General features: G+C 47.6%; 47 protein-coding genes (1 of these 47 running past the window's edge). 25 read left to right on the top strand and 22 right to left on the bottom strand.

Features of this window, described 5'->3' with window-relative positions; genetic code table 11:
* The 3 genes from ACR6Z4_RS24965 to ACR6Z4_RS24955 form a co-directional block, all read left to right on the top strand.
* Positions 1-132 carry the 3' portion of a hypothetical protein gene (locus tag ACR6Z4_RS24965; protein WP_479720053.1) on the top strand. 48 nt of this gene lie to the left of the window's left edge, so the window shows 132 of its 180 coding nt (coding positions 49-180); its start codon lies off the left edge, out of view; it ends in the stop codon at positions 130-132.
* Positions 122-472 carry a hypothetical protein gene (locus tag ACR6Z4_RS24960; protein WP_479720052.1) on the top strand — a complete coding sequence of 117 codons (351 nt, stop codon included), beginning with the start codon at positions 122-124 and terminating at the stop codon, positions 470-472. The genes ACR6Z4_RS24965 and ACR6Z4_RS24960 overlap by 11 nt, the downstream gene beginning before the upstream one ends.
* A 62-nt stretch (positions 473-534) precedes the next feature.
* Positions 535-1074, top strand: coding sequence for a GIY-YIG nuclease family protein (locus ACR6Z4_RS24955; RefSeq protein WP_479720051.1), 540 nt, complete (start codon positions 535-537; stop codon positions 1072-1074).
* A 294-nt stretch (positions 1075-1368) separates the two neighbouring features.
* Here the strand turns inward: ACR6Z4_RS24955 and msrA are convergent, their stop codons facing one another.
* Positions 1369-2028 carry a peptide-methionine (S)-S-oxide reductase MsrA gene (gene msrA / locus ACR6Z4_RS24950; protein WP_479720050.1) on the bottom strand — a complete coding sequence of 220 codons (660 nt, stop codon included), beginning with the start codon at positions 2026-2028 and terminating at the stop codon, positions 1369-1371.
* Positions 2029-2349: 321 nt separating this feature from the next.
* On the opposite strand from msrA, the gene ACR6Z4_RS24945 reads away from it, so the two are divergent.
* A complete protein-coding gene (locus tag ACR6Z4_RS24945; protein WP_479720049.1) occupies positions 2350-3429 on the top strand; it encodes an ABC transporter substrate-binding protein in 1080 nt (359 codons plus the stop codon).
* A 176-nt stretch (positions 3430-3605) separates the two neighbouring features.
* On the opposite strand, the gene cobA is transcribed toward ACR6Z4_RS24945, so the two are convergent.
* From cobA to ACR6Z4_RS24925, 4 genes are all read right to left on the bottom strand, one after another.
* Entirely contained in the window at positions 3606-4382 is a 777-nt protein-coding gene (gene cobA, locus ACR6Z4_RS24940) for a uroporphyrinogen-III C-methyltransferase (protein ID WP_479720048.1), read from the bottom strand.
* 176 nt (positions 4383-4558) lie between these two features.
* Positions 4559-5386 (bottom strand): sirohydrochlorin chelatase, encoded by an 828-nt coding sequence (locus ACR6Z4_RS24935; protein WP_479720047.1) that lies wholly within the window; start codon positions 5384-5386, stop codon positions 4559-4561.
* A 519-nt stretch (positions 5387-5905) separates the two neighbouring features.
* The gene (dpsA, locus tag ACR6Z4_RS24930; RefSeq protein ID WP_479720046.1) at positions 5906-6460 is read right to left on the bottom strand and encodes a DNA starvation/stress protection protein DpsA; all 555 of its coding nucleotides are present in this window, start codon (positions 6458-6460) and stop codon (positions 5906-5908) included.
* 558 nt (positions 6461-7018) lie between these two features.
* Positions 7019-7297: a hypothetical protein gene (locus tag ACR6Z4_RS24925; protein WP_479720045.1), complete on the bottom strand. Its 279-nt coding sequence runs from the start codon at positions 7295-7297 to the stop codon at positions 7019-7021.
* 490 nt (positions 7298-7787) lie between these two features.
* On the opposite strand from ACR6Z4_RS24925, the gene ACR6Z4_RS24920 reads away from it, so the two are divergent.
* Both ACR6Z4_RS24920 and ACR6Z4_RS24915 read left to right on the top strand, forming a co-directional pair.
* Positions 7788-10094, top strand: coding sequence for an ATP-binding protein (locus ACR6Z4_RS24920; protein WP_479720044.1), 2307 nt, complete (start codon positions 7788-7790; stop codon positions 10092-10094).
* A 424-nt stretch (positions 10095-10518) separates the two neighbouring features.
* A complete protein-coding gene (locus ACR6Z4_RS24915; protein ID WP_479720043.1) occupies positions 10519-11649 on the top strand; it encodes a site-2 protease family protein in 1131 nt (376 codons plus the stop codon).
* A 308-nt stretch (positions 11650-11957) separates the two neighbouring features.
* Here the strand turns inward: ACR6Z4_RS24915 and apcB are convergent, their stop codons facing one another.
* Positions 11958-12467, bottom strand: a complete 510-nt coding sequence (apcB, locus tag ACR6Z4_RS24910; protein WP_479720042.1) for an allophycocyanin subunit beta — start codon at positions 12465-12467, stop codon at positions 11958-11960.
* Between the two features lie 1039 nt (positions 12468-13506).
* On the opposite strand from apcB, the gene glnA reads away from it, so the two are divergent.
* A complete protein-coding gene (gene glnA, locus ACR6Z4_RS24905; RefSeq protein WP_479720041.1) occupies positions 13507-14928 on the top strand; it encodes a type I glutamate--ammonia ligase in 1422 nt (473 codons plus the stop codon).
* Positions 14929-15850: 922 nt separating this feature from the next.
* Positions 15851-18559 carry a DUF3536 domain-containing protein gene (locus ACR6Z4_RS24900; protein WP_479720040.1) on the top strand — a complete coding sequence of 903 codons (2709 nt, stop codon included), beginning with the start codon at positions 15851-15853 and terminating at the stop codon, positions 18557-18559.
* Positions 18560-18812: 253 nt separating this feature from the next.
* Here the strand turns inward: ACR6Z4_RS24900 and ACR6Z4_RS24895 are convergent, their stop codons facing one another.
* The 3 genes from ACR6Z4_RS24895 to hisIE all read right to left on the bottom strand — a co-directional run bounded on the left by ACR6Z4_RS24895 (position 18813) and on the right by hisIE (position 21649).
* The gene (locus ACR6Z4_RS24895) at positions 18813-20243 is read right to left on the bottom strand and encodes a phospholipase D-like domain-containing protein (protein ID WP_479720039.1); all 1431 of its coding nucleotides are present in this window, start codon (positions 20241-20243) and stop codon (positions 18813-18815) included.
* A gap of 232 nt (positions 20244-20475) precedes the next feature.
* Positions 20476-20931, bottom strand: coding sequence for an SRPBCC family protein (locus ACR6Z4_RS24890; protein WP_479720038.1), 456 nt, complete (start codon positions 20929-20931; stop codon positions 20476-20478).
* 67 nt (positions 20932-20998) lie between these two features.
* A complete protein-coding gene (gene hisIE, locus ACR6Z4_RS24885) occupies positions 20999-21649 on the bottom strand; it encodes a bifunctional phosphoribosyl-AMP cyclohydrolase/phosphoribosyl-ATP diphosphatase HisIE (RefSeq protein ID WP_479720037.1) in 651 nt (216 codons plus the stop codon).
* 117 nt (positions 21650-21766) lie between these two features.
* Here hisIE and ACR6Z4_RS24880 point away from each other — a divergent pair, with 117 nt between their 5' ends.
* A complete protein-coding gene (locus ACR6Z4_RS24880; protein WP_479720036.1) occupies positions 21767-22645 on the top strand; it encodes a DMT family transporter in 879 nt (292 codons plus the stop codon).
* A gap of 13 nt (positions 22646-22658) precedes the next feature.
* Here ACR6Z4_RS24880 and ACR6Z4_RS24875 read toward each other — a convergent pair whose 3' ends face one another.
* Positions 22659-24635: an ABC-F family ATP-binding cassette domain-containing protein gene (locus ACR6Z4_RS24875; protein ID WP_479720035.1), complete on the bottom strand. Its 1977-nt coding sequence runs from the start codon at positions 24633-24635 to the stop codon at positions 22659-22661.
* 748 nt (positions 24636-25383) lie between these two features.
* Here ACR6Z4_RS24875 and ACR6Z4_RS24870 point away from each other — a divergent pair.
* Positions 25384-25632: a hypothetical protein gene (locus tag ACR6Z4_RS24870; protein ID WP_479720034.1), complete on the top strand. Its 249-nt coding sequence runs from the start codon at positions 25384-25386 to the stop codon at positions 25630-25632.
* A 360-nt stretch (positions 25633-25992) separates the two neighbouring features.
* Here the strand turns inward: ACR6Z4_RS24870 and ACR6Z4_RS24865 are convergent, their stop codons facing one another.
* Together ACR6Z4_RS24865 and ACR6Z4_RS24860 are read right to left on the bottom strand one after the other, a co-directional pair.
* Positions 25993-26949, bottom strand: a complete 957-nt coding sequence (locus ACR6Z4_RS24865; RefSeq protein WP_479720033.1) for an alpha-isopropylmalate synthase regulatory domain-containing protein — start codon at positions 26947-26949, stop codon at positions 25993-25995.
* Between the two features lie 29 nt (positions 26950-26978).
* Complete coding sequence (locus ACR6Z4_RS24860) at positions 26979-27434, bottom strand: hypothetical protein (RefSeq protein WP_479720032.1); 456 nt, start codon at positions 27432-27434, stop codon at positions 26979-26981.
* Positions 27435-27848: 414 nt separating this feature from the next.
* On the opposite strand from ACR6Z4_RS24860, the gene ACR6Z4_RS24855 reads away from it, so the two are divergent.
* The 3 genes from ACR6Z4_RS24855 (at position 27849) to ACR6Z4_RS24845 (ending at position 31518) form a co-directional block, all read left to right on the top strand.
* Positions 27849-28130: a hypothetical protein gene (locus ACR6Z4_RS24855; RefSeq protein ID WP_479720031.1), complete on the top strand. Its 282-nt coding sequence runs from the start codon at positions 27849-27851 to the stop codon at positions 28128-28130.
* Positions 28131-28411: 281 nt separating this feature from the next.
* Positions 28412-29614, top strand: a complete 1203-nt coding sequence (locus tag ACR6Z4_RS24850; protein WP_479720030.1) for a CIA30 family protein — start codon at positions 28412-28414, stop codon at positions 29612-29614.
* A gap of 455 nt (positions 29615-30069) precedes the next feature.
* Positions 30070-31518: a GAF domain-containing sensor histidine kinase gene (locus tag ACR6Z4_RS24845; protein WP_479720029.1), complete on the top strand. Its 1449-nt coding sequence runs from the start codon at positions 30070-30072 to the stop codon at positions 31516-31518.
* A gap of 160 nt (positions 31519-31678) precedes the next feature.
* Here ACR6Z4_RS24845 and ACR6Z4_RS24840 read toward each other — a convergent pair whose 3' ends face one another.
* The 3 genes from ACR6Z4_RS24840 to ACR6Z4_RS24830 form a co-directional block, all read right to left on the bottom strand.
* Positions 31679-32161 (bottom strand): pentapeptide repeat-containing protein, encoded by a 483-nt coding sequence (locus tag ACR6Z4_RS24840; protein WP_479720028.1) that lies wholly within the window; start codon positions 32159-32161, stop codon positions 31679-31681.
* Between the two features lie 789 nt (positions 32162-32950).
* Positions 32951-33529, bottom strand: coding sequence for a prepilin-type cleavage/methylation domain-containing protein (locus ACR6Z4_RS24835; RefSeq protein ID WP_479720027.1), 579 nt, complete (start codon positions 33527-33529; stop codon positions 32951-32953).
* Between the two features lie 418 nt (positions 33530-33947).
* Entirely contained in the window at positions 33948-34775 is an 828-nt protein-coding gene (locus ACR6Z4_RS24830) for a TlyA family RNA methyltransferase (RefSeq protein ID WP_479720026.1), read from the bottom strand.
* Between the two features lie 82 nt (positions 34776-34857).
* Between ACR6Z4_RS24830 and ACR6Z4_RS24825 the strand changes: the two genes are divergently transcribed.
* The 3 genes from ACR6Z4_RS24825 to ACR6Z4_RS24815 all read left to right on the top strand — a co-directional run bounded on the left by ACR6Z4_RS24825 (position 34858) and on the right by ACR6Z4_RS24815 (position 36861).
* Positions 34858-35547 (top strand): Uma2 family endonuclease, encoded by a 690-nt coding sequence (locus tag ACR6Z4_RS24825; RefSeq protein ID WP_479720025.1) that lies wholly within the window; start codon positions 34858-34860, stop codon positions 35545-35547.
* Positions 35544-36416: an NAD(P)-dependent oxidoreductase gene (locus ACR6Z4_RS24820; RefSeq protein ID WP_479720024.1), complete on the top strand. Its 873-nt coding sequence runs from the start codon at positions 35544-35546 to the stop codon at positions 36414-36416. The genes ACR6Z4_RS24825 and ACR6Z4_RS24820 overlap by 4 nt, the downstream gene beginning before the upstream one ends.
* Before the next feature lie 154 nt (positions 36417-36570).
* Positions 36571-36861, top strand: coding sequence for a cupin domain-containing protein (locus ACR6Z4_RS24815; RefSeq protein WP_479720059.1), 291 nt, complete (start codon positions 36571-36573; stop codon positions 36859-36861).
* Positions 36862-37024: 163 nt separating this feature from the next.
* Here ACR6Z4_RS24815 and ACR6Z4_RS24810 read toward each other — a convergent pair whose 3' ends face one another.
* The 3 genes from ACR6Z4_RS24810 to ACR6Z4_RS24800 all read right to left on the bottom strand — a co-directional run bounded on the left by ACR6Z4_RS24810 (position 37025) and on the right by ACR6Z4_RS24800 (position 41551).
* Positions 37025-37585: a hypothetical protein gene (locus tag ACR6Z4_RS24810; RefSeq protein ID WP_479720023.1), complete on the bottom strand. Its 561-nt coding sequence runs from the start codon at positions 37583-37585 to the stop codon at positions 37025-37027.
* Positions 37586-38145: 560 nt separating this feature from the next.
* Positions 38146-39237, bottom strand: a complete 1092-nt coding sequence (locus ACR6Z4_RS24805; RefSeq protein ID WP_479720022.1) for a peptidoglycan-binding protein — start codon at positions 39235-39237, stop codon at positions 38146-38148.
* Positions 39238-40357: 1120 nt separating this feature from the next.
* Positions 40358-41551 carry an amidohydrolase family protein gene (locus ACR6Z4_RS24800; RefSeq protein ID WP_479720021.1) on the bottom strand — a complete coding sequence of 398 codons (1194 nt, stop codon included), beginning with the start codon at positions 41549-41551 and terminating at the stop codon, positions 40358-40360.
* 259 nt (positions 41552-41810) lie between these two features.
* Here ACR6Z4_RS24800 and ACR6Z4_RS24795 point away from each other — a divergent pair, with 259 nt between their 5' ends.
* The 8 genes from ACR6Z4_RS24795 to ACR6Z4_RS24760 all read left to right on the top strand — a co-directional run bounded on the left by ACR6Z4_RS24795 (position 41811) and on the right by ACR6Z4_RS24760 (position 53053).
* A complete protein-coding gene (locus tag ACR6Z4_RS24795) occupies positions 41811-42989 on the top strand; it encodes a response regulator (RefSeq protein ID WP_479720020.1) in 1179 nt (392 codons plus the stop codon).
* A gap of 184 nt (positions 42990-43173) precedes the next feature.
* Entirely contained in the window at positions 43174-43539 is a 366-nt protein-coding gene (locus tag ACR6Z4_RS24790) for a response regulator (protein ID WP_479720019.1), read from the top strand.
* A 5-nt stretch (positions 43540-43544) separates the two neighbouring features.
* The gene (locus ACR6Z4_RS24785; protein ID WP_479720018.1) at positions 43545-44036 is read left to right on the top strand and encodes a chemotaxis protein CheW; all 492 of its coding nucleotides are present in this window, start codon (positions 43545-43547) and stop codon (positions 44034-44036) included.
* A gap of 11 nt (positions 44037-44047) precedes the next feature.
* Positions 44048-46393: a methyl-accepting chemotaxis protein gene (locus ACR6Z4_RS24780; RefSeq protein ID WP_479720017.1), complete on the top strand. Its 2346-nt coding sequence runs from the start codon at positions 44048-44050 to the stop codon at positions 46391-46393.
* A 174-nt stretch (positions 46394-46567) separates the two neighbouring features.
* Complete coding sequence (locus tag ACR6Z4_RS24775) at positions 46568-49864, top strand: hybrid sensor histidine kinase/response regulator (protein ID WP_479720016.1); 3297 nt, start codon at positions 46568-46570, stop codon at positions 49862-49864.
* Positions 49851-50351, top strand: coding sequence for a chemotaxis protein CheW (locus ACR6Z4_RS24770; RefSeq protein WP_479720015.1), 501 nt, complete (start codon positions 49851-49853; stop codon positions 50349-50351). The genes ACR6Z4_RS24775 and ACR6Z4_RS24770 overlap by 14 nt, the downstream gene beginning before the upstream one ends.
* Before the next feature lie 377 nt (positions 50352-50728).
* Positions 50729-52075: an omega-aminotransferase AptA gene (gene aptA, locus ACR6Z4_RS24765; protein WP_479720014.1), complete on the top strand. Its 1347-nt coding sequence runs from the start codon at positions 50729-50731 to the stop codon at positions 52073-52075.
* Between the two features lie 249 nt (positions 52076-52324).
* On the top strand, positions 52325-53053 hold the full coding sequence (locus tag ACR6Z4_RS24760; protein ID WP_479720013.1) for a CorA family divalent cation transporter: 729 nt from the start codon (positions 52325-52327) through the stop codon (positions 53051-53053).
* Between the two features lie 72 nt (positions 53054-53125).
* On the opposite strand, the gene ACR6Z4_RS24755 is transcribed toward ACR6Z4_RS24760, so the two are convergent.
* Complete coding sequence (locus ACR6Z4_RS24755; protein WP_479720012.1) at positions 53126-53950, bottom strand: TIGR01548 family HAD-type hydrolase; 825 nt, start codon at positions 53948-53950, stop codon at positions 53126-53128.
* A 213-nt stretch (positions 53951-54163) separates the two neighbouring features.
* Between ACR6Z4_RS24755 and ACR6Z4_RS24750 the strand changes: the two genes are divergently transcribed.
* Positions 54164-54469 (top strand): 30S ribosomal protein PSRP-3, encoded by a 306-nt coding sequence (locus ACR6Z4_RS24750; protein WP_479720011.1) that lies wholly within the window; start codon positions 54164-54166, stop codon positions 54467-54469.
* 512 nt (positions 54470-54981) lie between these two features.
* Here ACR6Z4_RS24750 and atpC read toward each other — a convergent pair.
* The 3 genes from atpC to ACR6Z4_RS24735 all read right to left on the bottom strand — a co-directional run.
* Positions 54982-55389, bottom strand: coding sequence for an ATP synthase F1 subunit epsilon (gene atpC, locus ACR6Z4_RS24745; RefSeq protein WP_479720010.1), 408 nt, complete (start codon positions 55387-55389; stop codon positions 54982-54984).
* 130 nt (positions 55390-55519) lie between these two features.
* Entirely contained in the window at positions 55520-56977 is a 1458-nt protein-coding gene (atpD, locus tag ACR6Z4_RS24740) for a F0F1 ATP synthase subunit beta (protein WP_479720009.1), read from the bottom strand.
* A 385-nt stretch (positions 56978-57362) separates the two neighbouring features.
* Positions 57363-57671 (bottom strand): PEP-CTERM sorting domain-containing protein (locus tag ACR6Z4_RS24735; protein ID WP_479720008.1); only part of this gene is annotated, 309 nt, incomplete at its 5' end.

Raw genomic sequence — 57671 nt, 5'->3', positions numbered from 1 at the left:
GAAGTGGGCGATGAATTGGATGATGACCCCTGCGGGTCTACCGTCAAATTCATGACTGAACCCCAGCAATGTCAGGCGTTGGATATGAGAAATTGGCGATCGCCAGCGAGGCAACACACCCATGCGAATTAAAATTGTCGAAAAATTTGACAGTCACTTTACACTCGAACCGACCGCAAAGGACACGTTATTCGCCTTGCTCAGAAGTGACGCCTTCCTTCAGCAAGTGTGCCAGCAGGTCAATGCTGCCGCTTCCACAGAGCCTCCCTGCCAACAGGTTGAATTTACAGAACTGCTATTTCAACCCACACCCTATACCCTCGAAGCGACTAAGGGCATGCCACCCGAGTATGAGATCTATCTCGACTCTCCCGCTCATGTCATCGTCAACGTTCCACCCAATTTCATGTTTAAGGCAAAAATTTTCCAGCCCAGTCGCCTCTGTGCCATCTATCAAGTGCATAGAGGCTAGAGACGCAGTGCGTCTCCAGTCCCTATTCACCGACGTTTCTATCCCCTTTTATCGTTTTTCCCATGACTTCCGACACGACTACTCCCTCACTTGCCGATCTTGAGTTCATCACTTACATCAACGAAGACGGGCTGATGACCGACCAGTTTGATGGCAAGGTGGGGGTCTATGCGATTTTTGATGACACCAAAACCCTTCAGTTTATTGGCTATTCGCGGGATGTATCGCTCAGCCTCAAGCAGCATTTGGTGAGGCGACCGCAGCAGTGTTATTGGGTCAAGGTGCAGACCATTCAACGACCGAGTAAGACGATTTTGGAAGGCATTCGCGATCGCTGGATTGCAGAAAATGGCAGCACACCGGCTGGCAATGGCGTCGATGAAGGATTGTGGAATCAGGCGATCGCCGCTAAAGATCAAATGACCTCAGCCGAAATAGCCGCATACGAATCGAGCGATGATCTGGGTCGGGTCAAAGCCTTAAAGCAGGTTTCGCGTCGAGTTGAAGCAGAAATTTTTGCGGTGTTAGACGCGCGTGGCGTGAAGATGCAATTTCGCTTTGATCCCAAGCTCAAAGAAGAAGGATTGCTGAGCCTGAAATAACGGCAGCACTCCATCCATCTACCTATTTTCAAGGGACAGCGACCCAAGTCAATACCATCCCAAGCAAAGAGAGGGCGGGTGCCTCCGGCACCCGCCCTCTCTTTGCTTTACTGACTTTGGGTATAGCGGTACGCATTAGGGTTAGGACGGGGTGCAGGGGTGGAACCCCTGCGTGGGGGCGGTGCCCCCACCCCCCGATGTCCTAACTAGATTGCGTAGAACCATATGAATTTGAGCGTGACCCCGAAGGGGTCACGCTCAAATTCATACATTATTAAGCCATGCCCACACAACCTATCCCATCGTGACGGTGCCGATGGGGCAACCTACACCTGTGCCACCTAAACCGCAATAGCCACCAGGATTTTTGGCAAGATATTGCTGATGATAGTCTTCGGCGTAGTAAAACTCAGGAGCAGCCAAAATTTCGGTTGTAATGTTGCTATATCCTGCTTTGCTCAGTTCAGCCTGAAACATTTCTTTCGTGGCTTCTGCCGCTTGCTTCTGCGCCTCAGAATAAACGTAAATGCCCGAACGATATTGAGTTCCGACATCATTGCCCTGCCGCATCCCTTGCGTCGGGTCGTGGCTTTCCCAAAATACCTTTAATAAAGCATCGTAGCTGATGACATTGGGATCAAAAACAACGCGCACAACTTCGTTATGTCCGGTCATGCCACTACAAACTTCCCGATAGGTCGGGTTGGGTGTGCTGCCTGCGGCATAGCCCACAGAAGTGCTGTAAACTCCTTCGAGTTGCCAAAACTTGCGTTCTGCACCCCAAAAACAACCCAACCCAAATAATGCCAACTCCATCCCCTGAGGAAACGGGGGCTGAAGCGGGTTGCCATTGACAAAGTGTTTAGCAGGCACGGGCATTGCTTCGGTCCGACCTGGTAATGCTTCGGCGGGAGTAGGCAACGATAATTTTTTACCCAATCCAAATAAACCCATTGTTCTGTTCCTAATTTTTTAAGACTTTCTGGTGTTGCTTTAGTACGGGAATGAAATCAAAGGTGAAACGGTTGGTTTCCCGTTCAACTTCTTCCCTAAAATCAGCCATGCCAATTTTCTTTACACTGCTTAACACAGTTGTTATTTTGATTCTACTTCAGGGTTCTGAGCGATCGCTGAGAGTAAAACGAAGAATCTCTTAGAAATCCAATGAATCTCCACAAAATTGTAGTTCCATTAACATCTCGGGTCAGACCAAGTAAGCTTAACTAATTCTCAACTCACCCTAGAATGCATAAAGGAATCCAGGAGTCAACCCCTATGGTTCAAATTCCAACCTGTACCCGCCGTCGTGCCCTATATTTTATGAGTGGGGTTGCCAGTAGCTTAGCCTTACCTGCCTGTACCCAATCTTCACCCACGACAACCATTGCAACATCGCCTACACCCTCTACGACTCCAGAGGCAACCTCTGACGAACCGCTGAAAGTGGTGACCGGCAGCACTTTGTGGATTGGTTACACACCGTTATATGTGGCATTAGAAAAAGGATTTTTTCTAAAAGAAGGGTTGGATTTAGAGTACAAGGTGCTGAGTTCGAGTGGGGAAGGTGATGCTGCCTTTGCTGCCGGACGCCTGGATGGTCAAAATACCGTCACCTCTGAAGCCGTAGCGCTGGCGGCTAAAGGGCAAGACTATCGCATCATTCAGGTGGCAGATAGTTCGCTGGGTGGCGATGGCATTTTGGCACGCAATAGTGTTGCAGACGTGGCGGACTTCAAAGGCAAAGAAATTGCGGTGGATGTCGGGGGGGTGAGCCACTTCTTTCTGTTGCAGGTGCTGAAGGAAGCCGGACTGTCAAACGACGATATCACCATTATCAACCTCACCCCCGATGCGGCAGCAGCAGCCTATCAAGCCGGACGGGTAGATATTGCCGTGACCTATTCACCCTTTTTGAAACAAGCCAATGATGCCCAACCCGATGGACGGATTATTTACGACACCTCCAAGATGCCGACGGCAATTGTTGATGTGTATGTCTTCAATACTCAGTTTGTGGAAGAGCATCCTCAGGCAATCGAAAGCTATGTTAAAGGAATCTATCAGGCGATCGCCTTCATTAAAAGTAACCCTGAAGACGCCTATGCATTGGCGGGCAAATGGCTAGAGCTGTCGCCTGAGGAAGTAGAGGTCGAGTTACAGGGGGTAGATTTAACCAGTCTGGAGAATAATTTGAAGATGCTCGCTCAACCCGACAGCGGCATTTACATCGTCAACCATATGAACGATCTGGGGAATTTCCTCAAAGATCAGGGGCAAATTCCAGAAGCCCCAACCCTGGAGCAGTTGAAACAATTAGTTGATCCAACCTTTATCAAAGCCGTTGCAGAGACTTAGGATCACAAATTAATTAAAACCCAGACGTTTATTTTTGGAAGCGCGGCTCCGCCACGCTTCCAAAAATAAATCTTCGGTTTTATTAAATCTACGATCCTTAGATCTGATGGTGCAGAGCTTGTGTGGGGAATCATGGCAACGCCGCGATTCCCCACACAAGCTTTCTGGGTTGATTCTCAGTGGCGATCCGATGCTATCAGCGGCCGACAATTGGCAAGGAGACTGTGCAGCTCGACCACAGAACCAATCACAGCGATCGCCGGTGCAGCAAAGCCAGTGGCTTCAATTTTGGCGACGATGGTGCTAAGGGTGGCGATTAACTCTTCCTGTTCGGGGCGCGTGCCCCAGCGCACCAGTGCGATCGGGGTGTCGGGAGATAAGCCTGCGGTCAGCAGTTCTTCGACAATATTCGACATATTGTGGATGCCCATATAAACCACGATGGTTTCAGAGCCGTGGGCGATCGCCTGCCAATTGACCGACGGACGGTATTTTCCTGCCGACTCATGCCCGGTAACAAACGTGACCGATGAACTGTGATTGCGATGGGTCAAAGGGATGCCCGCATAGGCAGGAGCCGCAATGCCAGAGGTAACTCCTGGCACCACTTCAACCGGAATTCCGGCATTCACCAAATCTTCCATTTCCTCACCGCCGCGCCCGAAGACAAAGGGATCGCCCCCCTTGAGCCGAACGACTACCGCATGGGCTTTGGCTTTATCAATCAGGAGTTGGGTGGTTTCTTCTTGAAACAAAGAATGCTTGCCCCGCCGCTTACCTGCATTGATCTGTTCTGCCTGTGGGTTGATCATCGCCAGGATTTGCGAACTGACTAAAGCATCGTAGACCACGACATCGGCATGTTCCAGCAATGTCTTGCCTTTCAACGTAAACAAACCTGGATCTCCTGGTCCCGCACCCACGAGGTAAACTTTGCCCAAAGGTTGCTGCATGAGGTAGTTCTAAATAGCGTGTAATTGAATTTCAGTGTAACGTTTGGCTGAATCGGACAAACGTTTCAGGCTGTACAGATTGCAGAAATAGTTTAATACTCATGCACAATTTACAAACTGTTACAAACGTCACATTCTCTACGGTTGGGGCTGATGATGTTCGACATCATCAACTGTCAAGCTCTTTTCAGTTGCTCAATGACTAACCGCGCCAGTTGATCAGTTGCGCCCAAGGGGTTTGCCAGGTGGAATTGCACGGTCGGAAATTGCTGAGAGAGGACGGCGACTTTTGCGGCGATCGCCTCTGTGATGCCTCCGGCAAATAGCAAATAGGGCACAATGGCGATATCGCGACAGCCCTGTTGGATCAGATGCTCGACCTGGGTTTCTAGACTGGGTGCAACCGCCCAATAAGCTGTCAACGCCTGAAGTTCATCGGCGATCGCCTCCACAGGTTGGTTGCCCCCCGACCGCCGACTGCCGTGTGCCATCAAGATCATCGCTGCGCCATCCGGCACCCTTGCCTGTTCAACAAACAGGGTTTTCAGTCGCGGATGGCAGCCTAAATAAGGACAAAGCTTTAAAGCAATAGCATCACCAACGGCCTGACGAGCGATCGCCATTTCTGCCGGGATATCATCCATCACATGCACACCGGGCAAGAGAAACAACGGCAACACGTTGATCTGGCGATAGCCTGCCTGTTGTGCCGTTGCCGCAAAGGTTTGGATCTGACAATGCAACGGTTGGGGTCCAAGTTCTAAAACAGCCGTTTCTACCCAGGGTTTGAGGGTTGGTGGGGAAGTCGGAGCGATCGCCATTGCCGTAGTTGCAACAGGAGCATACGCTGATGTGGCGGTGCGCTCACTCATCGCCTCGCGCATTGCCTCACCCATTGCCAGAGCACCCAGTTGCTCAGCGACTTTATCCGCTAAAGACCGGATGGCACGGGGCGATCGCGGATCACGACTTCCATGAGAAACCAGTAGATAAGCTGTATTCAAACTCAAGTGCGTCTCTCACATCATCTAGCGTTAACGCCCATTTTAATCTGCGACTACCGGCAGTGCTGCATCTGGAGATGGATTTGAGCCAGAACTCTGATCCAATTCAGTTACCCCTGTAGAGGGGAAGCATTCGTTAGATAGCCTTTGGTAAATGGCGAAAATCATTATTTGAATGCCTCGTCCCTGCGGTTTGCTGGGATGACCTTTTCTAGAAATCGCCCTGGATAAATTTCGGGTGTTGTGCGAGAGCCGCACGGCTCTCGCACAACACCTCATACTTCACGCATTTGAGCATTGCCAGTAGACCCAATTAAACGTTTTACAACGGGGTGCAGGGGTGGAACCCCTGCACCCCGTTGTAAAGTTTCGTGTTCGCAACACTAGTGTTGCAAACACGAAACTTTACAACATGGGGGTTTGGGGGCTGCGCCCCCAAGAGGGGGTTTTACCCCCTCCACCCCCTCTAAAACTTTTAAGTTGGTGTACTAGTCTGATCAGATTTGGGTTGAACCTGACCTAATTACCATTTGCCAATGTAAACGCAGGGGTCAAGCTGTCATGTGCCAGGAAATGACTGAGGTGAAAAGCCCGATCTTCAGTTTCTAGCAAAATCTTTTCGTAAAGGTGGCGGCTGGCGCGATCGCCCAGACTTTCTGCCTGACCGGCTTGCTGACGCAACACTTTGATGATGGCTTGCTCTGCGGTCAAATCGTTTTGGACCATCTGGCGGCAAGCAAAAATTCCATCACCTTCTGGGGTAAAGCAACACAACTCAGCCAATTTAGCAAAACTGCTGGCGGGCACGCCACCTAAGCCATTGAGCCGCTCACCCAGTTCATGGACATGCTCTTGCACCTCACCGTACCCATCGGAAAAGAACTCATGTAATTGATAAAATTCAGATCCTTCAATGACGAAATGATGTTTTTGATACTGCAAATACAACGCTTGAAAACTAGCCAAAGCAATATTTAGACCTTCACAAACTGCCGTCGTAACATTCAGTTCTAACCCCACAGGATTTTCTTTGACCTGGTCAAATGCTTGCATCAAAAGTGTAGTTTCCGGCATACCTTTCTCCTGAGATTTGCGATCGCAGTTAGACTCGCTGCCTAACAATTCCTAAATGTATCGACCTTAGTCAAATGCGTCAATCTCTAGCAGACTCACAGGAATCGTAAGAGGCTTTTTCTCTAGAATATATTTTTCAAATCTATCAATTTTATTAAGGATCATGAATTCAATAACACCTAATTCTCGGTAAGAGAGCGACGGCTTTGCCATTGCTCTCTCGTAACGAAATTACAAGTTAATTCATCTGAAATCTTAAGGATTAATAATGGCTATTGCTTAATTCAGCTCTGAAATTGAGTGTGGGTGCCGCGCTTTGCGCGGCACCCACACTCAATTTCAGAGTTCAAATCAACAACGCCCAATCATTTAATAAAACTGAAGATTTTTATTGAGCAGCGCGTCGTCGTCACAGTTCTAATGAAAATGCCACACTTTATGCAGCACCCATGCCCAATTTATTTCTTTACAGTCTGAAGATAGGTATAAGATAAGTTAGGCACTCGCCGTAACGCACCATAGATATTTTAATTTCGCGTCCAAGATTTCAGGCGATCGCTAAGCTGACAAACGCGATGCCTGCGTCGAAAAATCTTGTGTTGACCAATACTTTTCTGGATACAATCGGGCGTCGGCAATGTCGCGAATGAGCGTTATTTTTGAGCCAATGTAAGCGTATAGAACATGGACTTCTTCACCACTCAGCAACCTTTGTTTAGAAACTTGCTGCAAGATACATCGGATCAAGGCAGTATCTGGCAAGGTTAACAGGTCGCTGCTCGATGTTTCTTCGATAACAGCCCAAATCAAGTGTATCGTCGAGGTTCCGCTTGGCATGATCTAGACCTCTTTACAAAAAATACTTTCTTTATTTTCACGGTTCATCATTCCCCGACATCCTTCTTAAAAAAGGGCGATCGCGAGAAGTTCCATTCTGCTGTTGAATTGCTCTACATTGCCTCAACTGATAGGCTCACAACAAAGATAGGGATTCGTCTGCCTTCAATTAGGCTCTCTCCTTACTCCACCTCGAAATCCTAGAGTGATGTTCTGAGGCGAGTGATAAATGGCGTTCTAAAAAATTTTAATATTTTCTTTAGATTTGATCTGACTTTCTTAACTTACCGCAACATAATGCGATCGAGCCACCGTGTTGCCATGCCTTCACACAAGGTGACACATTAAATATAGCTTCGCGTATTCACGTTAGATCGTCAGCGGTGTCCCGCACCAGAGTTCTACCCCTGCATCCCGTCTCTACTTGAGTACGTAACAATCTAAATCGCAACCCGATTAAATCTAGCCCTAGCCCTTTAAGCAGTTCAAGATGAGCGGTTTTGATGCCATTGGTCATGAAAAGGTAGATTCTGAACACCCTGATCACCCACAGCAGATCTATTTAAGTCAGTCAATGTCTGCCGTCCAGTCTTCTGCGTCCCTGGCTACCTCCTATTCTGAAACTGTTGCTGGTCGAAATTTTATCCAACCTCATGGCATGTTGTTTGTGCTGAGTGATCCAGACCTTCAGGTTTTGCAGGTCAGTGCTAACACGTCAGTTTATCTTTCTATTCAGGCGCAAACACTTTTGGGGAAAGGATTGGATACGGTACTGGAGGCTTCGCAACTAGCACGAATCCGTCACCACTTACAAGAGCCAACCACAGTTCATTTTCTCCACCTGACTTTACGGAGCCATGACGCCAAACCCATCGCCTTTGATGGTATTCTCCGACGCCTCACAGGCGGCATTTTACTGGAGCTAGAACCTGTAACCTTACCGCCGGAAGATTTTTTCTGTCATCCACAAACCTGGTTGAGTGAGGCGATCGCCAAATTGCACCAGACGGTTGATCTAAACGACAGCCTGCAAACCCTGGTTCAAGATATTCACCACCTGTCGGGCTTTGAGCGGGTGATGGTGTACCAGTTTGATGCCCAGGCTACAGGGGTCATCGTCGCGGAGGCAAAACAGTCTGATTTGCCATCTTATGTGGGAGTCCATTACCCGGCCAGCACTATTACAGAAGCCATGCGGCAGAGTTATGCGCAGGGATGTGTGCGCTATAGTCCCGATTTAAATGCACCTGCGATCGCCCTGGTTTCAATCCCCGATGCAGTTCCATCCCAACCCATTGACCTGACGCTGTCCAGATTGCGCAGCATGGAACCAGATTGTGTCACTGATTATCAACACAAAGGAGTTGGGGCACTTTGGGTAATACCGCTCCTTTACGGTCAAACCCTGTGGGGGCTGATCATCTGCCATCACTCCCGTCCCCATCCGGTGCCCTATGCTATACGCCAAGTTTGCGAATTGGCAGGGCAATTTTTGTCGGCAGAACTGGTTGATAAAGTGAACCAGACCGAACACCATGATCCTATCCAGGTGCGATCGCACCTCTCTACCTTAGTTACAGCTATCTCGCAGAGTGATGATCTGAAAACTGCCCTGCTCGCTTCTGAACCCTGCTTATTGACAATCATTGGGGCAACGGGAGCCGCTGTTTGTTTAAGCGATGAAATCACATTAGTGGGTCATACTCCAACATTGGCTCAGGTTGAGGATCTGCTGAATTGGGTAACTCGAGCTATTAATGAACCGTTATTTCATACGCATTCCCTGCCTGAACATTACGAACCAGCGATCGCCTATCGTGCGATCGCAAGTGGCTTAATGATGCTGTGTATTTCTAAAACCCGGCGACATTATATTCTCTGGTTTCGTCCTGAAGTTTTACAAACAATCGTGTGGGCAAGTCAGCCCCATCCATCCACTTCCATTGACGCAGAGGCAACCGTTAGGCGATCGCCCGATTCAACTTCTGAGTACTGGCAAGAAACAGTACAGTTAACGTCATTACCCTGGAACGCCAATGAGTTAGAAATTGTCAGAACTATCCAGAGTGCGATCGCAATTCAACTCCTCAATCAGACAGAAGCACTGACTCAGACCAATCGTGACTTAGAACGTCGTAATCAAGAGTTAGATTCCTTTGTTTATGCGGTTTCTCACGATCTAAAAGAGCCTTTACGGGGCATTCATAACTTTTCAAATTTGCTACTCAAGGGATATAGCGCTGTTTTAGATGACGTGGGCAGATCTCGTCTCCAAACCGTGGTGCGACTGACCCATCGCATGGAATCACTAATTGATGCATTGCTCAGGTTTTCTCGACTAGGACAAACTGCCCTGGAGCAAAAGCCAACCGATTTAAATTTATTAGTTCATCAGGTCTTAGACAATTTACGCATTAGCTATCCAGAATGGCGACCCACTATTTCAATGCCGCGATCGCTACCCACAATACAGTGTGACCCCATTTTAATCACTGAAGTTTTTACCAACCTGCTGAGCAATGCGATGAAATACAACGACCAGCTAGACCCGTGGGTTGAAATTGGCTATACCAATGAGGCTGTTTTTTACGTCCAAGATAACGGCATTGGCATTCGCGAACGTCATCTGAAAACAGTATTTCAGGTGTTTAAACGATTACACGAACAACATTTATATGGAGGTGGAACAGGCGTAGGGCTAACGATCACTCAAAAGATCATCGAACGTCATGGCGGACGTATTTGGGTGGAATCAACGTACGGTGCCGGATCAACCTTTTATTTCACGCTAGGCTAAACGTAGAGTCGTCACGGTCTCGTATCTAGTTTGGCATAGCTTAACATCGGCATAAGTTTGACCGTGAAACCGAAGGTTTCACGGTCAAACTTATGCCAAAACCAGCCACACTTACAACAATGAATCTTCGGGTTGACTCAATCCCCGATCCAATAGCTTCCCTCGGGTGTAGCGTATTATGAGAGGACAAATAGCTATTTGTCTCTACGGAGATAGTTTTTTGGGGCGACTCTACCGTACCGTAAAATTATCCCAATAAAAATTATTTCTATTGAGATGAATCCCCATTTTGCTCTCCGACCGAACCAAGCAAGTCGGGATATCGCATCAGCCAATGAATTTTATTTCAGCCATATTTCGTTACGATCAGAGAGTGAAGCGGCATTGAATCCATCAATAGTCCCCCAGTCCAAAGGAGATTGATATGAATCGCAACTTGCGTGTGGGTAGCCTCTTCGGGATTCCGTTTTATGTGAATCCTTCCTGGTTCTTAATTTTGGCTCTCGTCACCTGGAGCAATGGCGGTTGGTTAGCCTATCAATTTCCTCAACTAGGGGTCTTTGTTTGGTTTTGGGGGCTGATAACCGCTCTATTATTGTTTGCATCAGTTTTAGCCCACGAACTGGGGCATAGTTTTGTTGCCCTGAGCCAGGGCATTGAAGTCAAGTCGATCACACTATTTATTTTCGGCGGACTTGCCAGTTTAGGAGAAGAATCCAAAACTCCAGGCGATGCGTTCAAGGTGGCGATCGCCGGTCCCCTGGTCAGCTTTGTTATCTGTGGCATTCTAACCGCAGTTAGTCTTTACACAAATGTCAGTGGTCCCACTGCGGCAATTGTTGGGCTACTGGCGTCTATCAATTTTTTCCTGGGAGCCTTTAATCTCATCCCTGGGTTACCCCTCGATGGCGGCAACGTTCTCAAAGCCCTCGTCTGGAAAATTACTGGAAAACCGTATAAAGGCTTAGCATTTGCCAGTCGTGTCGGGCAGTTTTTTGGTTGGGTTGGCATTCTCTTAGGAGGTGCCTCCATTTTGGAAATCAGCAAGATTGGTAGTCCGTGGACGCTGTTAATCGGGTTGTTTTTGCTACAAAACGCTGGAATGTCTGCTCAAACTGCCACTGTCCAAGAAAAATTAAGTGGCTTAACGGCAGCAGATGCCGTCATTCCCAATAGCCCCATGATTTCGGCTGAAAGTTCTTTGCGCGACTTGGCGAACAATTACATCATTGGCAATGAAACCAAATGGCGCAAATTCCTGGTAGTTGATGAAGCCGGTCATCTGGTCGGCGAAATTAATGTAGACGATCTCAAATCTGTGCCAACCAACGACTGGTGGGATGTGCAAGTCAAAACATTAACCAAACCGCTGGATCAAATTACAACAGTCCCGGCAACTCAGCCATTGCTAGAAGTTGTAACCCTGATAGAAGATCAGAAATTACCAGCCGTGGCGGTCGTTCGAGACGACGATGTTCTCGTAGGATTATTAGAAAAAGCATCAGTTATTCAATTGCTGCAACAAAAGGCAGACGCAAAAATTGAAGCTGCTTAGGATCGTGGATTTAATAAAACCCGATTCTTTTTGAGAGAGCGGCGGCTCCGCCACCGCTCTCTCAAAAAGAATTGCAAGTTAATTAATCTGTGATCCTTAGTCAAAATGTTGGGCAACGGGTGACGTATTACCCACGACAGGGGTTTGGCAAATGCCAAACCCCTATTTTTTTACAGATAAAAAAGAATAGTCAGGGTAGCTTTGCTACCCTGACTATCATCCCAACACAACATTCAATTCAGAAAAAATTGCCAACCTACACAGCTTCTATCGATGACAACCGAGATAGATTTAGAAGCAGACCTCGTTTAGAGATCTTTTTCTCCTAGCTCGCGTGCCATATATTCAAAGGGTTGAGTTAGAAAAGCAACGTCTTCAATACCCGCTGCCTCAACTTGCTCCTTGACAATCTCTTTCATGATCTGGATGCCGATCACCGTTGGTCCCGCAGGCACACCGAGGGAATTGTAGGTTTCCCGCAGCCCTTGCAGAACTCGTTCATCCAAAACATCAGTGCTGCCAGCCACTAACGCATAGGTTGCATACCGCAAAAAGTAATCCATATCACGTAGGCAAGCCGCATAGCGACGAGTCGTGTAAGCATTACCGGCTGGTCGGATGAGTTCAGGAATTTCCTCGAACAACTTCAAACCTGCTTGCTTAACAATGCCAGCCGCATTTGAATTAATCAATGCTGCTGCTTGAACCCGCTTTTCACCCGTCTCGAAATAGGACTTGAGTCTGTCCATTGCATCTCGATCCAGATATCGCCCAGTAATATCGTAGTTTTCAATCAGGTTTGTTACCGCGTCCCGCATGAAACCAATCTCCCAACAATTTTTATTCTTAACTTAAGGATGGTTTGATATCAGTTCAAGTAATTTCCAACTTCAGACTCGAACCTATTTCAAACCAAATACCTTCAACCAAATGCCTACAGTCCAGAAGTTATATCTGAACGATCAGGCAGACCATCCGGAAGACTGTAAACACCCTTCCAAAAATCAACCCTGCGTCCAGAAGGTCACTTCTGCTTAAGATTTGCCTTGCCGTGGCTTGGTAGGATTCGGCTTAACGGTTCGATATCCAGAGATAAGTTTATCATGCCAGGTTTAGCTCAAATTGCATGAAATTCAGTATGGCTGGCGACTTTGCCCGTTAAGTTTTATATACCTAACAAAACGGTCGCTAAAACCCAGATCTTCAGATCAGTTTTATACCGTACGGCACAAAATGTAGTTTACGATACAAAATCTACCTAGACCTATTTCTAGGATGATGCAGGTGCAAAGATACCTGTTCTTTAGTTAGTGCCGCTCTATTCTTATTAGGGCTAGCTCTGAATGGGTACTACATCCAGTAAATTTTGATGGGTGGTGGGTTGCGCCCTGCGCACTCCACCCTGCCCTCAACGCCGTCGATTAAGAATGGATAGACCGATGGTGGACTATCAACTAGTGTCTGGGGAGGAATTAAACTTATTAAACTTTTTAAGTTGATCCAACGCGGTTACATTAGCCCCCTACAGCTCCAGTACAGACTGTTCGATGTCCCATCGATGTCTAAAATTCGGTGTTGCTCAGGGTCGAGATGAATGGTTAAGGAGCTTGAGTCTCCCCATCTCAATTCATCTTTCGATTCAGCAGCATTGCCAATTCTTGCCCCGAAGATCTACTGCCCATTTGACATCAGGTCTTTCCGCAACGTAGTAAACCCAATTAAAAATTTTGGAGCAAGTGGAGAGGATGATTCTCCCTCTTGGGAGCACAGTCTCCACCCCACCCATGTTGCACTAGTCGTTTTCTTAAACTTCAACATCTCTAACTCTTGAGATACCCAGAAACCAAGGAGTAGTTCATGGCACAGACCGCGCAAGAAGTCTTGAGTCTGATCAAAGACCAAGGCATTCAAATGATAGACCTGAAATTTATTGATATGCCGGGGATCTGGCAACACTTGACGCTTTACTACGATCAGATCGACGAAAGTAGCTTTACGGATGGTGTGCCCTTCGACGGCTCCAGTATTCGGGGTTGGAAAGCGATCAACGAATCTGACATGACAATGGTGCTCGATCCGACCACGGCTTGGATCGACCCCTTCATGGCAGAACCAACGCTGAGCCTGATTTGTAGCATCAAAGAGCCTCGCACCGGCGAATGGTACGATCGCTGCCCCCGTGTAATTGCTCAAAAGGCGATCGATTACCTGACTGCCAGTGGCATGGGCGACACGGCTTTTATTGGTCCTGAAGCAGAATTCTTTGTATTTGACGACGTTCGGTTTGATCAGAGCGAAAACAAGAGTTTCTATTATGTAGACTCTGTCGAAGGTCGCTGGAACTCTGGTAAAGAAGAACCCGGTGGCAACCTGGGATATAAGCCTCGCTACAAAGAGGGATATTTCCCCGTGGCTCCGACCGACACCATGCAAGACATGCGGACGGAGATGCTGCTGACGATGGCAAAGTGCGGCGTCCCCATTGAAAAACACCACCATGAAGTGGCAACAGGGGGTCAGTGCGAGTTGGGCTTCCGCTTTGCACCGTTGGTTCAAGCGGCTGACTACTTGATGACCTATAAGTATTGCATCAAGAACGTTGCCAAGAAGTATGGCAAAACGGTGACGTTTATGCCCAAGCCCCTGTTTAACGACAACGGGTCTGGGATGCACACTCACCAGTCCATTTGGAAGGGGGGTCAACCCCTGTTTGCGGGTGATCAGTATGCAGGTTTAAGCCAAATGGCACTGCATTATATCGGTGGCATTCTCAAGCACGCGCCTGCTCTGCTGGCACTCACTAACCCCACCACCAACTCCTATAAGCGGTTGGTTCCTGGGTTTGAAGCGCCTGTAAACCTGGCATATTCTCAAGGAAACCGTTCGGCTTCAGTGCGGATTCCGCTATCTGGTACCAACCCGAAAGCGAAGCGCTTGGAGTTCCGTTGCCCTGATGCGACGTCCAATCCTTATCTGGCATTTGCAGCCATGTTGTGTGCTGGTATCGATGGAATTAAGAACCAGATCGATCCCGGTGATCCCCTGGATGTCGATATCTACGATCTCAGCCCTGAAGAGTTGGCTAAGGTTCCGTCCACACCAGGCTCTTTGCTAGATGCATTGAAGTGCTTAGAAGCAGACCACGACTTCTTAACCGTCGGGGGTGTGTTTACCGAAGATTTCATTACCAACTGGATTGAGTACAAACTGGATAACGAGGTGAACCCGATGCGTCTGCGTCCTCACCCCTATGAGTTTGCCCTGTACTACGATTGCTAGGGCTCGTGGATTACATAAACCTGACGGTTTATGTTTGAAAGCGTGGCTGCGCTGCGCTTCCAAACACAAATGCCTGAGCTTTATTTAATACCAATTTAATTAGCGATCGCACCAGATACTGTAGGGGCGCATTGCAATGCGCCCTTACACTAGATCGATATGCCGTGGAGTCTGTTTAAATCGGTATAATTTGTGAACTCAAGTAGTGCGATTTTAAGAAGTGCGATCGCTAAGCATTGCACCTACTAAGGATCGTAGATTCCGCAAAACCGAAAATTTATTTTCAGGAGGGGTGTCCAGATGGACACCCCTCTTTTTTTTAGGCTGGTTTTATAGAGCTTCGTGCCCAGATAGATTATGGGTGTTGTGTGCAAGCGCCCGCCCTTCGGGCGGGCGCTTGCACACCTGATTTGGGATCGCTATATAAGGCTGAAATTCTTTGAACTTTATGCAGATTTTGTCAGCCTGTGCTGCAAACTGTTAAGTTTAGAGTTCACGATTCACTATTTCAGGTTAATTTGAGATATTTTTGAAGACGTGACCATAAAGCTACACTATGAATGCCTTAAGTAATAGTTATCGCTAGAAAGCTGGTTCTGCCCCGTCCCAAATTGATTGCATTTAAACCAAATATCTAGCATTACCCAACATTCTCTTACCGCTAATACGAAATCTCGGCTAGAACTAGCTGTAGCCTTTGATGGGAGTTTCCGGATATGCCATTTTATCTCTGTTCCTCGCCAAGAGAACGGGATCGCGGTAATCGATTTAATCTGAATCCTTTGGCATCGAAATAGTTCAGATCTTTAGATTTTCTCAATGATTGCAAGGCGATCGCACGCCCACTAATTCATCTTTTAAGGTATGTGTTTGATCCCCAACCCTGCACACCTTAATGCTCCCTATTTTGGAAATTACATTCATGGAATCGTTCCAACCCTCCCAGATCACTCGTCAAGGTTCAACCGATATCAAGGGATCAAAAGCTGGCGTTGATCCCCACCATTTAAACACTTATTCAACCCAATCTCATCGACGTGATCCCCAGGAGATTGCAACCGGGGTTTACGTCACCATTCACGGTCATTTTTATCAACCTCCTAGAGAAAATCCTTATCTGGATGCGATCGAGCGACAACCCAGTGCTTCGCCATTTCACGATTGGAATGAACGAATTCATCATGAATGCTATCGTCCCAATGCTTTCTCTCGGATTCTGAATGAGCGGGGCGACGTCGTTCAGATTGTCAATAACTTCGAGTACATGAGCTTTAACATCGGACCAACCTTGATGAATTGGTTGGAACGCTATGACATCGAAGTGTATCAACGGATTTTGGAAGCCGATCGGATTAGTTGCGATCGCCTCAATGGACACGGCAACGCGATCGCCCAGGTCTACAACCACATCATCATGCCTCTGGCAACAGAATGCGATAAATATACTCAAATCCGCTGGGGCAAAGAAGATTTTCGCTCTCGGTTTGGGCGTGATCCCGAAGGCATGTGGTTGGCTGAAACGGCGGTAGACACTGCCACGCTGAAGGCATTGATCGCAGAAGGGATTAAATTTATTATCCTGGCACCCTCTCAAGCCCAGCGCTGTCGGCTATTGCCCACACCAGAGCAATCTCAGGCGCAATGGTTAGAAGTAGGAGGCAGCCAGATTGATCCCACCCTGCCTTACCGCTGTTATTTACCGGGTGGCGATCGCAATCGCGAGTTCATTGATATTTTCTTCTACGACGGTCCCATCTCCCGCGACATGGGCTTTAACGATGTTTTGGGTAGCTCCCAGCATTTGACGGGGCGGATCGGGCAAGCCGTTCGTGGGGATCATCGACAATCTCAACTGATTTCAGTCGCCACAGATGGGGAAACCTTCGGACATCATAAGGGTGGTGCTGAAAAAGCATTAGCCTATGCCTTTGTTGGAGAATTTCCAAAACAGGGTTGGCAGGTGACCAATTTTGCCCATTACCTCAGCATCAACCCGCCCGCCTGGGAAGTCGAACTGAAACCCGTTACGGCTTGGAGTTGTGCCCATGGGGTGGATCGCTGGCAAGAGGATTGCGGCTGTGGGGGCGGTGGGCTATGGCACCAAAAATGGCGCAGACCGTTGCGCGATACATTAGATTGGTTGCGCGATCGCCTGCTTGAGGTCTACGAAGATACTGGCAAAAAGATTTTTCAAGATCCCTGGAAGGCACGGGATGAATATATTCATGTCGTCCGCGATCGCAGTTTACCCAGCGTCAAGCGCTTTTTAGCCCGGCATCAAACCCACAAACTCAATGCCAGTGAGCGAGTGGATGCGTTGCGATTGCTAGAAATGCAACGGCATAGGCTGCTGATGTATACCAGTTGCGGCTGGTTTTTTGAAGAGGTGTCCCGTCCTGAAGGCACGCAAATTTTGCGCTACGCAGCCCGCGCGATCGAACTTGCCGGAGATGTGGCAGGGGTTCGCCTGGAAAAAGAATTTGTTAAGCGATTGGCGACGATCCCCAGCAATGTAGATACGTTCCAAAATGGAGCCGAGGTCTACCGCCAACTCGTGACCCCCGCTCAAATCAGCCTGGAACAGGTCGCTGCCCATTACGCCATTAGCTCGCTGTTTACAACTTACGCTCCGGAACAACGAGTCTATTGCTACACGGCTCACCAGATGGGCTATCAGATGCAGCGCATTGGACCGCTCACGCTCGCGGTAGGGCAGATTCAGCTGACTTCAGAAATTACCTGGGAAAGTAAAAACCTGATTTTTGCCGTCCTGCATCTGGGGGGGTGGGACTTCCACTGCTGTATCAAGCCGTTTGAAGGCAGACGAAGCTACAGCCAGATGAAAGACACTCTATTTGCAGCATTGAAACAAGCGAGTGCCGCTCAAATCATTCTGCAAATGGGGCGGAGTTTTGGGGATCAGTCTTATAGCTTACAAAATTTGTTTGCTGAAGAACGGCATCGGATTATGCGGCTACTCAGTCAGGAAAATCTGACGCGTTTGGATCAGCTCTATACCCAGGTGTATCGAGATAACTACGGCATTTTGATGGCATTCCATCGGGATGAATTGGATGTGCCTCAAGAGTTACAGGTTGCTGCCGAAATTGCCATTGGGCATCGGGCGATTACGTCGTTGCAAGCCTTAGAACGGGAAACGGGTGACTTGTCTATGAATAATCTTCAGCTTTGCCATAGTCATCTGGCAGAGCTGGAGGCGATCGCCACAGAAGCCAGCCATTTGCGGTGCCGTTTGCGGATTCCCCAAGTCAAAACGATTTTGGAACGGTTGATCCTGCGATCGCTGTGGCACCTGTTCTACGACTTCGACCCTGAAACTGCCCGTTCGCAAATGCAATGGCTCGAACGACTCATTCACCTGGGGCAGGATCTCCATCTTGGTCTTTGCCTGGATCGCGCTCAGGAGCTGTATCTCAAAGGTTTAAATACGCAGGTTTTGGCTCAGCTCAAAGCTCAACAGTCACCCGGTGAGACAGTTGCCATGACCGAGGGCACACTCCCTAACTCATCGGCGCAATGGGGATCAGACCATATTCTTCAACTTTTAGAACTGGGGAATAAACTGGCGATCGCCTTGAATCCAGTTGAATTTACCAACCTCCTCTCCTAGCTGCAAGGACATCACTTAATTCAGCCATAAAAAATGGAGTGAGTGCCGCTTGAAGCGCGGCACTCACTCCATTTTTTATAGATCAAACCAAGCACACCGCTTCGAGCATAGTTTCGACCCATCGCCATACGGGTTCCGAGCAGATGGGCAACATCTTTTTCAGAAATCTTCTAAATCACGGGTTAAGAAATTTCCAAAAAGCGATGAGAGGGGTTGATGGTTCCTGACCATTGGACAGGAACCATCAACTGAGTTAAAGACGACAGCGGCTGGCTTCTTCTTGTGCCTTGGCTTGTAACCAGGCTGGAATGCCTAAACTTGCGTTTTCATATAAGCGCTCAAACTCTCGGCGGAAATGAGCTGCCACCGTTGGATTGTCGATGACTACTAGATTTTCATCATTCTCATGGTTGGCTGCGGCTGACCAATTCTGGGAACCTGTTACGACCGTCCGTTGATCCACCACCGCAAACTTATGATGCAAAATATCACCTTCTGGTAATTGCGGCGTACCTACTGAAGCGATCGCCATCGACCAGGGGTGATTGCCTTCCTCATAGTGACACTGGCGATTGGGTAGAGCAATGCCCAGCAGATCAAGACCTTCGCTGTAATCACGATAAACAAACTGGGGATCAATCAAGGTTCGCACCTGCACCCCTTGCTGATGACGGGTTTCCAGAACATTTCCTAAAAATTGTTCTGAGAATACAAACAAAGCCATATCAATGGATTGAGCCGCTCTGCTTAAGGCATTGCCAATCAATCCATTCACACTTTGTTGCCAGGGAAGCGAGGTAGAGGTCGGGGAAAATTGCACGGTCACCGTTGATCCCGGCGAAATAGCGACGACTTTGGTCGCACGGTAAGGTTTTTGCAAGCCAAATAAACTATCCTGCCGTCCCCCCGGCCCATCCCCCCACATCAAATTAAATTCTTCAGAATAGATCTGCGCCAGAGACGCACTGGTAATTTTCAACAGGTGGTTAGCATTGCCCAAGCTTTCTGGCGAGAGAAAATCGCCATGCACCTCACTAATGGAATAATTCACGGAGCCGGTGAGAACCGTCGTGCCATCCACCACCACGAACTTATGGTGCATGAGACCACTGCCTTTGGAGCCATCTTCAGTATCATCAATCAACGGCACCTGAGCCTGCTGCAAGATCAGGACTGAGTCAACTTTTGCGGCTTCAGCAGGGTCAGCCCGTCCATCGTGATTTTGATCAGCAAGTTGAACAAATTCTAAATATTTATTGCGATCGCGTTCTTCAGATGCGATCGCTTCCTGAGGATTAATGCTGCTCCAGGGGCGACTGTAATCATGTTCTAAAATCACCCGTACCCGCACCCCTGCCTGATGGCGTTCTGCTAACGCATCGGCAATTTTGGGCAAATGCAATTCATGGATAGCAATATCAACGGACGATTGAGCAGAGTGAATCGTATCGACAATCACTTGTTCTAAATCATCGCCCAGACGTTTTTGATGACGATAGGGTTCTGTATAAACGGACGCTTGCGAGTGATTGAAATAAACCTGAATAAAGGGATCTTGGGGCAGGGGTTGAAGGGTTGGGGTTAATGCTTCAGTCCGCTTCCACAGACTGATCCCCAAGACAATCAGCAAACCCAGAAAAAATAATAGCCCCAGACGAATCCGGTTGGAAGAAAGTAGACGCACAGGAGTAAAGCGAGGTAAACGTTGCTGCTTTAGTAGTGCCCGATGCCATCGATTGGATAACACCAGTACAGGCGATCGCCCTGTTTTTTATGGAGCAACCGTCGAGACGGCTAAATCAGGGATTGTGTGAGAACCCGCGCTCTGCGCGGGTTCTCACACAACCTTTCGCTTAATCGATCCCTCGACTACCATAGCCCCAGGCGATCGATTCAACCCATGACGATGCTAGGGCTCAGCGGTCAAGTTCCTCAGCCACTCGTTTGAGGCGTTGCAATTGGGTTTTCATATCTCGCTGGGTCCAACTTGCCGCGAAAGTATTGAAGCCAAACTTGACCAGTGGATTGGGGATCTCAAATTCAAAACGGTTAAGCAATCGTGTCCCCTGACCGTCTGGTTGACAGTCCCAGCGATCGCGTCCCTTAAAAAATCCCTGAAATTCCCATACCACCAGTCCCGGTCGTCGCTCAACCACCACGCTATTGAGTGTCGGCTGCACAAATGGGATGAGAATGACAAATCGGCTTTTATCGCCTATTTCGGTGCCCCACTCGCCCACGGGCTGACAGCGCAATGCCGGATTGAGCCAACGATGCATTAAATCCAAATCTGTGAAACAACGGTCTACCGTTGCAACATCGGCATTGATATGAATCGACTGTTCAAAGACTTGAGGGTTTGCATCGTTCACAAGGGTTCCTGCTCTTGACACCTGAGGGAATGGTTGACGTCATACCATTGAGAATTGCGACAGACCTTTATCGTCGTCGTTCTTGCAATTTTCGATACACATCTCGGACATCAACATGGTGATGTGCCAGGGCAACAAGGGTGTGGTACAACAGGTCAGCGGCTTCGCCAGCGATCGCATCTTTGTCATCGTCTTTGCAAGCCATGACCACTTCAGCGGCTTCTTCGCCAATTTTCTTAAGAATTTTGTTATCGCCGCCCGCCATCAATTTGCAGGTATAAGAGTCAGGGTTAGGATGATCGCGGCGATCGCAAATGACCTGAAACACTTGAGATAACGTATCCGCAGGGGGTGGGGTGATACTGCCTTCGATTTGATGAAAACAGCTGCGTTCTCCGGTGTGGCAGGCGATATCCCCAACCTGTTCGATGCCGATCAGCAGAGCATCGCTGTCACAGTCATACCGAATCGATTTAACTATTTGCAAATGCCCGGAGGTTGCGCCCTTATGCCATAGCTGCGATCGCGATCGGCTCCAATACCAGGCCTGACCTGTTTCTAATGTTTTTTGTAACGATTCCCGATTCATCCATGCCATCATCAGCACGGTGCCATCGAGATAATCTTGGGCGATCGCAGGCACCAGACCCTGTTCGTTATAGCAGATCTGGTCGAGCGGGATGGCAGAACTCGAAAATATTGGCTCACTCACTGTCATGCGATGCGGATCTCGAAATGCGGTACTCTCCATTATCCCAAGACGCGGGTCAAATCGTCCGATCTTGTGAAGCCTAGATTGACTACCCAATGCCATGATCTAGTTGTGACTAAAACCATGCCTTCGAAAGTACTTGCTGGTCTATCGCTACTTTTACTCGCTGTGCTCTGGGGCTACAACTGGGTCGTGATGAAAGTAGCAGTGCGCCATGCACCTCCCTTTGATTTTGCAGCCATGCGAGCATTTTATGGTGCGTTGAGCTTGTTCGTCGTCATGATTGCCCTGCGAAAACCGCTCAAACCCAAAGCGATCGCCGGAACTTTTCTCTATGGCGTGTTACACAGTGGCGGTGCTATGGGGTTTGCCACCTGGGCATTGGTCAGCGGTGGTGCCGGAAAGACAGCAATTCTGATCTATACCATGGCGTTTTGGAGCTTATTATTTGCCTGGATTTTTCTCAAAGAGAAATTAAAGCTGTGGCAATGGATCAGTGTGGGGTTAGCCCTGGTCGGTTTAGGTTTGATTTTGTTGCCGTTTGACCTATCCAGCGGTCTGATGAGTAAGGGACTGGCACTATTAGGTGGCGTCAGCTGGGCACTCAGTTCTGTGGTTGCCAAAAAGGTCAATCAATCCGATCCGCCCGATCTGCTGTCATTCGGTGCATGGCAAATGTTCTTTGGTAGTTTGCCGTTGCTTGCCGTCAGCTTTTTGCTGCCCTCTGCCCCTGTTCACTGGACTCCGGCATTTTTCTGGGCATTGTTTTATAACGTCATTCCGGCTGGGGCGATCGCCTGGTTACTCTGGCTCTATGCGCTCAATCACCTTTCTGCCGGAGCCGCCGGAGTTGGCTCTTTGGCAACCCCAATCGTGGGAGTGCTAGCAGCATCGTTGCAGCTCGGTGAAATTCCATCGCTTACCGAATCGTTGGGTATGGGCCTGGTTTTGCTGGGGTTACTATTCAATGCATGGCAGTCGATGAGAAATCCCCCTAACTAGACGCGCTCTAAGCCTAAACCAGTTCTGATAACTCTAACCACCGCTCTGTCGAGCGATCAATCACTTCATTTAATTCTGCTAATCGCTCGGTCAATTTTTGTATTTCTATAAAATCAGAAGGTGGATTGCTGTACAACGTTGTTTCAATCGTTGATTTCTCTGTTTCCATTTCAGGAATTTGGATTTCCAGGCTTTCTAGTTCTCGTTTTTCTTTAAAAGATAACTTGCGGGGTTTGGAATTGTTCTGAGATTTTGACTGTTGAGTTGCTTGATCAGATGCGATATCAGTGGCTGAACCTTGCCCGTTCGTTCCTTTATTTCCCTGTTTACTGGCTGTGCGATGGGTTTGCTCAAGCGCGGCTTCATCACTTTGGGCTTTTTGTTTGAAGTCCAAATACACCGAGTAGTTACCGGGATAAAGCTGTAACTGCCCGTCTGATTCAAACGCGTAAATAAAATCGACTGTACGATCTAGAAAATAGCGATCGTGAGAAACAACAATCACACACCCATTGAAGTCTTCCAAATACTCTTCTAAAACTGCCAGGGTTTGAACATCCAGATCGTTGGTCGGTTCGTCCAAAATCAACACATTTGGCGCACTCATCAACACCCGCAATAGGAATAATCGACGTTTTTCACCGCCCGAAAGTTGAGCAACAGGCAAGTACTGTTGATTTCCCGGAAATAAGAATCTTTCTAGCATCTGAGACGCACTAATCTGCGTTCCATCTGCGGTTTTGACATACTCTCCTTCTTCTTTAATGTAGTCAATCACCCGCTGGTTTTGATTGAATGCCTCAAACAGATCTTCCGAATGCTGATCAAAATAGCCAATGTGAATGGTAGAACCAATTTCAACAGTGCCAGCATCCGGTTGGACTCGTCCGGTAATAATGTCGAGCAGAGTAGATTTTCCCGCTCCATTGCTACCAATAATGCCAATGCGGTCTTCAGGATTGAAATTGTACGTAAAGTCTTTGATCAGAATGCGTTCGTCATAGGCTTTGGAGATATTTTTTAGATCGATGATTTTTTTACCAATGCGTCGCCCAGGTGTAGAAATCTCAACCGTTCCTTTTGCCTGTTTAAACTCTTGCCCCCGCATATCCTGAATCCGTTGGATACGAGCTTTTTGTTTAGTGCTACGGGCTTTGGGACCCCGTTTCAGCCATTCCAACTCGCGCCGCAAAACGCCAGCATGTTTTCGTTGGGTGCTGGCAGCAGATTCTTCCATCTCTGCTTTTTTCTCTAAGTAATAGGAATAATTACCGGCGTAGGTGTAAAGGTCGCCCCGGTCAATCTCCAGAATTTGATTGGTTACCCGATCTAAAAAGTAGCGATCGTGTGTAACTAAGAGGAGTGCCCCCCGATAACGACTGAGATAGTTTTGCAACCATTCCACCGATAGGGCATCTAGATGGTTGGTCGGTTCATCCATTAACAACACATCAGGTTCTGAAATCAGGGCAGTAGCCAGGGCAATTCGTTTACGATATCCCCCTGATAAATCACCAATTTTGGCTTCAAAATCATCGATCCCCAGTTTGGTCAGAATGATTTTTGCATTGGTTTCTAGTTCCCATGCTCCCGCTGCATCGATGGCGTGAGTCAAACTAGAAAGACGAGACAAAAGGCGATCGCGATCGCCTTTTGGACTGTGCCCCAGTTTATGCGAAATTTCTTCGTACTGCCGCACCAGAGCCATTTGCTCATTCGCATCTGAAAACACCTGCTCTAAAACAGTTTTATGCTCATCGAGGGCTGGCTGTTGCGGCAAATAGATAATTTTTGCCCCGGCATTAAATAACAACTGCCCCCTATCGATGGGTTCTAATCCAGCAATAATTTTGAGCAAGGTAGACTTACCCGAGCCATTCGTGCCAATTAAGCCCACCTTGTCGGCACTGTTCAGGCTGAAATTTGCGTCTCTCAGGATCTCTTTGATCCCAAAATCTTTTTTAACGGATTGGAGGGTAAAAATACTCATTGCTTGCTCAAAAGTACCACTGCCTAGTCTAATACCAATCTCTCACGGCGTGTGCTGGCAAGCAGAGTGCCAGACAAACGTTCGGATGCAAGTTGGCATTAAACACCGTGAAACCCAACATCACCAATGGTTTTAGTAAGTAACACTAACGCTACCCTATTACGGCAGGGTAAGGGTTTCAAGAGTTCTTTCAGCCAACCAGGCATCGGGGATCACGCTGAAGCACTAGTGTAATGAGTAATTGCACTTGAGTAATTGCACTCAAAATCACTTCAATTTAGCCCTTGATCCCCTAAACGTTAGAAAAAATGGATTAAAAAGCGATCCCGTTCATTCTTCAATTCAGCTCGCTCAGCAGATATTTCTATTGATAAAAATCTCTGGAAAGATCGATCCATAAGATGTTTCTAACCATAAGAACTAAATTCCTCATCTATTTAACCGGAATTCTCCAGTTATTGGGGAATTAAGTGAATTAGAATATTGAAAGTGAAAGTCTCGGATTCTACTGAGGAGGATGATTCATCCGAAGCCCACCAAGGTAGAAATACAGTGGAGCTAGATGGTTATAGAGTTTAATCTCAAACTAATCAGGTAGTTTCACATTTGAGACTAAATGGTCTTGTTAGTAGAGATTACTCTTCAGCCAACATTCCTCATCACGGCTCGATCGTCCAGAAGAAAAGAACACAGCTTAGCGATACGCAACCGGAGAACTGGTATTGCTAAGAGTCCCAGGAGAAATTTCATGAGAGATTTTGTTTTAGATGCTCCCGATCAAGATCGCTACACCTACTTCTTCGCCTTTTATGGCAAAGATTACCAGCACAGAACCGGGTTACTGCATGTTCAACACGACTTTACAATTTCCGCTCGCGACTTACACATTTTAATTAGACAACGAATTAATAATGTATTGAGTGAAGAAACCTCAGCCTGTTTTCATATCATTGCTTTAGCCTCACCCGAACCTATCCCCTGTGGAGCTTCTAACTAGTCCAACATTTGATTAAACCTGTAGGCGCATGTTCAGTTTTTGGGTAGCTTTTCTAAGCTTGCCCCTATTTAACAGCTAGATACGAGTTATCTAGGGTTGTCTATTGACGCAGAAATCGATTACCGCTTCAAATCGTGATTTCGCCGCGTTTATCTTCTTCGATAGGCTGATCTCATCTTTTATATTGGATATATAGCGATCCTATTTGATTCGTGAAAATGATCCGTTGCGAAAGCACCTGAATCAATTACAGGTTTTGTGCGAGAGCCGCGCAGAGCGCGGCTCTCGCACAAAACTTTGTACTTCACACAATTAAGAATTGGATAGAATAACGCTGAATAAAACTGTATTCACCAGCACTTAATCTTCGATATGGCGGCTATATCCAGCGAAGTTGAGATTGCTACAGATATTATTAATGGCATCGATATAGGCTTCTCCCAGGGCACGGATGACGTTCGCATTCGCAGCACTGGCTTCAAAAATACGGCGATCGCATTCCACACTAATCATCACTTCAACCCTGGTTTCGGGTCCCCCAATAGTACGAGGGATCGTAAAGTGAATGAGATTTCGCCTGGGCAATAATACGTACTGATCAATACATTGATCGATCGCCCGGTAGAGCGCATCACAGGGTGTAGAACCAGATGCCATCGATTGAATTTGTTGACCTGCGGCACTATTAATTCTCACCGTTGCTTGTATGTCATCATCATCATCGATATCGACTTGTAACTTATCAAGGTAGAAGCTTTGCAACGGTTGATGACACTGTCGTTCGGCATGTTCCCGCTGATCTAAATGCAGCAAAAAAGCTGGAACGGAGAACACCCCAATACAATACGTCCCAGACTTATCTTCATCTACGATCTGGGTAGCAAAATCAATATAAAAATACCCCTCATGCTCAGACTGGTGACGCTGCTTATCGGTGAGGGCAAACTGCTGCGGTTCCCACGTAACGATCGCATCTATGCAACTATCCACCGCACAAGCCAGCCGAATCGCATCATAAAAATTAAGCCGATAACTGCCAGAGTCTTCTAAAATCCACTCGTTTACCGGACAAACTTTTACCTGCTTGCGCATCTCTACACAGGCTTCTTGACACAGCCAATCTCCACCCAGATTGTAGATATCTTGTAAGATAAACGCCAAATCAAAATCGAGCGCTGAAATGTACCAATCTACAGGTTTGCAAGATAGCCGCCTCAATAAATCCGTGTAATATCTCCAGGATGCTTCATGTCTTGACAACCCATTCTGAAAAACATTGGCGGTGAGTAAAGCAGTGGTTAACTTGCCGTGGGACATGATGCAAACCCTTAGCCAGGTAGAAGCTACTAATCGTCGCGCTTAAATCGAGCAGTTGCTTGACCCGAGGTTCCAGGCTCTCTCTCCCCGGTGTCAGCATTTGCGTCAACATTATCAAACCCGCTATGGGCAGCGAACTTTTCCATCAGCCGTTCTAAGCGATCGATCCGTTCTTGAGTGTCGTGGTTCGTGATGGGAGTGCCATTGGCAGTGATCAGGGCATAGAGAGGCGTGGGAGCAACGGGATAAGAAGGCGCGGTCTTAGCGGCTCGTTGGGCTTGCCGAAGTTGCTGGATTTCTGCTTCTAAACTAGCCAGACGACTGCTCATCAGGGTTTCTGGTTTTTGCTCATCAACCTGCAAACCTTGACGCAGAAATCTACAGACCAGCTCTGTGACTGAGATCCCATCTATATCTGCTCTGACTCTCAGGTCTTCCATCAGATCTTCAGGCAGTCGGAAACTGACTAGCTTTTTGTGACTCATGATACTCCTAAAGTCTTACAAAAGACATACGCACGCCCGGAAATAAACACACATTACATACGTATATTCCTCGATTGTATCTACCGGGGTGTAAGGGAGTCAATCTCATTTCTTAAGCTTTTCTAAATCAACATAATTTCTTGAAAGCCTTGTTAAACATATGTCTTAGGATTTTGAATCTTTACTCATTGAGAGGGATACTGCAAAATCTGTTGGAAGTCAAATCTATTTGGATGTATTTACAAAAAATTTAATTAGTAATACGATTGACATACGTTTTTTAGGAGAGGATGCCCAAGGAAATTAACTGAGTTTAGTTACTTATCGTCACGGTCCTCGCTCATTGGAGTTGAGGGTTGCTATTTAACTGGTGCAGGAGTGAGTCAATCGTGTTGTTTGTCTAGGAGACTCCTAATGAAAAGCCCCACCATCCTGAAAAGTTCATTTCCTCCAATGTCCGACCATGTCTGTCATTATCATCCCCATCCTTTAAGGGACAACGTTGAATATTGTCGAGTTTGTAAGAGTATTCGAGTCATTAAAGACAAAAAGAAAGAAGATGCCTTTCGGTTATTGTTAGGTGTTGTTGCGGTCGGGTTAATTGCATTAACCGTATCGATTGCCGTACAAGTCAGAGGAAAGGAAGGAATTTTGCCTATCCGAAACTTTCTGGACGTTGTAACTCGTAGTCAATAGCAGTGAATGGTTACTCTATCGAAATGACTCCATCGAACTCCATCGAAACTGCTCTATCGAAACTACTCCCAAAACAGCATCCAATACAGCGATCGCCTTTACCGATGCCCTGTCTCATTTAGGAATGGGAATTAAATCACGTCGATGATTTGTTGCAGGGGCGAACGGTCGTTCGCCCCTGCAAACGATTCAATAGGCGATCGCTCTATCTTTTCGATGATGCCAGCTTCAGCTAAAGCATCATAGGATGTAAGCGGAATCGTTTTTTGCAGCCCTCGTATATGTCATCCAAAGACTCTTCTATCTCACGCTCCTCATGGGACTTTGGCAGATTTATCAAGACGCTGTCTTATTTCGGTGCGATGCCGTTGTTCAGTCGTTTCGATTGGTTTCAGCATATGTTTGGCAGTCGTCTTGACCCAACGGTTGACAGTACAACGCTGTCACCCCATCAAGGGATCATTCTTGTGGTGGGTGATCTGAGTCCTCTGACTCAGGGTGTAATTGAGACGTTGTTAGATCAGGGACATCAGGTGCGATCGCTGGTTAATGACGTTTCCACGGCCCAACTCAAATTGGGCGATCGCGCAGACCAGGTTGAATGGTTCGACTGGCAACACACAGCCACAGACCAAGCAATGGCTCATCTCCTGACCCATGTCCTCTGTATTATGGGTTTGGATTTAGAAGAGCACCAAGAGATAGAGGGTCTGAACGAGCCAAGATTTAAACCCTTATTGCAGAGAATTCGTCAAAACCTGAAGACGTCAACCCCAGCGATATTTGACTTTACTCAACCCGACCCAAATCTCAAAGAAATCTGGGGTGCCGTGGATGATGTGGTCATGGGTGGGGTAAGTGAAAGTAGCATTCGCCTCGACCAGGGTATGGCTTTCTTTTCGGGAACTGTATCGACGGCAAACTCAGGTGGCTTCGCTTCAATTCGCACCCGCAACTTTTCTCCAGCCATCGATCTATCAAACTATGACGGCATTGAATTGCGATTGAACGGTGATGGCAATCGCTATAAGTTTTTACTGCGTTGCGAAGATCGATGGGATGGCATCGCCTATAGCTACTCTTTTGACACAGTGCCAGAAACCTGGCTCACTGTTCAGATTCCTTTTGCTGAAATGATCCCTGTCTTCAGGGCTAAATCTGTACCGGATGCCGGGGCGATCGCCACAAATCGACTGACAGCTTTTCAGTTAATGCTGAGCAAATTTGAATATGATGGCAAATTAAATCCTCGATTTACACCCGGATTTTTTCAATTATCGATCGCATCGATCGGTGCCTATGGCAAGACGAAGACGCCGCCACTGATTTTAGTAACCCCGTCTGCTATCGATCCTGCGATCGCCCACCAATGGGGTGTACCCGATCACGTTTTGTCGTTGAGTGATTTCTCTTCGCTATCCCCTAAGCAAATTGGTGAAGCGATCGCTTGCCATTGTCGCAAGGCGATCGACCCCTCTAGCTAATCTAGAATTTGCCAAACCCAACTCGATCGCGGCTCAATAATAGGATATTCAGTCTCGACTTGTGGGGGATGCGGGCTTCGCCCGCATCCCCCATAACCATGACAAGTCTATGACGAAATCAGCCGTTACTGCTTTGGGCGTGAATTTGCCCAACAGAACCGCATTACGTCTATGAGACAACCAATCAATGTAATAAAAAAGTTTATCAATTCAGTAATTCTACTTAAAGTTTGCAGACATATTTAGTTGTAAAAAATCGGGGCAAGGTCAAGCTCAATAATCCCTACCATCTGATGTTGATTGTGCAATCGCTTTGGGAATTATATGTATAGCGGATGACCATTTGTAGCGTTAATGATAGGTGGCTCACTCCCGTCAAAACCATTTAGTACGAATTAAGGAATAGGGTTGTGATGCTAAGCCCTGACGCTAAGTTATTTTGCGGATTAGATAGTATGCCCAATTCAGAGCACGAACAACAGCGTTTAAAAACTCTTGCTGAAATGGGTTTACTGGACTCTGATAGTGTCCCTATTTTTGAAGAAGCGACTCAAACCGCAGCTCGCTTTGTAGATGCGGCTATTTGTATTTTGGGGTTTATCGATCACGATCGCCAATGGTTTAAATCAGCCGTAGGTCTATCAAGAATTGGGCTGATGAATGATCTGGCGATATCCCGTCAGTTACCTCGCCATGAGTCATTTTGTACGCATGTTGTCGAGAGTCAAAAAGTTTTAATCATCAATGACACCACGACCCATCCTACTTTTTCAGATGGTCTTTTGGTTCGTCATTATGGGATTCGAGCATATTTGGGTGTGCCATTGTTGACCTCTAATGGCTTTTGCGTAGGCACGTTGGCAGTGATGGAGCTGTCACCCCGCACTTTCACCAGTCAAGAGGTGGCATCGTTAGAATTGATTGCTCGTTGGAGCATGAGCGAATATGAACGCAATCTCTTACTCAAAGCTCAGCATACCGGGCGATCGCCAGATATAGACCTATCCCTCACGGCTTCTCACGCAGGACTATCTCCCAGCAAAGCAACCAGTACGCCTTCGATCAAATCGGATTTGATCGTTCAAATGACCCAAGAACTTCGTACTCCGCTCACGTCCATTTTGGGAATGGCAAGCGTGTTAACCCGAGAAATCTATGGACCGCTGACAGACAAACAAAAAGAATATATGAACATCGTCCACAATAGTGGGCAATATCTATTGTCTTTGGTAAATGAGATTTTAGAGCTAGGCAATCTAAACGATACCAATAGGGAGTTGAATCTCAGCCCTGTTAATATTGAAATGTTGTGTCAGCAAGCATTTGCTACTTTAGAACAAGCCGCGACGCGACGCGAACAAAAACTGCAACTTTCGATTGAACCTGGACCTCGCATTTGGCTGCTGGATAAAGATAAAGTACGCCAAATGCTCTATCACCTGGTTTTTAGTGTGATTCAGTCATCCAGTGCAGATAGCGTTATTCGGGTACACATTTCTCGCAAACCAAGCTATCTCAATCTCACGATTTGGATGTCTCATCCGTGGCTCGGTGATGGACTGCCTCAAGCAGAATTACGTTCGCATCAGTTGTTGGTGCCGTCTAGTTCGACTGGAATAGACAATGATGCTGTGAAAGGCGATCGCAAAAATAGCATTACTGTGAGCGAATCTGTAGGACATTCACCCAACCCAAGAAATAGCGTCCTGACCGATTCATTAGTGGATATAGAGCCATCAGAATCGGTCACAACGCGCCAAAGTTTGGGGTTAGTTCTCAGTCGTCAACTTGCAGAAATGCACAATGGCAATATTGCCATCCAGGGTTCAGCCGAATCCGGCTATCGCTATGTCATTAGCCTTCCCCAAATTTCTGAGATTTCAGATACCACTCAAGCGAATTAGCGGCAGATAACGATAACGCTTCGCGCCTGGAAAAACTACGGGTATTGTGAGAGAGCCGCGCTTTGCGCGGCTCTCTCACAATACCTGATACGCTATTGAGAATCCTTGTAATTGGTATTGCCTGTGCTGATTGAATTGCATCAGGCTATCCCTGCCTCATCTAAGGATGGATAGTTCCATCGGGCATAATAGTCTGGGTCAAAACAGCATTTCTAAGTTCAACATCAAACAGGTTCGCACCCGTCAAATCTGCCCGACTTAAATTAGCACCAATCAGGCTAGCCCGACTCAAATCGGCATTGACCAAACACGTATCACTCAAGTCTGCCTGGTTTAAGTTGGAGTAACTCAAATCACTCTCTTCTAGATTGGTTTTAGACAAATTCGTTCGACTTAAATCGGCACGGTTGATTTTAGCTTTACTTAAATTTGATTGGCTCAGGTTGCTCCCGGATAAGCTAATTCCCATTAAATTCACTCCGCTCAAATCAACCTTATTCAGGTTCGGCGCAAGTACTGCTAAATTACCGTTTCTGAGAACGACTTGAGTAAACGTTCTTTTACCTGCTGCATATTGTTTAAGAAGTTCAGCAGCACGATATTTTGCTGGAGGATTAGAAATTTGTGATTGAGGATTAGTCATATTCTAGGGTTTGCAATGAATGACTAATCAACTATTCAGCTCAGAAAAAATAAAACCGGAATACTGAACGTAAAATTTGATACTCAAATAGACACATTCAAACAACGATACTGAAGACTACCCTTAAAGATTTGATTAAGTAGAAGATCCCAATCCAACAGCAACTCTAGAATCTTGTGTTGCCCATTTAGCAAACAGTACAGGATTCTAAAGGAGTTTCTAATGATATGGGAGTGCGGAATTACAGATGAAAAATAGATGAACAAAACAAGAGTTTGATGCCAAAAAATGGATGCAACTGCCAATGCCATCACTCAAGGTCTACACATGCCAACTGCATCCTTTGAAGTCTAACTGATATAGCCTGATGCACCGAAAAGTGTTGCAGGGTAGTGCTTTCGGATCAATTACCATTCTACGTCTGAGCACATATGCAACATGAAACAAGCGATACCTCGTATCGAGGTATCGCTTAAATCCGAGTCAACTCTATGTAAATTAGTGCCATATGCAGATGAAGCAAGCATAAATGCTACTTGAAAGCACTAAGCCCTACCATGCTTGCAATATCAGCAATACCATTATTTCCAGGGCGTGTTTTACAGCGCTTCGCGCTTGAATATGTTTAGATTTTTTGTTGTGTGCCGCGCTCCGCGCGGCACACAACAAAAAATCTGTGGCTTAATTAATTGAAAATGGCTGTAAGATTCGCTAAGAGGGTTGTTTTTCATGTGCTTCGCGCACGAAAAAATAACTTTTAAAACAGACCCTAGTATTTCAATCGCAAACCTAATAGCAGAACCGTCCCCCTGAATCAGGTGATGATTGATTTTGGGCTTTGCGTAATGCGCCCAAAAGCGTCGAAGCAAGGACACAGCGTTTCGTGGTGCTATTGACTGTACCGACAAACGTGAGTTTGCCAAGTTGCCCATTAACTCGACCTTTGTGATCAAACTCTACTCGATAGATGCCGTTTGATTGAGCCAGAGTCGTTTCATGTGAATCAATCTGTACTGTCGAGTTAAAGGTTTGCCAATCCAATGATGTCGGGAGCGTATTAGCATTGTGGGTGATCCCTTGCACAACACCATTGTTGACCTGGAAACTCGCTCGCCATGAGACTTGATGTCGTATCGCTTCTGATTGTGCCTGGCGCATTAACTGAAAGGCTTTGTCTTGAGCTGTGTTGAGAGTTTGGGTATTGAGAAAAGAATTCCAGGATGGAGCAGCGATCGCCATCAACATTCCCAGAATCAAAATCACGGCTAGAAGGTCTAATAATGTAAAACCAGCAGTCGTTGAGGTTTGATACGCACCAAAATTTTTGCCCCTACGGCGGAGCAATCTTACCCTGCGATAAGTTGTCATACATGCACCCTGATAGTCTTGAGTTGAGTTGTTTGTGCTGAAAAAAGCTATAGCGAGAATAATCAATCAAGCTACAAAGCTTTGGACATCATATTCTCAGCAATTTGATAAGTTTTGATATCGCTCGGTCTGATCATGCGATTTCTCTAGAATTCCCAACCCGATTACTAAACGTAACGAAAAGCTAAATTTAAAGTTCCTACTTTAAACACACTGTCCTTAAAAATCACATATTCAGTAAAACCTGAAGATTGATGATTGGCAGTGCGGCGTTGCCGCACTGCCAATCATCAATCTTCAGGTTTAATAAATCCCCGCTCTTAAGGATCATGGCTTCAATACATTCGGACGTTTTTTTGAAACGCGTGGCAATGCCACGCGTTTCAAAAAAACGTCTGGATTGATTTAATCTGTAATCTTAACTATTACTCGCCTGTCCCAGTGCGTGTTGTGCGGTTTGGGTTAAGTGTTGGATTGCTGCTAAATCCGGGATAGTTGCTGTACTCTCCATCTTCAGCCAGAGCAAGTATTCAATGTTGCCTGCCGGTCCCACCAGGGGTGACCAGGTTAAGCCACCATAATGCCATCCCAGCGTTTGAGCCGTTTGTAAAACTTGGGCGATCGCCCCTGCCTGGTCTTGCGTATTACGAACAACGCCCTTTTTGCCCACTTTATCCTTACCCACTTCAAACTGCGGTTTGACTAGCAAAATTGCGTCTCTAGGTGGCTGCAATAAGTCCCAGATGGGCTTGAGCACTTTAGTTAAAGAAATAAAAGAGACATCAACGACTGCTAAATCAGGATGGGGTTGGTCAGGTTCATATAGGTCTTCGGATTTGAGGTAACGAATATTCGTTCGTTCTCGTAAAATCAAACGGGCATCCTGGCGCAACTCCCAAGCTACTTGCCCATAACCGACATCAATGCCATAAATTTTTTGGGCACCTGCTTGCAGCAAACAATCAGTAAATCCTCCCGTAGAAATGCCGCCATCTAAGCAAATCCGGTCCTCTATAGAAATCGGAAACGTAGCTAGCGCTTTCGCTAACTTCTCACCACCTCGGGAGACAAAAGGCGATCGCTGTTTGATTTGAATATCTGCGGCTGGATCAATTTCTGTCCCTGGTTTGTCGATCACCTGCCGATTGACCAATACATCGCCTGCCCGGATCAGCCGCTGGGCTTGCTGTCGGGAAGCACACAGGTCGAGGTCTACTAATAGCAGGTCAAGTCGTTGTTTAGCCAAGGGATCGAGATCAGATGAGATTGCACCCAGATTTTAAGGCTTTTCTTTCGATTAAGATCAACATAGCGTTTGGGTTATGGCTATGGTGATGGATCGTGCAGTCAACACTCCCCCCCTCGAAAGTGGCGATCGCTTGACTCGTCCGGAGTTTGAGCGGCGATACCAGGCGTCTCCGCGTATTCATAAAGCCGAGTTAATTGAAGGAGTAGTGTACGTGGCTTCCCCAGTTCGGGCTAAACGGCATGGTAGACCTCATGCAATTGTAATGGCATGGCTAGGCGCTTATTGGTCAGCCACGCCAGGAGTAGATATGCAAGATAATCCAACCGTTCGTCTCGATATTGATAACGAACCACAACCAGATGCGCTCTTGCGGATTGAACCGGAAGCTGGCGGCAATTCTGTGATTAGCGACGACGATTACATTGAAGGCGCACCCGAACTGATTGTTGAAATTGCTGCCAGCAGTGCTTCCTATGACTTGAATGCTAAACTCAATATCTATCGCCGCAATGGAGTGCAAGAATATGTGGTCTGGCAAACCCACGACAATCAGTTAGATTGGTTTCGCTTGCAGGAAGGGCATTACATTCCTCTGGAACCCGATACTCAAGGGGTGATTCGGAGTGTTGTATTTCCTGGATTATGGCTTTCTGTTCCAGATCTGTGCCAGGTCAATCGGGCAGAATTGCTGGCTGTGTTGCAAGAAGGACTACAAACGCCAGAGCATCAAGCTTTCATAGCACACCTTGAATCAGGAAAATCCGCATGAAAATAGGGTTGATTGGCACTGGATTGATGGGTTTACCCATGGCAGAACGACTCCTGGCAAACCAGGTGCCTCTGGTCGTCTATAATCGCACGGTAGCGAAACTAGAACCATTGCAGCAAGCTGGAGCTGAAGTTGCGGCATCGGTCGAGGAGGTCTTCAACCAGTGTCAAGCTGTAATTTTAATGCTAAGTGATGCACCTACTATCCATGAAGTCGTGTTAGCGGAATCAGTGCGATCGCATTTAGTTAACCGCACTCTGATTCAAATGGGTACCATTGCGCCGAGTCAAAGCCGTAGCCTGGGTGAAGCGATCGCCGCTGCCGGAGGAAGCTATCTGGAAGCGCCCGTTTTAGGAAGTATCCCTGAAGCCAAATCCGGATCATTGTTGGTAATGGTTGGGGCTTCACCAGAGCAGTTTCAGCAATGGTCGCCACTGTTAGAAAATTTTGGTAGCAATCCCGTATTAGTCGGCTCTGTCGGCACAGCCGCAGCCCTTAAATTAGCACTGAATCAATTGATTGCCGCTTTAACCAATGCTTTCTCGCTGAGTTTAGGCTTTCTGCTTGAGCAAGGTGTTGAGGTTGAAACATTCATGCAAATTCTGCGGCAGAGTGCGTTGTATGCACCGACCTTCGACAAAAAGCTACAGCGAATGCTGGACAGCAATTACGATAATCCCAACTTCCCCACCAAACATTTGCTCAAAGACACCAACTTGTTTCTCACAGAAGCCAACACTTCTGGGTTGCAAATCGATAGCCTTGATGGCGTCCGTAAAGTTTTAGAACTAGCCTGTAGTATGGGTTTGGCAGATTCAGATTATTCGGCACTATTTGCGGCGATCGCAATCGAACCAACTGAAGCATAGATAGATCAGTGATCCACAACGCGGCAGCATAGGGGTTCTCAGTCAGGTGAGGCTGGTGCAGGCTTAAGTCCGCGCCACCCCCGCACCATCCATTGAGGATTGCTATAAAATGGCGATAGGTTTGGTTTAAAAGCGGTGTTTGAGAGTGTAAATGATGGTAAGCCCTACGCAACTTAATATCCAGGTCGAGCCTCAACCCAGTGCTGCCCGGTTAGAAGAATTGGGCGTTTTCAAATGGTCGATTTGGACGAAGGATGTCTCGGAATTTCCCTGGACTTATGATGAGCGGGAAACCTGTTATTTACTGGAAGGGGAGGTCATCGTTACCCCGGATGGCAGTGAACCAGTACGATTTGGCAAAGGCGACCTGGTGACGTTTCCAGCCGGAATGTCCTGCACCTGGAACATTTTGCAAGCCGTCAAAAAACATTATTATTTTGGCTAACGTTAAAGCATTGAGCATTGCTTAATGGCGGGATGAATTTACCCGTGAAACCGAAGGTTTCACGGGCAAATTCATCCCCAAAATCATCTACGCCAGACGCTGATGCAGGAGGCGCGAGATCCTCAACATGGATCTCGCGCCTCCTGGCTTGAGGAGTATTCGCTCAGGAAACCGATTTAAGCGGAGAGGCATCTGGTTCCCAGATGCAAATGGCATAGCCATTATCCATACGGGCGATCGCTGTTTCATCGCCTCTCTGAGTAATTTTGGCAACAATTTCCAGCACCTTATTGACCTGAGATTCCACCCGAAAAATGCTGTAATATCGACCATCGGTTAAAACGGCAGCGATGGATTGTTCTAAATCAGGGACGTGAATCTCTAGCGTTTGGTACTGATCTTGAGATACCAATAGTTTACATAGAGCGGGTTCGGTTAATTGCAGAGAAGGGGATGAGTTACGTGGGGTACGAGCTGCCGGAACCGCATCCAGTTCCCAGATCCAGATCGCATATCCTTTGGCAGTTTGGGTAATCGCAGCCGCATCGCCCCGATGGCTGAGTTTAATTGCCAGACTCAATGCCCGTTTACTATCGGATAAGGTTTGAAAAAAGCTAAAGTAGCGATCGCCAACCCGAATCGCGGCTAATGGGTGGTCTTGATCGGGCACTCGGATGTGGCAAGAGTAATACTGGTCACGAGATGCCAGAATGAGGCACGGCACTGGTTTAGCCCGCCGTGTTATAGCTGGAGAGTAAAACTGGGGTTGCATCAACAGTGTCGGGGTATTGGGAGATCACTCAACTCATTACTGACGGATTATACCGAATCAGAAAATCTGATGGGGTTAACCAAGACAAAAGCGATCGCAAAAATTAGCACCCCGTAGTTATGCAAAACGTTTGCTTGGAGCAACTTAGGTTCCCAGATTGATTAACCTATCAGTCTTTTAAGAGAGCAACAGCGAAGCCATCGCTTTCTTAAAAAGAAGAGTAAGTTTTATAAAATCTACGAGCCTTAACCATCGGCAAGCGTCTCAGCAACAAATTTCTATAATTAGGTGACGTATTTTACCTGGCATAAGTTGCCGAGTTCCGTAGAGTAACAGTCCAAACCAATCCCCATCAACACTGCGTCATCCAATTGTGAAATTTGGTGTGGATGCCGCGCAAAGCGCGGCATCCACACCAAATTTCACAGCTCAGATCATAAAACGCTGGAGACGTTCCTTAAGACTATCTCCAGCGTTAATTGCACGTACACGTATGAGTGTTAGTAAAGCGTCTACAAGAGATCGAGATAGTCAGTGGCGACCCAGTCTCCGCTGGAAAGCTCTGACCACTCTACGCCTCCGCCCGTTTGAGTCACACCCGTTACCCGAACAACGTCACCCCGATAAAGGGTTTCGCCTGTATCTGAGCCATTGGGTGAACTACGGACAATCAACGCAGCAGCCGTTACCTCTGCTCTACCCGGAGAGCCGCCGCCGCCGCCATTACTATCATCACTGCTGGATAAAAATTCTGTTGCGATCCAGCCTGAGCTATCCGATAGCTCCGCCCAGGTGTAGCCTCCGGCTGATTCTTGTTCGGAAGTAATAGTAACCGCTGCACCACCGCCTGTACTGCCCACGATGGTGCCGTTGGGAGTGCTACGAATGTTGACCCCGGTTGAAGAATCGACGTAGTAGGTGCCTGCTGGTAAACCATCGCTGCCACTGTCGCTGTCGTCACTACTGGCGAGAAAGTCTGTCGCGACCCAACCTGAGCCATCCGAAAGTCTTGCCCAGTTGTAGCCCCCAGCTGATTCTTGTTCGGAGGTAATGGTAACGGATGAACCATTGCCTTTACTGCCAATGATGGTGCCGTTGGGTGTACGACGGATATTGGCTCCATCAGAAGAATCAATGTAGTAAGTGCCCGCAGGCAGCCCACCCCCACCCCCATCACTACTGCTGCTACAGGAATTACCAACCCCAAAAGGGCTATCTGCGTTTTCAGCATCGCTCAAGCCTAATGCATCAGCCGTTGCCGGTCCCACAATTCCGTCAGCACTTAAATCGCTGGCAGTCTGAAACCGTCTGACTGCAGACTCTGTACCGCTGCCAAAGATGTCATCAATTCCACCGGAATAATAACCCTCATCCTGCAACGCTTCCTGGACATCGCTAACGGCTGAGCAAACATCTCCATACTGAACCACAGCTTGCGCATTGGGGGCAGCTGTCAAAATTGAGGCAGCAACTACTCCGCTAGCCACACTGACAAGTGCAGTAGGAGATAGGTTTGGAGTTAATTCATCGAGCGATCGCAGTTCCGGGGCAGGAGCTGGATCTTCATACGCTATTGCTGCGTGAACAAATGCGAGCTGTTCCATAAGGCACTCCAAAGAATTCTGGAATAAGGAATATAGTCCACAGGTTTGTTAAAAATTAGGGGTTCAAGTTTAGTACGATTGAACCAACAATTGAAACCTCTAACTTCTATACTGACTAATTCATAGGATACGCCACCTTTTTAGAAACCAACAACTCTTTCGTTGAGAATGATTTTATTTACTTTTATAACGGCTTGCATTGCCTATCAATTTTGCTGTTCCAATGGGCTTTATAAAGGGATAAAACTAAAGGAATGGAGCGATCGCATAAGTCTGAAAAAGCTTATAAAATCATCCTTTTAGGGGATTTTTTCTGGACTAAATAATGCTAATCGAGATACTTTCCTATAAATTCTTTAGAATTTCTCAGCTTTTGCTTCTAGCAAAATTTCTTTAGATTGCAAACTGTATCATGCGATCGCTGAACATACCACACATCTTTAATATCCTGAGTTAGCAGTATCACCGCTAAAAATCAAGTTTGCCCATGGAATCTTCCTTAAGCTCCCCATCTAAAATCTGATTTAATTCTTAAACTAAAGATCTCCATAAAATAACTTAAATAACCTATTTGGCGAAGCCGCACTCCGCTAAACAAGCTAAACAAGTTATGGTTTTTAATGTCGTCAGGATCCTGATGGGTTTAGAGGGTGTTTTAAAAGTCCTACTGTCGGTAGCAACCTGTTTCAGATCCCCCTAAACCCTACCCTCCGAGAAGGGGGATTTAGGGGGATCAGCCAGTGTCGAAAATCACAACCAATCACTTTTCAAACAGCCTCTGAGCGCTCCGAAAACGCTCAGTTTTTTCACGACATTTTTAGATCCTTCTCAGCATAGGGTCAGCAGTGGCTCAGAGCGATCGCACACACTGATGATTACAGCGGTTCTTAGATGAGTGATCTAGACGCTGATCAAGGGCTAAGGGCTAGATTTAAGCATCTAGCCCTCAGCTAACACCACGCCTTACCTCAGGCTGGAGGACGCCATGAATGTGCGATGGAACCAGTTCATTACTCGAACGCTCCTCTGGTTGCTCGGAGAAATTGCCCTCAGTCTGATTGGCTTAGACACTCTGGCAGACTATAGCGAATTCGTGTTTGAGCCTCATAAAATGACCGCTCTACAAGAACTGTCCATGATGTACGATGGGACACCCAGCTTTGATCACCCACTGACGGGGTGGGCGAGCCACTACCGCTTCCGCCACTGAATCAGCCGCCACTACTATAAAATCAGCCGGGGCACCGACTTGAAGACCATAACAGGGTAACCCCAGGGCGATCGCTGCATCAGTCGTGGTCATAGCAAATGCCACGGCTAACTCTTCATCGGTGCGAAAGTCCGATCGATAGGCAATCAGCATCGCCCGTTCCAACATATCGGCATCCCCAAACGGCCACCAGGCATCGCGAATGTTATCGGAACCTGCAAAAATCGTCACCCCGATTTGCCGTAATTGGGCGATCGGTGGAAATTCGTGGCTGCCGGGGGCATTGGTCATAATCGTGACGCCTGCCTCTGCCAGTTTTTCTCCAGTCTGATATAAAATAATTTCCGGCACCTGCCCCAGGCAATAGGCATGGCTCACAGTGACCTTGCCTGCCATGCCATGCGCCAGCGTTCGCAATGCAATCTGTTGCAGCTGGTAAGCCCCTAAATGATCGGGGTCATGAAGATGAATATCTAACCCAACCCCATGTCGGTCGGCGATCGCAAAAATAGCATCCAGTTGCCCAACAATATCGCCATCGATCGATGCCGGATCAAGCCCACCGACTAAATCGGCTCCTTGAGCGATCGCCTCATCTAACAACTCCACCGTGCCGGGACAAGAGATCACGCCACTCTGGGGAAACGCCACAATTTGCATTGACACCCAATGGCGATAGTCTTGCCGCAATTGCAACAACGTTTCCAAATTGTTTAGCCCCAGTTCCGGGTCAATATCAACGTGCGTCCGTAAATAGGTCGAACCCCGCGACACCGCCAGTTTTAGCAACTCCGTTGACCGCTGCTCAACCGCAACTGTCAACTTCGACAGCGCTTTTTTTTCTGCCACGACCCGTTTACGAACCGTCCCCCCCCGGATATGCGGCTGCCAACCTGCCCCCAAAAAGGTCTTGTCTAAATGAATGTGACCATCAATCAAACCGGGTAAAAGCAACGCTCCTTCCAGGTCGATTTCGTTGGCGATAGGTTCCAAGCTACCCTGAGGTTGACCCATTGCGGCAATGCAACCCTCTTTCACATAAACAGTTGTGCGAGAGCCATCGGGTAGCGTCGCCCCTTTGATCACGAGATCGTAACTATACATAACTTTACTACTAACTTCCTGCGAAGCTGCCGTACGTTTTCAGGACAGCGGTAAATGCTGAAACCTTATAGTAGAACGAGGAGGGACAGGGTTACTGTTTTGTTGTTGACGATAACGTAGGTAAAGAGGATGTCTAGCATCGCTGGTAATTACTAAGTTTTGTAGATTCCCAAAATCTGACCCAAGAATTTCACTTTTCCAACTTAACGTTGAGATCAAGTGAACAGGATAGTGGTTTATGACTAACGACATGACTGTGATGACTAAAATCGCTCATGACCTTTTGGTACTGCAACAGCGGCGTGCCACTGGTGAGTTAGTCATCACCCCTAGCCAGGCAACCTCCCCCCAGTGGCAACTCTACTTTTACTTAGGACGACTCGTGTATGCTACGGGCGGTAAACATCCTGTTCGACGCTGGTATAGAGCATTCAAGCATCACTGCACCGATGCCGCTGCTATGGATTGGTTAACCGAAGCCCGATCTGACCATGCAGTATGGGAAGTTGATTTACTCAATCAAGCCGTTAGCCAGGGATATATTAGTGCGGCGACAGCTAAAGCGATTGTTCAAGATATCGTGCGAGAAGTGGTGTTTGCGTTTATTGGCAAAGGCTCTTTAGATAGCTCCTGGCATCCGGGTAAACCGATTACTCAACAAGCCACGTTTCTTTCGGTTGAGCAGGTTTTAGAAGAAGCTCAGCAACTGCGCCAGCAATGGCAAAGCTCTGGGTTAGGGCACTTACAAGATTTATTGACGCAATTTTCTCCCGATTTAGCACCCGTCATTCGCGATTCTGAGCAGCTTAGAAGTAAAGCGTCTCCGGTCGTTTATAAGAACTTAATTAAATTAATGCAGGGGAAAAAGACGCTATGGGATGTTGCCTTGCATACGCAGCGATCGCTCCCTATCTTGATTCGTTTCCTGTTGCCCTTGATTCGTCAAGGCGTGATTGAACTCAAAGAAATCCCAGATTTACCCGCCCATTGGTATAAAGCAACGGTTGCAACCCATCCACGTAAACCGGCGAAGCTGATTGCTTGCATTGATGACAGTCCGGTGATTGGTCAAATGCTAACGCAAATTTTACAGCCTGCTGGTTATGAAGTATTAACCATCCTCAATCCATTGCAAGGGATTGCGAATTTATTAGACCGTAAACCTGATCTGATTTTCCTGGATCTGGTGATGCCAAATACCAATGGCTATGAATTATGTACCTTTTTACGAAAAACGTCAGCCTTTCAAGACACCCCCATTGTGATCTTGACGGGTCATGATGGCGTTGTCGATCGGGTTCGGGCAAAGCTAGCAGGCTCCTCAGATTTCCTGAGCAAACCCCCAGAACCCCATAAAGTGCTGCAAGTTGTGCAGAAATATCTGGGGGAAGCGATCGCCGTAGACATTCATCCTACTTCTAATTTTGCGATCGCCTAAACCGATACCTGGGCACAGATCAAGGGAATGTGAGTGAATCCCCTAACTCGGAGATTCACAGTCCCGTTCGTGTGCCAAAACGCTCAGTGGATGACCGATTGAAGCTAACCGATGAAGCATGGCAATAGCCAAAATTCCATTTGCAGTCGGTATCCCTATATTCAACTCACCAGGAGATTTCATCATGGCAACTGTTCTTGTCGTCGAAGATACGCTAACCCAGGCTGAAGTAATTTCAGCCACCCTTCGTAAAGCCGGATTTAACACCGTTCTGGTAACCAGCAGTGAAGATGCCAAAATCAAAATCAAACAACAAAAACCTGATGCGGTCGTTTTAGATGTTGTTTTACCGGGTGAAAGTGGCTTTGAACTTTGCCGTGAACTCAAAGAAAACCCAGAAACCCGTAGCATCCCAGTCGTCATGTGTTCGACCAAAGATGGCGAGATGGATAAATTTTGGGGCATGAAACAAGGGGCTGCTTCCTACTTGACAAAACCTCTGGATACAGAAGAATTAGTCCGCACCGTGAAGTTAGTCGTTCAAGGATAAAGACGATGACTCAAGCTCCCAGCGTTGAAAAGACCCAGTTATTTTTAAGCTTCCAGCTTCCACCTCAAATTCAAGCCATGCTGCCGATTAAGCAATTGCTTGAAGTCCTGACCCTAGCGCCCCATCAAATTGTTCCCATTCCCGATGTCCCAACCTATGTCATGGGAGTTTGCAATTGGCGGGGGGAAGTACTGTGGTTAGCCGATCTGGGCTATCTGTTGGGAGCCCCTCCGTTATCGCGTCAAACCTACTTACCATCGAACTACAGCGTCATTATTGTTCAACATCAAACTCATATTCTCGGATTGGTGGTTGAGCAAATTAGCCAGATGATTCGGTGTTATCCAACCCAGATTCAACCTATTCCTATCCTGCAACAGCAGCCCCTGGAGCGATCGCCTTATTTGCAAGGTTACTGGCTAAGTCCCCAAGGAGAAACCCTACTGGTTTTAGATAGTGCAACCTTGATTGATTCTTTAGCAACTAACCCGTCATAAGGACTGTCATCATGCTGGTCAATGGTCATTCTTCTGCTGCTTCTCAATCTGATACGCACACATTTGTCACGGCAACAGACGCTGCCCCTACCAATACCCATCCTCGCAGCAAACGCACACCAAACCCCTCTTCACCTCCGAAAAAACCAGGTTCGTTTAATCTCAAATCGTTTAAATTCAGTCAGTTAACACTCAGAACAAAAGCAACTATTTTAGCGATCGCTCTGGGGTGTGTGCCCGTCGCGGTGATTGGCGGAGTAGCGTATCTGGCTGCTGACAAAACAATTGATACAGAGGTGCGGATCACTCAGGTTGAACAAGCATCTAGCTTGATAGATGCACTCAATCGTTTTATGTTTGAACGGTATGGTGACATTCAAGTTCTGGCAAACTTGCCCATTCTACGAGATCCGAGACTGCGCGACGTATTGACGGCACAAGACAAGGTGCAAGTGCTGGAGCAGTACAAAACCAGTTACGGAACCTACGATAGTATTGCGGTCTTTGATCTCAATGGCAATCCCCTATTACAAACCAGTGGAGCAGCATTAGGCAATCATCGCGATCGCGCTTACTTTCAAGCGGTCTTACAAAGCGATCGCCCTGTGATTAGCACTCCAGAAATTTCAGCTTCATCGGGCATTTTAAGCATTCACCTGGCAGCCCCTATTAAGGATGTGGTTAGCGGCAGAACCATTGCTGTGATTCGAACCCGTATTCCTGTAGACAAGCTAGAAGCAGTGATTCGCGACTTTGGTGAGACCGATGCAGATGAATACCACGTCTTTGATGGGACTGGTAAAATCTTCATGGCCGTTGAGCCAGACCAGTTAAATCAACCCATTGATTCTATTTTCCCTGGGTTTGCGGCTGTTCGCAGCGAAGGCAAACCGACCACCTTGATTTCGTCCGATAAAGATAGACAGGAACCTCAGTTGATTGGGTTTGATGTCACAGATAATCTGGAAGGAATGCCCAATCTCAACTGGGGAGTAGCCTTTGCGGCGTATGCAGACAATGTTTACAAAGCACAAAATGATTTGAGATGGGTGTTGTTATTGGGCACCTTGATGACGTCGGGTATGGTCGCATTAGTCGCGGCATTCCTGGTTAAGCGAGCGACCCAGCCCATCCAAGATGCGGCGAAAGCAGTAGAACAGATTGGGCAAGGTAGCCTTGATACTCGACTTCAGGTGGTAGGACAGGATGAATTAGCCGTTCTGGGAAGCAACATCAACCTGATGGCAGAGCAAATTGAGACACTGGTAGAAAACCAAAAAGCAGAAACCCAACGGATTGAATTGGCTCGTCAGGAAGCCCGTAGTGAAGCAGATCAAGTTGCTACAGAGCAGCGACAGCAAAAGGAATTTCTGCAAAAACGAGCATTGGAACTTTTGATGGAAGTAGACCCCGTCAGTAAAGGAGATTTGACGGTTCGGGCAAGCGTCACCGCCGATGAAGTCGGCACGATCGCAGATTCCTACAACGCCATTATTCGCTCGCTGCGGCAGATTGTACAGCAGGTGCAAACCGCATCTAAAGCAGTAGCTGATACCGCATCTCATAGTGAAACGGCAGTCGGAGCCTTATCGGCAGAAGCGACACAGCAGATGCAGGTAATTATGGGTGCATTGGAGCAAATTCAAGCAATGGCTACGTCCATTCAAGGGGTTGCCAGTCGCGCTAAACAAGCAGAACAAGGGGTGATGCAAGCCAATCAAAGCATTCGAGCAGGCGACGAAGCGATGAACCGCACCGTTTTGGGGATTTCTGAAATCCGTGAGACGGTGGCAGAAGCGGCTAAGAAAGTGAAGCGTCTGGGTGAAGCATCTCAGAAAATTTCTCGCGTGGTTAACCTGATTGGTAACTTTGCGTCTCAGACCAACTTGTTAGCACTCAACGCCTCAATTGAAGCCGCTCGTGCCGGTGAAGAAGGTCGAGGCTTTGCGGTCGTTGCTGAAGAAGTGCGATCGCTGGCGCAACAATCAACCGTTGCAACGGCTGAAATTGAACAGTTGGTGGAAGAAATTCAAACCCAAACTAACGAAGTGGTCAACGCCATGGAAGCAGGTACAGATCAGGTGGTCAACGGAACCAAGTTAGTTGAAGAAACACGGCAAAAATTGGGACAAATTGGCGCAGTCAGCGGTCAGATTAACCGATTGGTCAAAGAAATCTCCCAAGCCACGGCGATGCAAACTCAGGCTTCCACCAAAGTCAGCACAACCATGCAACAGGTGGCAGCGATCGCCAATGACACCTCCAAGCAATCTGAAACGGTAGCGAGTTCCTTTAACCAATTGCTGCAAGTTGCCAACGAGCTACAAGTTAGCGTTTCCCAGTTTAAGGTGCAGTAATTGACGCTGAATTTACTTCATCACCCATAGCCATGGTGTTCGTTTGAAGGATGAATGTGAATGTGAACCCTTCGGGTTCACATTCACATTCATCCCAAGATTTAGCAAATCTACCTCCGTCCAAATCAGCGTTGTAATCGTCCTAATCCCTAATCCTTAAATCTCTCCATTGCCATGTTTGTCCTCGACCCAGAAATTCGTGATCAGGCATACTTGTTTTTCACTCAAGAATCGGTGGAGTTATTGCAGATTCTTGAGGAAGGATTACTTGACCTGCGGCAGGATCGAAGTGTTCCCAAAATTCATGAATTAATGCGAGCAGCGCACTCGATTAAGGGGGGTGCTGCCAGTATTGACTTAACCAGCATCCAAGTCCTGGCGCACCAGCTAGAAGACGTGCTGCGGGTGTTATATCGGCAAGAGGTCGAAATCGATCGGCAAGTAGAAGATCTCTTACTTCAAGCTTATGATTGTTTGCGATCGCCATTATTAGAACAAGTCCAAACGGGCAGTCATGATCCTGAAGCGGCACTACAACGGGCTGAGCCGATCTTTTCCCAATTAAAAGAGAAACTGGGTGATACGGTAGACCTGGATGCCAGCCTGCCCTCGTCGGTGGAATTGGGTGTTGATATTGTCCAGGTTGTGTTTACAGGCGATGTCGAACAAGGGCTTCAGCGGTTGGAGCAGGTCTTATCCTCACCAGAAACCGAAGAAGTTGCCGGGGAAATTCGGGCGCAGTCAGAGGTGTTTATTGGTCTGGGTGAACTGCTGAGTTTGCCGGGGTTTGCCGCGATCGCGAAAGCTACCATTGCCGCACTACAAGCCCAACCCCAGCATATGTTGGAGATTGGACGGATTGCCCTCAGCAACTTTCGGATTGCTCAGATGCAGGTGATTGGCGGCGATCGCAATCAAGGGGGTGAGCCAGAAGCTGCCCTTCTCAGCTTTACGCACATTACTTTAGACCAGGAACACGATGATCATCCCGATCACCCGATTGCCTTTGATCAGGATCAATTGGATGAATTAGATCAATTGGGTGAATTGGATGAATTGGATGAGCTTCAGGATGAATCCGTCGATCCTGACTTTTTTAACATCTTAGGAATTCTGGAGGATGAAGACTTAGAGGATGTCGGACTAGAAGATAATTTTTTCGGGCAACTTGCCGACCTTGATTTAGAAGGGCTATCCGACTCCGGGGTCTATGCTGAATCCCATCTGACATCGTCTGTCCTGCTGGACCAGCCTGAAGCGGGTCTAAGTTCTGACCTGCTATCACTAAATCATGCGATCGCCAATGCCAATTCTCTGGTTGTACCCGTTGAAGCAGAGGAGGTGACGTTAACCCCTCTATCCCCTTCATCCCCATCCCCTCTGTCTCAATCGCCGCTGCCATCGCCAGAACAGCCCGTTAAACTCGTTTCTAACCCGGTTTCTAATACGGTGCGGGTCGATTTTGCGCGGTTAGAGCGACTCAACAACCTGGTGGGTGAACTGGTCACTCACGAGAACAGTTCAGTGCTGCAAAACCAGCAGCTTCAAGAGACTCTTACGCTGATGGTGCAACGGTTCAGCCATTTTGAACAGATCACTAAAGAACTTCAAGATTGGAGCGATCGCCGCCAAAACGAACGTGCCAAATTGCAGCACATTAGCGATCGCAATACCCCCTTTGAATCCCACACTCACGGACGGCTAAACGCCTCCCAAGCGTCCCTGCAAGCCTTACCCCCCCCTCCACCACCATCTCCATTTTCTGCCTTCCACGCTGAAGCAGATTTTGATCCGCTCCAGATGGACTCCTATAGCCATCTCCAGACGTTGGTACAGGAGACGATCGAAGAAATTGCTCAATTAGGAGAAGCCATGCGCGATATGGCACTCCTGACTCAGCAAGCTCAACAACCTCTGCGCAAGAAACAACAGACCTTAAAACAAATTCGGAATGATTTGTTGTGGGCACGGATGTTACCTCTGGGCGATGTGCTCCAGCGCTTTCCCCGCATGGTGCGTACTTTATCCAATACGTTTCATAAACGTGCCACCCTCAAGCTTAGTGGAACGGCAACGCTGGTCGATAAAGTATTGCTAGAAAAACTCTATGATCCCCTCGTGCATTTGGTTCGCAATGCCTTTGACCATGGGATTGAATCTCCTGAAGAGCGAATGGCTCAAGGAAAATCAGCAGATGCAACCATTGAAATTCGTGCCTACCACCGTGGCAATCAGACTTGTATTGAAGTCCAGGATGATGGTCGGGGCATCAATCTAGAAGAAATTCGCACCAAGATTATCAGCCTCAATCTCATGCCAGCGTCTGAAGTTCTCACCCTATCCGACGATCGCCTTTATAATTGCCTGTTTATTCCTGGGTTTTCAACGGCTCAGAAAATCAGTGAATTATCCGGTCGGGGCGTTGGTTTAGATGCGGTGCGATCGCAAGTCAAAAGCTTGAAAGGCAGCATCACCATTGTCTCGCAACCGGGGAAAGGCACCACCTTTACCTTACGTTTACCGCTGACGCTGACGATCGCTAAACTGCTAGTTTTCAGCCTTCATTCTAGTCTGATGGCGTTGTCTGTCGATAGCCTGGTTTCGATCGTGACAGCGTCTGCCGATCAAATCCAAACCATTCAAGGAAAACCATTTTATCGCTGGCACGATCAACTGATTCCGCTCTACACCCAATCCATCTTTCTTCAGCACTATCCTCTAGTCAGAAGCTTTACTGAAAAGCCAAAGGCAATTCCCTTGCCGCAAGATGGCAAAATTCCTCTGCTGCTCATTTCTGGGAGTTCGCAAGTCATAGCGTTGCAAGTCGATCAAATCTTGCAAGAACAAGAACTGGTGATTAAACCCTTTGGTTCTGCCATTGCACCACCACCCTACCTCTATGGCTGCACCATTTTGGGCGATGGTTCGCTGGTGCCGGTGATTGATGGTCAGGCATTGGTTGCACAACAACAGTCACAATCCATGGCAACTCAGATTGAAGCATCTGATCCAGCCGTTTTAGAACCGTCCCATCGGAGCATTCCCGCTATTCCACCCGCACCTGCAATTCCTCTGGTATTGGTGGTGGATGACTCACTCACGACGCGGCAAACCCTGATATTGACCCTGAAAAAAGCAGGATATCGCACCATACAGGCGCGGGATGGACGGGAAGCCTTAGAGCACTTGCATCGCGACACAGAGATTCAAGCTGTTTTTTGTGATATTGAAATGCCCCACATGAATGGCTTTGAGTTTTTAAGTTGTTGCCGCCAAACATTTCCTAAAACCCATTTGCCTGTGATTATGCTGACCTCACGGGGAAGTAAAAAGCATCGTCAGGTGGCTGATCTGATGGGAGCCACTGCCTTTTTAACCAAGCCTTATTTAGAACAAGATCTGCTGAAAACATTAAGCACAAATTTGTCGTCTCACTCCTCTACCAGCACGCCTGTCTATGCAAACCACTAAAGTCAAAGAAGCCACCCTGCAAGTTTTGATAGTGCCGATTCAAAATCTGCAACTCGCCTTGAAATTACAGGATGTTCAGAAGGTGATTCGCACACCAGAAATCTTCAAGGGCGGACAACAGCAGTTAGGCATTGCCCATATTGAAAACCGCGAAGCGGTAATTATCGATTTACATCAAAAAATCTTCGGTTGTCCCAATCCCGTGACTGAGCAATATGTGGTTTTGCTGGAAGCGCCCGATCAAACGCTTTATGGGGTGTTATCTACCGCCTTACCCACGATCACCGCATTGCCCCTGTCAACAATTCATCCCTTACCCTGCGATTACCGCGATCGCGATAGTTTAGGCATTGCCAGCCACACGGCATCAATTCGCCACAACAACACAACCCAAACCCTATTTCTTCTGGATCCCGCTCGTGTATTGGTAAATGACGTTTCATTAACTTCATTTCAACTGGGCGATCCAGAATCAGCAGATGAATAAATTCAATGCGATGCATAGGTTGGCGATCGCCCGACAAAAATCAATCCCTGGTTCTAACCCAGTTTATATTGCCCTAGCGTAGGGGCATAGCATTTATAGCGGTGTACGCGTTCGTTCAGTACAGAAACGGTGTGGTGGGGCGCGGAGCGCCCCACCACACCGTTCTGAATCAACCTGCACAGCGCTACAGTAAAAGATCCTTGATTGATCTCGAAAATCCTTGCCCAAATGCTATGCCCTCACAGGATTGGATGCCTCCGACCCAATCATTCATCAGGTTCTCAATGAGTCATCGGTAGGATGCTTCCTTTTACAGTTTGTGAAGCTACTGCGATCGCACCTTTAGAATGAAGTCATTGAGACTTTGGTAAAAACAGATGGTGCAAGAGCTTACCCACCCCGGAACCAAGGCTGCGACACGAGAAGAACTAGAAGCCTTTTGGATGCCGTTTACGGCAAATCGACAGTTTAAAGCAAATCCTCGCATTTTCGTTTCTGCGAAGGATATGCACTATATGACCGAAGATGGTCGGCAAGTTTTAGATGGAACGGCAGGTTTGTGGTGCGTCAATGCCGGACATTGTCGCACCAAAATTATTGAAGCCATTCATCAGCAAGTTGCCACCTTAGACTACGCCCCCGCCTTTCAGATGGGGCATCCTGGAGCTTTTCAGGTGGCAGATCGGCTAGCAAAAATGCTACCCGCTGATCTCAACCATGTCTTCTTTGCCAATTCCGGTTCCGAAGCCGTCGATACTGCCCTAAAAATTGCGATCGCCTATCACCGAATTTGTGGTCAGGGCACCCGGCAACGCTTGATCGGGCGAGAACGTGGCTACCACGGCGTAGGTTTTGGCGGCATTTCGGTAGGTGGCATCGGTCCCAATCGCAAGGTCTTTGGTAGCCTTCTACCGGGCGTCGATCACCTGCCCCATACCCACAATCTGGAACACAATGCGTTCAGCAAAAAGCAACCGGAATGGGGTGCCCATCTAGCAGACGAACTAGAACGCATCGTCGCATTACACGATGCCTCCAACATTGCAGCCGTGATTGTTGAACCTGTAGCCGGGTCAACAGGCGTTTTGATTCCTCCCAAAGGCTATCTCGAACGACTGCGAGCAATTTGCGACAAGTATGGCATTTTGCTGATTTTTGATGAAGTCATTACGGGGTTTGGACGATTGGGCACCGGCTTTGCCGCAGATTACTTTGGCGTCATTCCCGACATGATCACCGTGGCAAAAGGGATTAGCAACGGCACCGTCCCCATGGGTGCTGTCTTTGTTCGCCAGGGTCTCTACGATGCCTTTATGGATGCACCCGAAAACAGCATCGAACTCCTGCATGGCTATACTTATTCGGGGCATCCAGTCGCCTGTGCGGCATCCCTGGCAACCCTCGACATCTACCAGGAAGAAGGGCTTTTCCAGCGTGCCCACGACCTATCCGATTACTGGGAAGCTGCCGTCCATTCACTCAAAGGCTTACCCCATGTCATCGATACGCGCAACTTAGGCTTGGTTGCAGGCATTGAATTAGCTTCTATTCCCGGAAAACCGGGTGCTCGCGCCTTTGAATGCTTTTTGCAATGCTACCAAAAGGGATTACTAATTCGCACCACTGGCGACATTATTGCCCTGTCTCCTCCCTTAATTATCGAAAAACATCACATCGATCAGCTGTTTGAAATGCTGGCGGATGTGTTGAAAGGACTGGCTTAACCCGCAAGACGCTAGACTTCAGACCCTAGACCTCCGAGGTTTTAAAAACCTTGGAGGTCTTAGCGATCGCGGTACCTTATTGGAGACTATTTTTCAAAAGCCATGCAGAGCATGGCTTTTGAAGCATAATCTGGTTCTTAATCGACTGAAAATCGTTATAAAACGCTGGAGAGAAAGGTGGCAGCATTACACTTCCTTTCAGTGTTTCGGAAGGTTAATTTATAGGTAGTTTTAGAGCAATCTGACCCTATGAAGCTACCTGCGTCCTGGTCATTACCTGAATCCATCAAAAATCGATTTGGGCAAAAAACAAGTGGCAAACAACGAGCCATGATTGCTGATGGACATCTGCTATTAGTCCTGCACCTTGTTCCCCAACCGGGCGATCGCACCCGTGAGGCAGTCTTATTTTGGCGCAAGCCAGGCGGAAAATGGGAATACAGTGGTGGCGGGGTTGGGCTTCAGCCCTTAATTAAACATATCCAGAGTTATAACCAGGCAGAAGAACACCTGAGCCAGGAATATCAACAGGCAAGCTCAGCCGAAGATTACTTTCGCTTATTAGAAGGCATGGCTCCCTTACGGTTGGCAACTAAAAATCTACAGGCGACGTTACAGGCTGCCCGTGAAGGCATTCCTGAAGAACGAGAGCTGATTGATTTACGAGATTGGGTTTATGACATTGAGCGCACGTTAGATTTGCTGTACGAAAATACTAAAAATGCCCTGGACTACGATATTGCCAAACGGGCAGAAGAACAGACGAAATTAGGCATGAAGTCCGTCGAGTCTGGGCATCGGCTCAATGTTCTGGCAGCTATTTTTTATCCGCTGACAGCAGTTTCCTGTGTCTTTGGCATGAATGTATCCAGTGGCTTTGAGAATGCTCCCATCCTCGCTTTTTGGATGGTTGCGGGTGGGGCGATCGCCCTGGGCATTTTTGTCCGCAATTGGGTGACCCGAGGCAAATGGCTTTAATCCATGGCAATGGATGGAGGGCATCGCAGCGTTGCGGCGATGCCCTCCATCAACGCCAGGGTTGATCTTCCGTTAGCTAATCAGCTGATTGACGCACTCTACAGTTAGCTGTTGCACATTCGTCAACACAATCTCAGCGCCAGCGGCTTTTAGAGTATCGGTATAGGCGATCGCATAATCTGGAGGCTCCTGGGCATGGGGCGGTAAAACTCCCACCCCAATCCACTGTCGCTGGGGCGCAACCTGACGCACTCTCTCAACGGTTTGCATATCGGCTACGGTGTCGCCCACATAAATCACAACAGCAGCATCCTCAATTTCTACCGGACGTTCCTCATCATGATTACCGTGTTCTAAAGTGCCGTGTTCCAACTGCCGCACCGTTTCCAACAATCCGGTGGGGTCGGGTTTACCGGGGGCATCTTCCATGGCGACTAGCACAGGATTCTGCAACCCCAACCGCTTTTGCAACACATAAGTGGCAGACCCTCGCGTCGCACCACTAAAAAATCCCCACCCGATCTCCGCCTGCGTCAGTTGCGTCAGATAATCGGGCTGAACTAATAGAGGTTCCTGGCAAATATAGCCATTCCAATTCTCTGGATCTGTACCTCGATAACGGCTTTGGAAAAAAGCAACCAATTCTTCATAGTTCAATGTCACCTGATCGCGCGCCATGCCCTTGAATTCAAAATAACGATAAACCAACTCACGCGAGGCTTCCCAATCGTTATTCCAGAGTCCTTCTGCCTTCAACCCATCAATCTCGGTAGCAGAAGGACGAAACCCACCGGCTGTAAATTGTTCAACAGTATCAGCCAGGGCACGACGGTAAGACCCCCCGACATCCCGGATAACCCCATCAATATCAAAAACAAGAATTGCAGATTTTGTCATTTCGCTTGCGTGAAGTATAGATTGTTTTTTGAAAGCCTTACTCCACAAGGTTCTCACAAAATAACCGTAATGTATCGACGGACAAACCACTATATTTCTTCGCAAGTTATCAAGATTTGGCAATACTGCGATCGATAAAACGCTCACAATTAGCAATACCTGGATTACTATAAAGGATTGTAGTATTGAAGACAGCGTGGGTCTGTAGTGGAGGTGTGTTTGTCGAAGTTCATCCTGAAAGTTCTTTGGCTCGAAGAGAACGTTGCACTTGCGGTTGACCAGGTGGTAGGAAAGGGCACAAGTCCGCTAACCTCATACTTTTTTTGGCCCCGGAATGACGCTTGGGAACAACTAAAGACAGAACTGGAATCGAAACATTGGATTTCGGAACCAGATCGGATCGAGATTCTCAATAAGGCAACTGAGGTGATCAATTACTGGCAAGAGGAAGGCAAGAAGCTTCCTATGTCTCAGGCTCAAACAAAATTTCCAGATGTTACCTTTACTGGAAGTGCATAGCATTTAGACATATAGCCGAGTGTAAAGGTAAGGTTTAAGCACAGGGCGAATTTGAACAGGAACCTGTTTCCATAGTGTTCAAACCAGTGTGCTGTATAACGTCAACCATGCCGTTTGTCTAAACCATAGACAAAAAAATAATAGTTCATGATGCAGATCCAAGCTCTGCATCATGAACTATTACTCAAACTCAACAGGGCACCGATGGGGTGCCCTTTTCTATTCTGAGCGCATAGCACCCAACCCAGTGTCCTTTTTAATTCAAAACCATAGTGGCAGCCTTGCAGAGCAAGGCTGCCACTATGGTACAGCAATTGAGTGCTTAGTCAGGACGGGGTGCAGGGGTAGAACCCCTGCACCCCGTCCTAACCAGCCCTTTGGCTGCTATGTCTAATCTGTTGAATTAAAACTTTCCATAATCGCCAGACTCAATCCAATACGAAACGGAGGATGCAGCCTCACATGTTCGATCCCTTAAGATTTAATGGCGATTCTGTTAGATGACACTGAATTTAAATCATGCCACCTGCTGCCTGAAACCGCGCACGCGCACGCTTTAACGCCTGGGTAGCCTGGATTTTAGCTTGACGATCGTCATTAGAAACCTGGCTGAATTTAGCTTCAGCTTCCGAATAGGCAGTGCGAGCGGCGTCTTTATCGATCGCATCTCCTCGCTCAGCCCCATTCACCAAAATCGTGACTTCATTTTGATCCACTTCAGCAAAACCACCCATCAGGGCGATCGCCAACCATTCCTTACTGGCACGCACTCTCATAACACCCGTATCTAAAGCGGTGAGTAAAGGAGCGTGACCTGTAAGAATACCGAGTTGCCCCGTGGTGCTAGGGAGAATCACTTCCTCTGCGGTGGAATCCCACACCGTCTTGTCAGGAGCAATAACACGAACAGTTAATGACATGACTTCCGCTCAAGTAGTAAATGTGAAAACAGATCAGGAGTCAGAAATTAGGGATCAGGGATAGGGAACAAGCCATCAGGCGATCGCCTGACTCTAACCCTTCACAAACCTGATCCCCAATTTCTCAAACCTACTTCGCTTCTGCCTTGATCTTCTCAGCTTTGGCGATCGCCTCATCAATGCTTCCAACCATGTAGAAAGCTTGCTCAGGCAGTTCATCCAACTCGCCGTTGAGGATCATGTTAAAGCCTTTGATAGTTTCTTCCAGCTTGACGTACTTGCCAGGAGAACCCGTAAAGACTTCAGCCACAAAGAAAGGCTGTGACAGGAATCGTTCAATCTTACGAGCCCGAGCAACTGTCAGACGATCATCTTCAGACAATTCATCTAGACCCAGAATGGCAATGATGTCTTGCAATTCTTTATAGCGCTGTAAGGTTGACTGGACTTCACGCGCCGTATCGTAGTGAGAATCACCCACGATTCCAGGCTGAAGCATCGTTGAAGTAGAACCCAGAGGATCAACCGCTGGATAAATCCCTTTAGACGCCAGACCCCGAGACAATACCGTTGTTCCATCTAAGTGAGCAAAGGTCGTTGCAGGAGCTGGGTCAGTCAAGTCATCCGCAGGCACATAGACTGCCTGAATGGAAGTAATGGAACCTTCCGTGGTGGAGGTAATCCGCTCTTGCAGATCGCCCACATCCGTTCCCAGAGTTGGCTGATATCCTACCGCAGAAGGCATACGCCCCAACAGTGCCGATACTTCTGAACCTGCTTGAACGAAGCGGAAGATGTTGTCAATAAACAGCAATACGTCTTGCTTATTTACATCGCGGAAGTATTCTGCCATCGTCAGCGCCGAAAGACCCACGCGCATTCTGGCTCCGGGTGGTTCGTTCATCTGACCATAGACCAACGCGATCTTAGAGTCGCCCAGGTTATCTTTGTTGATAACGCCAGACTCCATCATTTCGTTGTAGAGGTCATTTCCTTCACGAGTACGCTCACCAACACCGCCAAACACAGACACACCACCGTGCTGAGTTGCAATATTGTTGATCAACTCCATCATGATGACAGTCTTACCGACGCCTGCACCGCCAAATAGACCAATCTTGCCACCACGTCGATAGGGAGTCAGCAGGTCAATCACCTTAATTCCCGTTTCAAACACAGACGGCTTGGTTTCCAAGTCTGTGAGTTGAGGGGCAGGGCGGTGAATCGGAGAAGTGTCTTTTGTATTAACAGGACCTTTTTCATCAACGGGTTCGCCCAAAACGTTGAAAATGCGACCCAATGTGGCAGCTCCAACCGGAACGCTAATCGGTGCACCGGTGTCTAAAGCTTCCATGCCGCGAACTAGACCATCGGTCGAACTCATCGAGACAGCACGTACCTGGCTATCTCCGAGCAGCTGCTGCACTTCGCAAGTAACCGAAACTTCTTGTCCGGCTGAGTTTGTCCCAGTCACAATGAGTGCATTGTAGATTCGTGGCATCTTCCCAGAGGGGAATTTAACGTCTACAACGGGACCAATGATTTGGGTAATGTATCCAATATTTGTTTTTTCTGCTGTGGTGACCATGCTTACGCCTATCGTGTGATCAGCTTTATCCAGATACCTGAAACTAAGAAATTTAGGTGGGCATAACCTAGCAGAAGCTAGCGTTAACGATTAGACACAATATATTCTAAGGGTTATCGTGCACCTATCCACACTAACCATCGCCCATATACTGAAGTTGACAGCAGTGAGCTTGACAGCAAGGAGTTGCCAACTTTCAGATTACCACTGAATACAACTCTTATAAAAAGGTTAAGACAGAAGATCTGAGACTCCGTCTAAAAAATGCTCTCGGCGTAGCCCATCCATCTTGATACCAACGAAATTTAGTGGAGTAGGCGTGCGCTCTACTCCACTTTATAAATTGTTGGTGAGAGCCGCGCTCCACAAAGCTCTCAAACAGCAATCACTTGCGCTTGCCTTGACGTCTCTTAAAGGCAACTCCTAAACCTGCCAGTAGAGCTAACCCCATTGTTGAAGATGGCTCGGGCACAGAAACCGGATCCGGCGTCGGCGTTGGGGTCGGAGTCGGAGTTGGTGTAGGCGTTGGAGTCGGCGTTGGAGTTGGGGTTGGTGTAGGCGTCGGTGTTGGGGTTGGCGTCGGTGTTGGGGTTGGAGTCGGTGTTGGGGTCGGCGTTGGCGTTGGGGTCGGAGTAGGCGTTGGAGTCGGGGTTGGGGTCGGCGTCGGGGTTGGCGTCGGGGTAGGCGTCGGGGC

This window comes from Calyptranema fuscum S582, assembly GCF_055793305.1.
Note: the sequence above shows the minus strand (reverse complement) of the source record. Positions and strands in the feature narration are given on the sequence as shown.

Coding starts and splice junctions, on each gene's coding strand:
- ACR6Z4_RS24960 (WP_479720052.1), top strand. CDS start 122: ATGCGAATTAAAATTGTCGAAAAATTTGACAGTCACTTTACACTCGAA.
- ACR6Z4_RS24955 (WP_479720051.1), top strand. CDS start 535: ATGACTTCCGACACGACTACTCCCTCACTTGCCGATCTTGAGTTCATC.
- msrA (WP_479720050.1), bottom strand. CDS start 2,028: ATGGGTTTATTTGGATTGGGTAAAAAATTATCGTTGCCTACTCCCGCC.
- ACR6Z4_RS24945 (WP_479720049.1), top strand. CDS start 2,350: ATGGTTCAAATTCCAACCTGTACCCGCCGTCGTGCCCTATATTTTATG.
- cobA (WP_479720048.1), bottom strand. CDS start 4,382: ATGCAGCAACCTTTGGGCAAAGTTTACCTCGTGGGTGCGGGACCAGGA.
- dpsA (WP_479720046.1), bottom strand. CDS start 6,460: ATGCCGGAAACTACACTTTTGATGCAAGCATTTGACCAGGTCAAAGAA.
- ACR6Z4_RS24925 (WP_479720045.1), bottom strand. CDS start 7,297: ATGCCAAGCGGAACCTCGACGATACACTTGATTTGGGCTGTTATCGAA.
- ACR6Z4_RS24920 (WP_479720044.1), top strand. CDS start 7,788: ATGAGCGGTTTTGATGCCATTGGTCATGAAAAGGTAGATTCTGAACAC.
- ACR6Z4_RS24915 (WP_479720043.1), top strand. CDS start 10,519: ATGAATCGCAACTTGCGTGTGGGTAGCCTCTTCGGGATTCCGTTTTAT.
- apcB (WP_479720042.1), bottom strand. CDS start 12,467: ATGCGGGACGCGGTAACAAACCTGATTGAAAACTACGATATTACTGGG.
- glnA (WP_479720041.1), top strand. CDS start 13,507: ATGGCACAGACCGCGCAAGAAGTCTTGAGTCTGATCAAAGACCAAGGC.
- ACR6Z4_RS24900 (WP_479720040.1), top strand. CDS start 15,851: ATGGAATCGTTCCAACCCTCCCAGATCACTCGTCAAGGTTCAACCGAT.
- hisIE (WP_479720037.1), bottom strand. CDS start 21,649: ATGACAGTGAGTGAGCCAATATTTTCGAGTTCTGCCATCCCGCTCGAC.
- ACR6Z4_RS24880 (WP_479720036.1), top strand. CDS start 21,767: ATGCCTTCGAAAGTACTTGCTGGTCTATCGCTACTTTTACTCGCTGTG.
- ACR6Z4_RS24875 (WP_479720035.1), bottom strand. CDS start 24,635: ATGAGTATTTTTACCCTCCAATCCGTTAAAAAAGATTTTGGGATCAAA.
- ACR6Z4_RS24870 (WP_479720034.1), top strand. CDS start 25,384: ATGAGAGATTTTGTTTTAGATGCTCCCGATCAAGATCGCTACACCTAC.
- ACR6Z4_RS24865 (WP_479720033.1), bottom strand. CDS start 26,949: ATGTCCCACGGCAAGTTAACCACTGCTTTACTCACCGCCAATGTTTTT.
- ACR6Z4_RS24860 (WP_479720032.1), bottom strand. CDS start 27,434: ATGAGTCACAAAAAGCTAGTCAGTTTCCGACTGCCTGAAGATCTGATG.
- ACR6Z4_RS24855 (WP_479720031.1), top strand. CDS start 27,849: ATGAAAAGCCCCACCATCCTGAAAAGTTCATTTCCTCCAATGTCCGAC.
- ACR6Z4_RS24850 (WP_479720030.1), top strand. CDS start 28,412: ATGTCATCCAAAGACTCTTCTATCTCACGCTCCTCATGGGACTTTGGC.
- ACR6Z4_RS24845 (WP_479720029.1), top strand. CDS start 30,070: ATGCCCAATTCAGAGCACGAACAACAGCGTTTAAAAACTCTTGCTGAA.
- ACR6Z4_RS24840 (WP_479720028.1), bottom strand. CDS start 32,161: ATGACTAATCCTCAATCACAAATTTCTAATCCTCCAGCAAAATATCGT.
- ACR6Z4_RS24835 (WP_479720027.1), bottom strand. CDS start 33,529: ATGACAACTTATCGCAGGGTAAGATTGCTCCGCCGTAGGGGCAAAAAT.
- ACR6Z4_RS24825 (WP_479720025.1), top strand. CDS start 34,858: ATGGTGATGGATCGTGCAGTCAACACTCCCCCCCTCGAAAGTGGCGAT.
- ACR6Z4_RS24820 (WP_479720024.1), top strand. CDS start 35,544: ATGAAAATAGGGTTGATTGGCACTGGATTGATGGGTTTACCCATGGCA.
- ACR6Z4_RS24815 (WP_479720059.1), top strand. CDS start 36,571: ATGGTAAGCCCTACGCAACTTAATATCCAGGTCGAGCCTCAACCCAGT.
- ACR6Z4_RS24805 (WP_479720022.1), bottom strand. CDS start 39,237: ATGGAACAGCTCGCATTTGTTCACGCAGCAATAGCGTATGAAGATCCA.
- ACR6Z4_RS24800 (WP_479720021.1), bottom strand. CDS start 41,551: ATGTATAGTTACGATCTCGTGATCAAAGGGGCGACGCTACCCGATGGC.
- ACR6Z4_RS24795 (WP_479720020.1), top strand. CDS start 41,811: ATGACTAAAATCGCTCATGACCTTTTGGTACTGCAACAGCGGCGTGCC.
- ACR6Z4_RS24790 (WP_479720019.1), top strand. CDS start 43,174: ATGGCAACTGTTCTTGTCGTCGAAGATACGCTAACCCAGGCTGAAGTA.
- ACR6Z4_RS24785 (WP_479720018.1), top strand. CDS start 43,545: ATGACTCAAGCTCCCAGCGTTGAAAAGACCCAGTTATTTTTAAGCTTC.
- ACR6Z4_RS24780 (WP_479720017.1), top strand. CDS start 44,048: ATGCTGGTCAATGGTCATTCTTCTGCTGCTTCTCAATCTGATACGCAC.
- ACR6Z4_RS24775 (WP_479720016.1), top strand. CDS start 46,568: ATGTTTGTCCTCGACCCAGAAATTCGTGATCAGGCATACTTGTTTTTC.
- ACR6Z4_RS24770 (WP_479720015.1), top strand. CDS start 49,851: ATGCAAACCACTAAAGTCAAAGAAGCCACCCTGCAAGTTTTGATAGTG.
- aptA (WP_479720014.1), top strand. CDS start 50,729: ATGGTGCAAGAGCTTACCCACCCCGGAACCAAGGCTGCGACACGAGAA.
- ACR6Z4_RS24760 (WP_479720013.1), top strand. CDS start 52,325: ATGAAGCTACCTGCGTCCTGGTCATTACCTGAATCCATCAAAAATCGA.
- ACR6Z4_RS24755 (WP_479720012.1), bottom strand. CDS start 53,950: ATGACAAAATCTGCAATTCTTGTTTTTGATATTGATGGGGTTATCCGG.
- atpC (WP_479720010.1), bottom strand. CDS start 55,389: ATGTCATTAACTGTTCGTGTTATTGCTCCTGACAAGACGGTGTGGGAT.
- atpD (WP_479720009.1), bottom strand. CDS start 56,977: ATGGTCACCACAGCAGAAAAAACAAATATTGGATACATTACCCAAATC.